At 36.3% G+C, this 51948-nt stretch carries 45 protein-coding genes and 1 pseudogene (1 of these 46 cut by a window edge); 2 read left to right on the top strand and 44 right to left on the bottom strand.

The features are described 5' to 3' along the window. The 10 genes from BMY85_RS08335 to BMY85_RS08290 form a co-directional block, all read right to left on the bottom strand. Positions 1-220: transposase (locus tag BMY85_RS08335; protein WP_143066311.1), on the bottom strand; the 220-nt coding region annotated here is incomplete at its 3' end. Between the two features lie 67 nt (positions 221-287). Further along, a complete protein-coding gene (locus BMY85_RS08330; protein ID WP_177180702.1) occupies positions 288-2663 on the bottom strand; it encodes a hypothetical protein in 2376 nt (791 codons plus the stop codon). Between the two features lie 491 nt (positions 2664-3154). Then, complete coding sequence (locus BMY85_RS08325; protein ID WP_092477814.1) at positions 3155-3724, bottom strand: hypothetical protein; 570 nt, start codon at positions 3722-3724, stop codon at positions 3155-3157. Positions 3725-4037: 313 nt separating this feature from the next. Continuing rightward, positions 4038-4805, bottom strand: coding sequence for a hypothetical protein (locus tag BMY85_RS08320; RefSeq protein ID WP_092477813.1), 768 nt, complete (start codon positions 4803-4805; stop codon positions 4038-4040). 11 nt (positions 4806-4816) lie between these two features. Continuing rightward, complete coding sequence (locus tag BMY85_RS08315) at positions 4817-5290, bottom strand: hypothetical protein (protein ID WP_143066350.1); 474 nt, start codon at positions 5288-5290, stop codon at positions 4817-4819. A 35-nt stretch (positions 5291-5325) separates the two neighbouring features. Continuing rightward, positions 5326-6822: an ImmA/IrrE family metallo-endopeptidase gene (locus BMY85_RS08310; protein WP_092477811.1), complete on the bottom strand. Its 1497-nt coding sequence runs from the start codon at positions 6820-6822 to the stop codon at positions 5326-5328. Between the two features lie 196 nt (positions 6823-7018). Beyond that, a complete protein-coding gene (locus BMY85_RS08305) occupies positions 7019-7405 on the bottom strand; it encodes a GmrSD restriction endonuclease domain-containing protein (protein WP_330387242.1) in 387 nt (128 codons plus the stop codon). 183 nt (positions 7406-7588) lie between these two features. Next, on the bottom strand, positions 7589-8524 hold the full coding sequence (locus tag BMY85_RS08300; protein WP_092477810.1) for a DUF4268 domain-containing protein: 936 nt from the start codon (positions 8522-8524) through the stop codon (positions 7589-7591). A 19-nt stretch (positions 8525-8543) separates the two neighbouring features. Continuing rightward, the gene (locus BMY85_RS08295) at positions 8544-9029 is read right to left on the bottom strand and encodes a restriction endonuclease (protein WP_092477809.1); all 486 of its coding nucleotides are present in this window, start codon (positions 9027-9029) and stop codon (positions 8544-8546) included. Positions 9030-9040: 11 nt separating this feature from the next. Continuing rightward, complete coding sequence (locus BMY85_RS08290) at positions 9041-9517, bottom strand: hypothetical protein (RefSeq protein WP_092477808.1); 477 nt, start codon at positions 9515-9517, stop codon at positions 9041-9043. A gap of 102 nt (positions 9518-9619) precedes the next feature. Between BMY85_RS08290 and BMY85_RS08285 the strand changes: the two genes are divergently transcribed. Beyond that, positions 9620-10576, top strand: coding sequence for a hypothetical protein (locus tag BMY85_RS08285; protein WP_092477807.1), 957 nt, complete (start codon positions 9620-9622; stop codon positions 10574-10576). A 19-nt stretch (positions 10577-10595) separates the two neighbouring features. Here BMY85_RS08285 and BMY85_RS08280 read toward each other — a convergent pair whose 3' ends face one another. The 30 genes and pseudogenes from BMY85_RS08280 to BMY85_RS08135 form a co-directional block, all read right to left on the bottom strand. Further along, complete coding sequence (locus BMY85_RS08280) at positions 10596-11759, bottom strand: DNA methyltransferase (protein ID WP_177180701.1); 1164 nt, start codon at positions 11757-11759, stop codon at positions 10596-10598. 11 nt (positions 11760-11770) lie between these two features. Then, positions 11771-12253, bottom strand: a complete 483-nt coding sequence (locus BMY85_RS08275; protein ID WP_092477805.1) for a hypothetical protein — start codon at positions 12251-12253, stop codon at positions 11771-11773. Between the two features lie 5 nt (positions 12254-12258). Next, positions 12259-14004 carry a helix-turn-helix domain-containing protein gene (locus BMY85_RS08270; RefSeq protein ID WP_177180700.1) on the bottom strand — a complete coding sequence of 582 codons (1746 nt, stop codon included), beginning with the start codon at positions 14002-14004 and terminating at the stop codon, positions 12259-12261. A 505-nt stretch (positions 14005-14509) separates the two neighbouring features. Continuing rightward, positions 14510-14683 (bottom strand): helix-turn-helix domain-containing protein, encoded by a 174-nt coding sequence (locus BMY85_RS08265; RefSeq protein WP_330387241.1) that lies wholly within the window; start codon positions 14681-14683, stop codon positions 14510-14512. A 228-nt stretch (positions 14684-14911) separates the two neighbouring features. Further along, complete coding sequence (locus BMY85_RS08260) at positions 14912-15142, bottom strand: excisionase (RefSeq protein ID WP_092477802.1); 231 nt, start codon at positions 15140-15142, stop codon at positions 14912-14914. Positions 15143-15755: 613 nt separating this feature from the next. Continuing rightward, on the bottom strand, positions 15756-16139 hold the full coding sequence (locus BMY85_RS08255; RefSeq protein ID WP_143066349.1) for a hypothetical protein: 384 nt from the start codon (positions 16137-16139) through the stop codon (positions 15756-15758). Further along, on the bottom strand, positions 16090-16452 hold the full coding sequence (locus BMY85_RS08250) for a hypothetical protein (RefSeq protein WP_092477800.1): 363 nt from the start codon (positions 16450-16452) through the stop codon (positions 16090-16092). The genes BMY85_RS08255 and BMY85_RS08250 overlap by 50 nt, the downstream gene beginning before the upstream one ends. 68 nt (positions 16453-16520) lie before the next feature. Next, the gene (locus tag BMY85_RS08245; RefSeq protein WP_092477799.1) at positions 16521-18494 is read right to left on the bottom strand and encodes a RecQ family ATP-dependent DNA helicase; all 1974 of its coding nucleotides are present in this window, start codon (positions 18492-18494) and stop codon (positions 16521-16523) included. Further along, on the bottom strand, positions 18487-19470 hold the full coding sequence (locus tag BMY85_RS08240) for a hypothetical protein (RefSeq protein ID WP_092477798.1): 984 nt from the start codon (positions 19468-19470) through the stop codon (positions 18487-18489). The genes BMY85_RS08245 and BMY85_RS08240 overlap by 8 nt, the downstream gene beginning before the upstream one ends. A gap of 117 nt (positions 19471-19587) precedes the next feature. Beyond that, the gene (locus BMY85_RS08235) at positions 19588-19779 is read right to left on the bottom strand and encodes a hypothetical protein (RefSeq protein ID WP_092477797.1); all 192 of its coding nucleotides are present in this window, start codon (positions 19777-19779) and stop codon (positions 19588-19590) included. 34 nt (positions 19780-19813) lie between these two features. Next, positions 19814-22957: a type I restriction endonuclease subunit R gene (locus tag BMY85_RS08230; RefSeq protein WP_092477796.1), complete on the bottom strand. Its 3144-nt coding sequence runs from the start codon at positions 22955-22957 to the stop codon at positions 19814-19816. Positions 22958-22972: 15 nt separating this feature from the next. Next, entirely contained in the window at positions 22973-24244 is a 1272-nt protein-coding gene (locus BMY85_RS08225) for a restriction endonuclease subunit S (RefSeq protein WP_092477795.1), read from the bottom strand. Further along, on the bottom strand, positions 24241-26094 hold the full coding sequence (locus BMY85_RS08220) for a type I restriction-modification system subunit M (RefSeq protein ID WP_092477794.1): 1854 nt from the start codon (positions 26092-26094) through the stop codon (positions 24241-24243). The genes BMY85_RS08225 and BMY85_RS08220 overlap by 4 nt, the downstream gene beginning before the upstream one ends. A 498-nt stretch (positions 26095-26592) precedes the next feature. Beyond that, positions 26593-27360, bottom strand: a complete 768-nt coding sequence (locus BMY85_RS08215; RefSeq protein WP_092477793.1) for a carboxymuconolactone decarboxylase family protein — start codon at positions 27358-27360, stop codon at positions 26593-26595. Positions 27361-27405: 45 nt separating this feature from the next. Then, positions 27406-28110: pseudogene (locus BMY85_RS08210) on the bottom strand (aldo/keto reductase); the annotation flags it as partial. Positions 28111-28200: 90 nt separating this feature from the next. Further along, positions 28201-28806 (bottom strand): hypothetical protein, encoded by a 606-nt coding sequence (locus tag BMY85_RS15600; RefSeq protein ID WP_092477791.1) that lies wholly within the window; start codon positions 28804-28806, stop codon positions 28201-28203. Positions 28807-28821: 15 nt separating this feature from the next. After that, a complete protein-coding gene (locus tag BMY85_RS15595) occupies positions 28822-29478 on the bottom strand; it encodes a GmrSD restriction endonuclease domain-containing protein (RefSeq protein WP_092477790.1) in 657 nt (218 codons plus the stop codon). Continuing rightward, complete coding sequence (locus tag BMY85_RS08195) at positions 29466-29708, bottom strand: DUF262 domain-containing protein (protein WP_092477789.1); 243 nt, start codon at positions 29706-29708, stop codon at positions 29466-29468. Before BMY85_RS08195 ends, BMY85_RS15595 begins: the two co-directional genes overlap by 13 nt. A gap of 27 nt (positions 29709-29735) precedes the next feature. Further along, a complete protein-coding gene (locus BMY85_RS08190) occupies positions 29736-32930 on the bottom strand; it encodes a type I restriction endonuclease subunit R (protein ID WP_092477788.1) in 3195 nt (1064 codons plus the stop codon). A gap of 114 nt (positions 32931-33044) precedes the next feature. Then, the gene (locus BMY85_RS08185; protein ID WP_092477787.1) at positions 33045-34241 is read right to left on the bottom strand and encodes a restriction endonuclease subunit S; all 1197 of its coding nucleotides are present in this window, start codon (positions 34239-34241) and stop codon (positions 33045-33047) included. After that, positions 34231-35733, bottom strand: a complete 1503-nt coding sequence (locus BMY85_RS08180; protein WP_092477821.1) for a class I SAM-dependent DNA methyltransferase — start codon at positions 35731-35733, stop codon at positions 34231-34233. Before BMY85_RS08180 ends, BMY85_RS08185 begins: the two co-directional genes overlap by 11 nt. Positions 35734-36101: 368 nt before the next feature. Continuing rightward, a complete protein-coding gene (locus tag BMY85_RS08175) occupies positions 36102-36293 on the bottom strand; it encodes an excisionase (protein ID WP_330387240.1) in 192 nt (63 codons plus the stop codon). Between the two features lie 90 nt (positions 36294-36383). Further along, positions 36384-36587: an AlwI family type II restriction endonuclease gene (locus BMY85_RS08170; protein WP_092477785.1), complete on the bottom strand. Its 204-nt coding sequence runs from the start codon at positions 36585-36587 to the stop codon at positions 36384-36386. A 94-nt stretch (positions 36588-36681) separates the two neighbouring features. Further along, positions 36682-37410, bottom strand: a complete 729-nt coding sequence (locus BMY85_RS08165) for a DUF134 domain-containing protein (protein ID WP_092477784.1) — start codon at positions 37408-37410, stop codon at positions 36682-36684. 181 nt (positions 37411-37591) lie between these two features. After that, positions 37592-38062: a flavodoxin gene (locus BMY85_RS08160; RefSeq protein ID WP_092477783.1), complete on the bottom strand. Its 471-nt coding sequence runs from the start codon at positions 38060-38062 to the stop codon at positions 37592-37594. 101 nt (positions 38063-38163) lie between these two features. Beyond that, positions 38164-39288: a CobW family GTP-binding protein gene (locus tag BMY85_RS08155; protein ID WP_092477782.1), complete on the bottom strand. Its 1125-nt coding sequence runs from the start codon at positions 39286-39288 to the stop codon at positions 38164-38166. Positions 39289-39436: 148 nt separating this feature from the next. Then, complete coding sequence (locus tag BMY85_RS08150) at positions 39437-39841, bottom strand: Fur family transcriptional regulator (RefSeq protein ID WP_177180699.1); 405 nt, start codon at positions 39839-39841, stop codon at positions 39437-39439. Between the two features lie 121 nt (positions 39842-39962). Next, complete coding sequence (locus BMY85_RS08145; protein ID WP_092477780.1) at positions 39963-41186, bottom strand: condensation domain-containing protein; 1224 nt, start codon at positions 41184-41186, stop codon at positions 39963-39965. Between the two features lie 2 nt (positions 41187-41188). After that, a complete protein-coding gene (metF, locus tag BMY85_RS08140; protein ID WP_092477779.1) occupies positions 41189-42061 on the bottom strand; it encodes a methylenetetrahydrofolate reductase [NAD(P)H] in 873 nt (290 codons plus the stop codon). Positions 42062-42083: 22 nt separating this feature from the next. Continuing rightward, a complete protein-coding gene (locus tag BMY85_RS08135; RefSeq protein WP_242939703.1) occupies positions 42084-43043 on the bottom strand; it encodes a C39 family peptidase in 960 nt (319 codons plus the stop codon). 335 nt (positions 43044-43378) lie between these two features. On the opposite strand from BMY85_RS08135, the gene BMY85_RS08130 reads away from it, so the two are divergent. Next, positions 43379-46207: a X2-like carbohydrate binding domain-containing protein gene (locus tag BMY85_RS08130; RefSeq protein WP_143066348.1), complete on the top strand. Its 2829-nt coding sequence runs from the start codon at positions 43379-43381 to the stop codon at positions 46205-46207. A gap of 55 nt (positions 46208-46262) precedes the next feature. Here BMY85_RS08130 and BMY85_RS08125 read toward each other — a convergent pair whose 3' ends face one another. From BMY85_RS08125 to BMY85_RS08110, 4 genes are all read right to left on the bottom strand, one after another. Continuing rightward, positions 46263-46961 (bottom strand): exonuclease domain-containing protein, encoded by a 699-nt coding sequence (locus BMY85_RS08125; RefSeq protein ID WP_278280386.1) that lies wholly within the window; start codon positions 46959-46961, stop codon positions 46263-46265. Positions 46962-47032: 71 nt separating this feature from the next. Beyond that, positions 47033-50566: a pyruvate:ferredoxin (flavodoxin) oxidoreductase gene (gene nifJ, locus BMY85_RS08120; protein WP_092477776.1), complete on the bottom strand. Its 3534-nt coding sequence runs from the start codon at positions 50564-50566 to the stop codon at positions 47033-47035. A 14-nt stretch (positions 50567-50580) separates the two neighbouring features. After that, positions 50581-50772, bottom strand: a complete 192-nt coding sequence (locus BMY85_RS08115; protein WP_092477775.1) for a CDIF630_02480 family spore surface protein — start codon at positions 50770-50772, stop codon at positions 50581-50583. Positions 50773-50914: 142 nt separating this feature from the next. After that, positions 50915-51948, bottom strand: partial view of an SGNH/GDSL hydrolase family protein gene (locus BMY85_RS08110; protein WP_092477774.1) — the final stretch only. It continues 1267 nt past the right edge of the window; the window shows 1034 of its 2301 coding nt (coding positions 1268-2301); its start codon lies beyond the right edge, outside the window; it ends in the stop codon at positions 50915-50917.

Below are 51948 nucleotides of genomic sequence, written 5' to 3'. Positions count from 1 at the left end.
GTTCACGACGAAGCCTTTTATTTTCTTCATAAGCGTCTGTCTGTTCCTTTACGGTTGTATTTGTTTGGCATTCTTTACGTCGCTGTTGTATCCAGTAAGTGATTGTGCCTTGTCCAAGATGGTATTCTTCTGTAAGGCTTTTTTTTGTACGACCCTCTTCCAGATAGAGGTGTAAAACTTTTTCCTTTAATTCAGGATCATATTTATTATAGTTAGCCATATTTGTTACTCCTTGATTGAATTATTATGATTATATCAGAATTCTATGCCAAGGTGTTACAACTTTATTATACCAGCTCAATTGTAAGAGCTGGCTTAATAGTTAATGTAATATATCCTGATGGTAAAGTACCATCTAAATCAATATTTATTACTTCACTATCATTTGCTTCATAATCTGCATCTTTTTCTACTTTATAGTAAATCTTATGTGTTCCTTCTTCTTTAAATGTTGGAGCTGTAAGAGATGTTTCTTCTCCTTGCTCTAAACCATATTTAACAACATAACTATTATCAGGAGCTTCAATTTTAAGAGGCTCTATACTATGTGATTTACCATCATAAAAAGCTACAACATTATCACCATTAATTATAGTTGCTGTCTTCTTTGTTATTGTAAATTCTTTTTCAACTGTTGCAGCACTTAATTTAAAGTTTTTATTTTTAGTTCCAAGTGTAGCTTTTACTTCATATTCTCCAGCATCTACACATTTATCAACTTTCTTCTTTGTATCATTTGCACCTAATTTATAATAATCGTAAGTAATATCGTTTGTGTCAAAAGCTGCTAATATGTTACCAGGTATGCCACTATTAGCAACTGAAGTTACTTTTGGTGCACGAACAGCTCCATCATATGTATATGTTCCACTTGATGGATTCCATGTAGCTGCTACTTCTGCAGGTTTAATTGTAAACATTGCAGTCTTTACTTCTCCATTTTCTTTTATCTTAAAAGAATAATCTCCTGCTTCAACATAAGAAGGCGCAGTATCTGTCCAAGTTGTACCATCTTTTGAATAACCACCTGTTGAATCAACTGAAGCACTCAATGTAGGAGTTTTAGCAGTTCCGTCATAATTTGGACTGTTTGTTGCAATATAATCTACAATTGTATAAGGAATTGTAAAAGAGCCTTTAAAATTAGCATTGTTACTTGTAGCAGTAACTTTTAATGTATGCTCACCTGCTGTAGTAACAGGAGTTGTAGGAAGTAATTCATAATTGGCTGTTGTTAAACTTTCTTGAATTAATCTTCCATTTATATCTTTATATACTAAAGTACAATTTAATGTTGGACCACTTGCATTATATACATTATTACTAAAATCCGTAGCATTAAACAATGTTGTAGTACCTGGTGTTATACTAGCTTGTTTTGCTTTAAGTTCTATAGATACAAAACCATCTGGAATAATTGATGGGCAAGCACTTGCTACGTCACTAGCAGCAGTAATTGCGCTTGTTAATCCTAATTTACTCAAACCATTTATTTGAGCATTACTTAAATCTTTCTTAGCAACAGTCCAAGAAACATTTAAATTATCAGCTCCAGTATAGTCACCTGGCTTAAATGTTGTCGTTCCTGTTCTACCAACACTACACTTATCACCTGCTGTACCAGCATTTTCTTCTTTTAAAAGATTATCTACTTTACTTTTTAATGCCTCTATAATACCACTATCTATACCCGAAACGTTTGAAAGATCAACTGCATAATTAGCTGTTGACAAAGGTATAGTTGTACTAGCATCATAATTAGATGTTGTTGCCACGCCATATTCTACTGTTTCTTTTACAGGAACAGTGAATTTCTTTTCATCATTCTTATCACCTGCGGCTTTAACAGTAACTGTCGCATTACTACCTGTGTAAACTCCGCCTAACATTGTTAAATCTTTAGCTGTCATAACACCTGTCAAAACTAATGCAGTATTATCACATGTCACAGTTCCACTTAATGTAAGAGCTGAAGCATTAATATTAGCAGTTAATTTAACTTTTCCTGATACAACAGCTGAACCTGATAACTTAGGACCGGCGTTACCACCTGCTATAGTAGCACCTGTAGCACCATCACCAGTTAAAGTTCCATCTAACTTTAATACATTATCTGCATCATTAGCAATAGTTAATATTTTTTCATTATTAACTTTACAATCTTTTAATATAGTAGTTGTACCATCTGTAGTACTATTACCTATCGCTGCATCATCTAAAATAGTTACACCCTCAAGTGTAGCTTCTTTGATAGTTAATGTAGTAACTTTATCAATCTTAGCACCCTTAATTTTACCTGTTCCACTTATAGTGGTTGCTTTAATTGTATCATTGTTATATTGCAAATTAGCTGCATTTGCTGTTCCAATTGCTAGTGTTAATGGTCCTGTTAAGGTAACACCCTGTTTTACTGTTAGTGTTTTTCCTGCAGTTATAGATATAGTTTCAGCATCTGTTGCATTATTACCTTCTACCATAACATAGTTATCATTTACAGTAATTGTACTACCTTCAGCTGTAACAGCAGCACCACTATTATCCCAGTCTGATGCACTAGCCCATGCTGTTGTCAAATTAATATCTGACACTGCAAAAAAACCTAAAGCCATAGCTGTTGTCAATGTGTAAGCCATAACTTTTTTGCAAATTTTGTTTAGCTTCATAATCTTATCATTCTCCTTTTTCATTAGATTCCCTTATCTTATAAGTCGTACTCTCCTCTTTGCTTAATGCAAATTTTTTTATAAAAAAATTCGTCTAGCTTTGCATTACGCTTCTTGTTTTTATTCTTTTTTTCTTCATTTCATGTAGTATTTTGGCGTCACTCACACTTTTTATACCTGTCACGCAATACACGTTTTACAAGTATTTACAATTCCTTCCACTTATTAGACGAGATAAACGGAAGAAACGATCCATTTTTAGCGAAATATTACTTAACATAAAATGGATTTTTACAAGGATAATATCGTACCAATAAAGGTTCTTTTTAGTGAATTTTCGAATGCTTTTTTTTTGACATTTTTTGCATTATCTCAAACGCCCTTATATAGACATTTTTCTTATTGTAATTTTTTTCAAATTTATTTTTTCGTGACATTTTCTGTAAAAGCCCCAAAAAGCAAATAAGGCCCCTATTGGAGCCTTATCCATATTAATTTAATTTCTTAGCAAGCTCATTCATTAATGTATCTTTATGATCCCTATAAGTTCTACGAGCCATACATAGTTCCTTAGCTGCCTCCCTTTGGGTCATACCTTCTTTGATGGTATCGCATATACGCTTTTTCTCATCAGACAACTCCTGATATTCCTTATTTAACGCATCCATCAAAATCTTCATGGCTACAATCTCATCCGGGCTATCATCTTCTCTAGGAACATCGTACCCATTCTCCAACATCACATCATAAGAATCTGTCTCGTGCTCATTAATAACCGTTTCTCTACGCTCTTTCTTCTTATTCTCTCGGTTGTTCATCTTATTTATGCTATCAGCATAACTCTTTGAGGAGCCCTCAAATACTGCATAGTAATGTTTCGTTTTCTGTCCTGGAAGTGCAAAGTGAGCAATTGGTATATTACATCTCTTATAAAATTTAATCTGTTCTTCAAGCACCCATGGGTTGTTTACGTCCTCTTCTAACCTTTCAAATATAGGGTTCTTGTAATTAAGCTTTGCAGGGTTTACAGTCTCTACTACTAATACATCGTTCTTTGTCATAGATTGTCCTTTCCGCCATTCTGGGCGAGGACAATCTATAGACTTGCACGACAACAAGACGAGATTTCATAGTTTTCTAGACTTCTACCTGTTCGTAGATAAATCTTTTAACTATGTATCCTCGCCCAATGTCGGCCGCCATTTGGCTTGTAATATTTTTTTGTGATAATCTAACTATGACACAATTTGATGCATAACCCCATTAAGCCAAACTTCAAAATTTAGGCATAAAAAAAGACCTCTGTGGTCGTCTGTTAATACAGACAATCACAAAAGCCTTATATCTTAGCGTTCTATGAACATTAAGTCCGACTTAATGCTGTTTTTTTAATTCTTTTCTTTCTTTAGATATATCCCTAGCATCTGAGATAGTTTCAGATGTAAATAATGTATCTATCATAGCCCATACTCTACCACTAGGATAAATATTTCCTGTCTTTACTTCTTTCGGTGGTTTGATAGCAGGACCAAGCTTATACACAAAGTGGTTATCCCATTCTTCGTCTGGCATTTCTTTAATCTCATCATGCATATTCTTTGAAACGACATAATCCTCAATATGATGAATCGACTGCAACTTACCATCATATCTGAATGCTATATAGTTTGGTGGTTCCTTAGGCCATCCCTTTCCTCCAACCGGATGAAAATACCTACCACATTTATTAACAATATCTATCCAAGATATGCTACAACCTTCCGGGTTTCCACTTCCAAGTGAAACAACATAAACCCAATTTGAATCTTTGGTTTGCATAGTCATTACACCTCCTAAGTATATTAACAGTTCTTCCAACAATCGTTTCTGTGCATTATTCGATTGCTCTTTCGACTTATTTGCCAAATCATATATCTTTCTCCAAGAAAGATGCTTTATAGGAATTCCATTCGCTATAGTTGGTCGAAGATTAATACTTGCATAGCCATTACTACACTCTGACATTGATATAATTGCCTTATGCTTAACCTCTGCCTTAGTGATGCTTTCTCTCAGCGAATACCTATTTAACTGTTCCTCCCCCGGAAGTATCCATCCTCTTTTAGCTTCAATGATTACATAAAAGTTTTTATGATCCGTCATCTCGATATCTGTTATTCCATTCTCCGCTTCATACTTTTGATATTTTCTATCTTTCCCATCTCATCAGCCTCTAATACCTTCTTGACAATAGGATTTCTTTTTGGTAACCAGTCTTTAGCCATTCCAAACATATTAAGCTTTACAGCCCACTGTTGCCAAGTATCATCCATATGTGCAGTAATAAGCTCCCTAACATATATATTAGATGGAGATGGTACCGCTATAGAACATCCGGCTCTATCAAGGAATAGTTCTGCCTGGTATGGTAGTAAATACAGCCCCTTACATAAAGCTAGTGCCGTTCCTTTCTCGATATTAGGTTCAATACTATTTCTATAGCCACTGATACTTACACCACTTCTTCCTTGTAGCTCCTCAGCAGTTATATCTTTCGTATCCATGAAATAATTCAATGCACCTGAAAAACCACCTTTCATTTCATTATGCATCCTTAGTATTTCTTTGCTTAGATTTGATGCAATCATATCTATTTCATCTTGCATCTGCTCTTTAGTTTGATTTATTTCATGGTTAGGATCATACTGGGCAGGTACAAATTCACTAGCATCAATCTCCCTGCAAAGAAAAAACACCTTCTGTAATATGTATCTAGGTAGATTTCACTTGCACTGTATTTTCTTTCAAATAGGAAGCAGCACTCGTCTACATGCTCTAAAGCATAATCCGTAAGTATATATCGACCATTTTCATTAAGTATCACATACTTCGGATCGTTGAAGCAAAGCATCCCATTTGCGTAAACAAGAATACCCTTAGCATATAGTTCCGTCAATTTAGGGTTCATCAAGATACTACGAATAAGATTGTTCTCACCAATTACAAAACTATGATTCTTATCTATAATACCTTTTCTAAAAGCATACGGAGGTAGCCCCCTGCTCTCACAAAAAACAAAGGTACCTTCTGCCTCTTCATATCCTAGTTCAATCAATCTAAGCTTTGCTGCAAGATGAGATACTGCAAAGTAATCAGCTAATTTCCCTACTACTATTTGAAGTGTTTCAGCATATCTTCTCTGAGGGTATAATAGGAATTCATCCTTGAGAAACTGTCCATACATTTTTATAGTAGTTTGCTTCGGCATAAGGATACGTGGTGCTAGTTGGTTTGCCTGCCACTCCATCCACTTAAGAGCAGATTCACTTGGAGCAATTCCGTTATACTCGCCCTCAACAATCTCACATGAAATATGCTTAGCCGTTCCTTCCATGAGACTCAATAATTCAAATGCCTTTCTATGCCTATCCCAGTGAACGCATTCATGAATTATCGTATTATTAGCCGTACCAATATTACGCATGAAATAAACATCCGGGTTAATAAGTATTGTTCCCGGAGTTGTGATTATTTCTATTTCATTTTTTTCTATTACATCATTATCCTCAAATATAGTAACCTTTTCTTCACCGAAGTAAGTCTTTCCAAAGATATGGTCACCTAGTGGAGCATAATACATCGTAAGCCCCATTGCATTAGCAACTTCTATAGGGTCTATAGGCATAGGCTGGAGTAACGCCTTAGGATAGTTCCTCCTAAGGAAATCCTCAGCATGGTCATCCATTTTTTCTTCACGCAGATATGAAAGCCAACTTTGACTCATGCTTTTGTCCTTATCAAAAGTTGCTTTGCTATATTCGGTTATATCAGTAATCTTCACATCCTGAAGACCATTATCTAGATAAGCTGTAAAAAAGACATTATATAGTCTGGTATCACCATCAGAATCCGCACCGTACTTAGTTAATCCGTCAAAAGGAACCTGGGCTTCAACCGAAGTTCTTATTTCGATTTTATTATCACCCAGGCTCTTGAAGGTAACACCACATACCTTATATATTATTTCATCTTGTTCAATCCAAGTAATTTTATGAAACTCATCGTTTTCAAATGAATCCTTATTTGCAACAATATATGCACCAAGTCTACTAGCTATGGCATCATAGTAATTATTCTCCATATAGTCTTTGAAGTCTTTATACTTTCTCGTTATAACCACCGTCCCCAATTACTCCTATTGTTATGATTGATTATGACTTTATGCAAAAAAGTGCGTACAAAACACTATTATAATGGTACCACGAATCAACTAAATCTTCAATAAAAAGGAAATCCAGAAAACGCTTTCATTTTTAAAAAAAGCACCTTGTCAGATTAGCTCTTGGCAGGGTGCTTGATAGTTGTTTTCTAATTTTTTATATCCATCCTCTTTTCTTAAACTCTTTAATACGAGCTAGGTCCTCATCAGATGGCTGGTCTTCATCAGAAACTGATACCGGAATATTAAGATATGCATTATTCCATCCCTTTAGTATATCTAAAACAGAATCTGAAATACGAATATCCCTCTTAAGAATAGAATCTAAATTCCAATCTGTACCTGCATTTGTTCCCATTTCTTTTGTAATTGCTATTTTCGATGCAGCATATTCTTTCTTCTTTTTGCCAAAATAACCATTTCCAGCTACAATATTCAACTTCTTTTCAAATGGAAGCTTATTTCCAATATGCTCTATCTTCTCTTTTATAGTGTCTTCCGGCATGTCAGGAAAATAGTTTGTCTGCCATTTTCTTGGGAATATATGCTCAATCTCCTAATGTTCTGGTAACAGGTCCTCTTGTTCTTTATATGGCAAAATTTTTAATAGCATTTGAACACTTCATATTTATATTGTTCTGCACCCATCTTAAATATCCTTTTTTTATTTTAATTTTTTTCAGAAAAATTTTAAGGGCCTACCATGTTATTGGTAAAGCCCTATAAATTACTTAACTCTTTTCTTAAATACTTTAGCAAATAAAACCGCCTTATCAATCATCTCATTCATAAGCTGATCGTAATTTGAGTGATCGTCAAAGTTTAAACCAGGAATGCGATACATTATTCTTGAAGCCTTTTTATCATCAAGACGCTGCCAATCCAAAGTAAGATCCAGCTCTTGTTCTATCTTTTCTTTATCATCGGATAACTTATCATATAAAGCCTTATCATCATTAATATAAAGCTCAACTCCGATAACACCTTCTTTATTTACCAAGGTCAAGCTAATATGACAGCTACTAACGCCAATCGCCACATCATACCAATGGTCTGTTGTTGACTTTCTCACATTAAATGGCTTTCCTCTCTCCACCAATATTTCATTAAATCTGTTCCAGAATTCGATTCTCTCTGACTGTGACCTATTAAGTTCGCCAGATCCTGATTGTGTTTTTGCACTCTTAATGAAACCATTAGGCTTTTCTACAACCTCAAATTTGGGAGCATACAAAGAATCTCCTATTTGGTACGCATGTATTTCAATAAGAAAGAAGTTAATATTTGTTGCAGTATTATTATTTAACCACTCAATGGCACTTCTATGTTCTTCGCGAGCCTCCTTAACAATCCATACTACAACCGTTGCATCTAACCCTGAAGCATATGTAATGATTTTCCCTAGATGATCGTGATTGGAAGCCTCAAGCTGGTTCTCAATAATAACCTTCTCACCGGTTACCTCATCTTTACCAACCAAATCACATCTATATGATCCTACATATACTTCCTTCTCTACTTCACTTAAGGTAAGTCCTATTGTTTCATTCAAGAGCTCAAGATTCTCTTTATCAGCAAGCCAATTGGAAAAATCATACTGCTCATGGCCCCATAGTTTTCTTATATCTACTTCTACTAATTTACCCATTTTTGCTATTGCCATTTTTTCATCTCCCCCATTTTTATATTGGTATCCCTAATTTTGCTAACAATTCCACAAATTCATTTTCATACTTTAAATTAAAAATAGTTCTATACGCCCCCAACGAGTAAATCATATATTGTGGCATCTTGTCTCTAAAAATAATATCTGGCAACCATCTAACTTGACGACCATGTCTAAAATGCTCTGGCACTTCTGACTTATATTCATAAACACCTATAATAATACCAATATTGTATGATTTGCTATTTTCATTAGGCGTTAAAACTATATCACCATTTTGCATTTTTTCCTTTAAGCACATAAGTTGAGCGGCCCAGGTATTTATTGCTGTAGGTTCTGCATCTTTTTTCTCTTTTCTTATTTTTTCCTTCAATTTCTCTTTATCATCATAAAGATTAAGATCATAATCAAAGCCATCCCAGGTACAAAAGATCTTTTCCTGCTTCAAAAATTCTTCAACATAAACCGCTTTCTTTCCAGCTCTGCATACCCAGATTGCCATATAGTCACCACCTATCTATAATTTTTACATATATCATCAACTGATTCATTATCAAAGCAATTTTCTTTCTTATCACCAACGAAACAAATATGTTCTTCTATATATTTCGTCAGTTCCATATCATCCTTTAAAAAATAATATGATTGTGGCCATACAAACTTCCCAAGTGCAACTTCCAACTCTGCACGAGTAATAAGATTCGTTTCTTGGTATGACAATACAGGCATAGTTACAACATTTTTTCTAGATTTGTAATCCATAATTCTACTAACTACTTCTGGATTGTCTTTATATTTTTCAAGCCAATCATCCAAATATATCTTTTTCCCCAAATGAAGAATCCCTGCAATACCATATACCGGCGCGCTTACATACAAATATGCTATTACTTCCTCATCTGTAAATCTTGTTCTATATTCATATATTTTTTCGCCACTCATTATCTTTTCTTTCCAGAATGGCTGCATACTTAACAATATTTGCTTCATCTCACATTTCCATTTCTTTTATCTGTATTAATTTCCCCCTATGAAAACATATTCATTGTTGTTATAATAAATATGTACATTTTACAAAAGGAGGAATGCTTCATGAATCATTACTTAATATATTGTGACGATCTACAAGAGGGAATTTGGTTCAAAAATCTAAATTCACATTTTTCAAATGCGAATTTGGAGGTTATCCCATCTAGCAGAAAAGCCCTTGCTGCTATTGGCCTTGATAAAGTCTTAAAATATGATAGACCTGACATAGTTTTGTTAGACAATGACCAAATAATTCTTGTGCTCGAAAGAACTGTTGAAGTACCTAGCGGACATAATGTAGGTCAAAGATATGGACGTCTACTCGCTGCTGCTGAGGAACGTATACCGGTCGTATATTTTGGACCATATGCTGCATATAAACATGGTGGAAATACCGCAGGTCCTCGATATATGAACTTACGTCTATTTTATTCTCTGTCAAATGTATCTAATACTTATAATACTGCAATTACAACCATCAATTGGCCGGTTGATAGAAACTACGAGGTACTCAAAACCCCTGCCAAGGATGTAAGAATCAAAGAATATTTGGATCTTTTCTTCACTTATTACGATTCTTACGGTTTTTCCGGACTAACCGAATACATTAAGAATTCACCATTCCAACTAAGACAAATTCAGGAACAAGAAAATTTTGCTTTAACAGAAGTACGTTCCCCGGAACAATATGATGTTCCACCAGAATCTGTAGAGCTTTTAACTGTATCTACATTTAAACGGAGATATAATATAGCTTATAACTTTCCATCCAACATCCAAAAAATTGTTTTATATCACGTCGGAATGACTTATATTAGATCAGATCCATATACTGGAATGGCTGCACTATATAAACATCTTTATGGTGATAGTAATACCTATCAAATATTAGAATTTGCAAATATTTCCAGCAATTTGTGGTACCAGCAACGTCAAACTAGTAAAACATACAGAATGTACAAAGAATTCTCTGATGCAATTCTTTTTAATGATGCTTTAATACTACAACAAAATCTTTAATTAACTTTTAGGAAGCCTCCTACAGAGGTTTCCTAAAAAATTCTAAATATTCTATTCCCATATTATTTCCTCGACGATTACTTCCCTTTCGAGTCGCCGTATAGATATATTCAAATCCACTTTCTTTCGCTAATCTAATTGTCATCTCGTGTAAATCTACAATTTTACCATTTGCAGTAGGATTTCCCACCATAAAAAAAGCATACCTACCATCTTTTAACACTCTAAATGCCTCTTTCATCATAAGATTATAATCCTGTTCAAATCGAATTGCCACATCTTTACGATGACGCTTACCTCCTGTAATTTCTGCGTCAAGTTCCTTACTATTATATCCTAACCATTCTAAACTCAAACAACCATATTCTGCATAAGGTACAGCAGCTACATATGGAGGATGCGTTATTACTGCATCCATACAATTATTCATATAAGGCAAATGCGTATTATTACATAATTCCACTTTATTTGAGATATTAAAATTTCCGATTTCATTCGATGTATTAATTAGCTTATCAATCAAATCAACAAATGAATCAATGAAAGATTTCATTGGCAACGGTTTTTCCTTGTGATTTTTATCATACATCACATTTGGATACCTACTACTTGCATTACTTGATTTTCTAAGTATGTCACTAAGTGCAATTTGAGCAATTTGCCTTAACTCTATGTCATCAACAGATTCAATTACTGAATATATCATTATAAGCTGCCTTAAAATATGGTCTTGATACCATTTTTTATTCCATTCATCATAATACCTTGCACTATCTTCTGGTTTATCAATTGATGGAGAATATTTACATGAAAAAATCGAAAGCTGTCCTCCACATACAGAATTGATACTTTCAATTAATTCCTGTCTAAAAATTTCTAATTTTTCTCTCGGAATAACTGTGGTCTTAACTTTTGATATTAGTATTGCCAATGGATTCAAATCCACTCCCACAGATTTTCTTTTTGCCACAATTGCCTCCAGAGCAGTCGTACCTGAGCCTAAATATGGATCAAAAACCGTATCACCTTCTTCTGTAAACAATTCTATAACACTTTTCGCTATCTGCGGAATAAATTTGCCAGAATATCTATGTATATTATGGCTCAAATACTGCGTATTAGAATTGGTAAATTCCCAATCAATAGATTCAATTTTTTCAATAATTTCTTCTTTACTATTCAAAATAACTCCTCCTAGAAGAATACCATCTTTACATCACTTAACGATTTAACATATATGTGTGCAAATCCAGTTTCTTCATCATAAACTTTATACTGTTCATTGCCAAATGCTAAAACAGGAACATATCTAATCTTCTCAAAATTTATTCCACTTAGTATGCCTCTTTCATCACAAAATTTGCGCAACGCATCACATAATAGACCATATTTATCTGCTAATAGCTTTCTAAGTTTTTCCTTATCATCAAATGAGTATTTGGGTTTTGCCTCAATAATCAACATTACTCCAGCTTTATAAGCAAATAAATCGGGGATTATCTCTCCCTCACTATGTCGTCTAGGATCTGGACTGTTGTCGCATGCAACTGACGGATCCATTATACTCAAAACGTATAATTCATCATCTGATCCACCTGGATATTCACCAGCAACAAGCGTCCATCCTTCCTTTTTCAAATACTCTCTCATTGCTACATGTACAAAACTTTCTGTCATAATAATCACACCTTTTCATAAAAAATAACAAACTCATTTTCAATAATTCTATCTTGCCAAGGAACCTTTGAATTGCTGTTATTTGTCTTCAACTTATGCGCTATTGCATCAATATACTTAAATCCACTATTTTCAAAAATTTCTGTAATTATGCTATCTGTAGGAATGATGTAATCACCAATCTTTTTATTGCCAATTACAAAAGCAACCTTCCCTCCTGGTTTTAACCATTTTTGAAAATTAATAATTAAATCATTCATATCCTCAAAAAACTTCATCATCATAAATATTCTATTTCTAAGTTTCCCCATTTCTTCCTTATTCAATAATTCATAAAAAAAATCTTTGAATACTTCACTTTTGTGTATCACTTTTAATTTTTCAATACTTACATCATCCTCCCTAAGATATTCCGACCCAATAACCTCTCCACCAAAATTATATGGGTCTACACCTAAAACAGGTTCTAAAGCTCGAAAAGATAGCAAATGTGTTCGTAAGTAACTAAGTGATTCAACCCCATATGGAGGTGATGTTATAATTGCAGATATACTATTTGCTTCAATACAAGTGCTTAAACAGCTTCCTTCAATAATCTTTATGCTATCTGATTTTCCAAGTATCCCTTTATGTGAAGTATTCATTAACATAATTGATTTTACAAATTTTCGCAATTGAGAAACCACAAGTTTTAAAACATCTACATTTTCTCTTGGCACTTTTCTATATTCCGCACGCACTACATCCACATCTACATTTCCAATACTTCTCATCTTGGCTGATAATGCAGTAGCAATTAATTCAGAAATATAATTATTGTTCTTAATATGAATAATATATTCCACTACAATCGAAGTGCCTAACAAAGCCTCTTTAGTAAACCATCTTTCCATATTAGAAAATATTTGTATATAATTTCCTTCTCTTTCAATGATATCCTCATATGAAAATTCGACTATACTCCTTCCATTTAAAAAGTTTGAATACTTTTCTTTGTAGAATTTCTGTAACAAATCAATATGTTTACATATTTCATCCGTACAGTCTGAAAATCTACTTTTAACCCTTGAAATCATAGCTGATAGTGGAGAAATTTCAATTCCTATAGCTGGTATTCCCAACAGCCTAGCCTCTACTACTGTTGTTCCACTTCCACAAAAAGGGTCCAAAATTAAATCGTTTTCATTTAGTGCAAAAGAATTAATAATTGCTCTTATAAGCTGTGCTGGAAAGCGACCTACATATCTATGCCATCCATGCGCCCCGCTGTCTGCACTCCAACTTTTATTACTATCTTTAGGTTTTTCAAGAAGATATTGACTTGTCAACTCTCCCCCAGCACTTTTTACAAGAGATAGCATTCTTGAGTATCTTTCCCAATCTTGTATATTTTTCACATTTTCTTGCATATTAATCAACTTATTATAAAATTCTAATTGATCTTCTGGTCCATTATAAACATATGGCATATATTCAATTTCATATTTTTTATCTGCAAATACGAAGTTTCTTTTTTTACAGATATCACTATCTGCCTTACTCTCATTTTGCTGATTTTCCTCTATAAGTTCTTCAAGTAAACCATTATTTATCTTTTCATTTACATATTCGATTCTTTCAATAGCTAATGGTGAAGGATTATTTTCTCCTTTTTCCCAACGACGTAATGAAGCAATTGATACCCCTAATAACTTTGCAAAATCTACTTGTGTATATCCAATTTTTTTTCGCAGCTCTACTATATTTATCATGTTTCTTCTCCTTTTTGGCAGTGTTGCACTATCATATGATACCATAACATTGCCATTCGTTCAACCTATTTTTGATTACTATTATTAGGATAGTTTTCAGAAATACCATAGCCAAATTCACATAGTTACTTTATAAACATCAGCTCTATATCATAACCGAAGAATAACATTTAGCCATTGACAATCTACGTCGCCAAACTATTTCATTACAAGTAAAAAAGGGGTGCAACTATTCGCGGACACCAAATTACTGCCGATACAATCCCGGCGCACAACTTTGGTATCAACAAATTTTTGCACCCCTCTTAAATTTCTATTTTCTATATACATTTTTTCCTTCTAAAAACACAGGTACATATTCTTCAAAATAGCCCTGAAACCCGCTTAAACTGGGGCTTTGTGCGATAGCAAGCACACAGTCTCCACGTGTACAGTATTTACAAATAAAATACATATTTCATATTTTTATCTTTAGTGTATCAAATCCTTTGTCCCCAAAACGAACTTATTCTCCAATAGCACTTTTCCCACTCTGCACCCAAGCATCTATCTCAGTTCTCTTAAACTTCCAAAAACGACCAATCTTATGTGCAGGCACTTCATTCTTCGGATCACGTATCCAACCGTGAAGAGTCACCGTTTTAATACCAAGGTACTCAGCAGCCTCATCTAAACTAATGTAATTATCGTTTTTAATTTATCAAACCATCACACAATATTTTATATGAACTCCACCCTAATACCCCAAACTCTGTCTAACATAAACGAAATTGATTTTTACAAGTTTCGACATATCCTCCTATATTTAGACGATTTTTTTAAAAAAACGATCCATTTCTAGCATTTTTATTGATATAATCTAACACTTCAAAAAGAAAAGGCCCCCATTAGAGCCTCATTTTCCCTATTATTTAATTTCCTCATCATTGACTCCGACATCAGCTGGCTTTTTCATCAGCCCCTGCAAATACTCCTCAAACCTAGATCTACATATTAGAAACCTATTCCCAAAGTATAATGCAAATTCCCCTTCATTATCCTCTGCCATTCTTCTTAATTTCTTCATCCCAATATTAAAATATACGCTCGCCTCTCTGATGGATAGCATATACTTATCCTGAATTGGTATCTCCTTCATATACGTCACGCTCCTTTATTTTTGCCCAAAGGCACGTACTATATATGACTCAACACCTTATAGAAATCAAGTAGTATCTTACTTTCACACTTAGTGTTTTTAGTCTTTTTAAACGTATATTTTTGGTATACGACTATCTTGACATTTACCGCTCATTGCCTAAGTTTACGCCGATTTACCGAGGTTTACGTTCTAAGAGAAAGTCCTGCCGTGGCAGATAAATAAAACTTTTATCATCTATAAATATCCTCCTTTATTGCCCTGTTTTGCCACGTTATGCAAGGTTTCTTAGGCTTTCTTTAACCAACTGTTCACCAAAAAAAATGTAGCAAACTATGCAAAATGAGGCAAATTGTAGCAGTGTGTAGTAGTCAAATAGTAGTCAGTTAGAGGGACAGACTACTATTAATTTTTAACTTTAATATTTAATTATATCACAAGTTCAACATCCTTTCCACAACTAAAAAGACACCCTGCACGGTAAACGCATCTGATTATTGTAAATTTTCTGTTTATTTTCCCTTTTCTATTTTACGCATCTGCACTGTTTAGTACTTTTAACAAATAATCGTTGTCCCAGCCACAAATTTTCCGTTTTCCTGCAATTCCACGCTTACATGTCTTTTCCTGTTAAGTAAATTATGAAACAACACTCATCAACGTGCTCTAAAGCATAATCCGTTAGTATATATCGTCCGTTCTCATTAAACATTACATACTTTGGAGCATTGAAGCAAAGCATCCCATTTGCATAAACAACAATGCCCTTAGAATATAATTCAGTCAATTCAGGGTTCATTAAGATATTACGAATAAGATTGTCTTCATCTATAACAAAGCTGTAATTCTTATCTATAGTATCTTTCCTAAAGGCATACGTGGAAAGCCCCCTACCCTCACAATATACAAAGGTGCCTTCTGCCTCTTCATATCCCAATTCAATTAATCTAAGTTTTGCTGCAAGGTGAGATACAGCAAAATACTCGGCAATTTTCAACTACTTGTAGTGTCTCAGCGTATCTTCTAATTGGGTGCATTAAAAATTCATTTTTAAGCAGCTGTCCATACATTTTTACGGTAGTTTTCTTTTGCATAAGAATACGAGGAGCAAGCTGATTTGCTTGCCACTCCATCCATTTAAGTGCTGACTCGCTAGGAGCAATTCCATTATACTCACCTTCGACAATTTCACATGATATATGCTTGGCCGTTCCTTCTAGTAGACTCAATAATTCAAATGCCTTTCTATGCCGATCCCAATGAACACATCCATGAATTATTGTATTATTAGCCGTACCAGTATTACGCATAAAATAAACATCTGGGTTAATAAGAATTGTTCCCAGAGTAGTAATTATCTCTATTTCATTTCTATCTATTACATCATATTCTTTATCTTATCAATTAACTTCTCTGCATCATTTGATATTACTCCACTCTCATATGTTTTAAGTAACTGATCCGGAAAGTATTTCTCATATATATCTAGCTTGTTAGACCAGTTTTTGCTGTACTCCTCTAGTCCAAGCATTCCAATATGCTCCCAATAAAGCTCCTTTCCATTATCAAGAAAAATGGTAAAATCGGGGTTGATATTTTTACCCAGCTCATATTCGAGAAGTTTCTCATACTCGTACTTAATACCAGCTTTAGCAAGCAGATCGCATATTATTACTTCTGATTTACTCCTTACCTGATTACCATCTAATGTTTTGTAAATGCATTTTAAATAATATTTTTCCATGCCAAGATAGCGTGCTATCTCCTGATGCAAATGCTGCGTATTCTTATTATCTTCTATCAAGTAAACGAAGTAGTCCAAAAGTCCATGTTTGTATTTTTTCTTTTCTTCAATATCATCTAGCATTATTCTCATGCGTTCATCTGATATTTCTTTATCAGCAACTTCTATTATAAGCCAACGCTCTAATGCCTTTTTTAACTTTGCATCTCCGTTAAGAACAGCACTATAAACAGCCTCAGATAATTCTTTAGGTGTTAAATCATTCTTTTTCATAGTCTTTACATAACCTTTTGCTTCCGTGCTGTCATAATACTTTTGTAGGTTAGAATCCTTAATATCGTAAAATTCAGATAAACCTGAGAATCCCTTTCCTAGAATTTTAATAAGACCACTCTTCATGTAATAAGGTAGACATTCTTGAATATCCTCATTATCAAAATACGATAAAACCCTGCATCCAGTCCTCTTACCGATATTTTTATAAACCTCACGAAGCTTATCTTCAGTCGGGAAAGACCTATCTATAAAATGTGTTCTTTTCACATCAATATTCTTATTTGAATATAGAAGATATGCATTCGCACCGTCACCATCACGTGCTGCTCTTCCAACCTCCTGATAATACTGCTCTGCAGATTCAGGAATCATAAAATGAATAACTACTCTGATATCTGGTATATCTATTCCCATACCAAAAGCATTAGTAGCAAATACTATATTTACTTCATTATTCTTAAACTGCTCAACGACCTCCATACGTCCTTTGGCCGTCATATCTCCGTGGAATAATGCAGCCTTATATCCTTTATCCAAAGCAGTCTGCGTCAGACCATCAACGCCTCTATCACCTTTCTTTCGGTACAAATATACAAGGATCTTTTCTTCCTTATGCATTTTGATGAGTTTCCAGAACTTCTCTTCCTTCTCAGTCTCATTAATAAACTTCATAACATGAAGCTGTATTTCATTTCGCATGAGAATAGTCTGTTTAATAATATTCTCTTTCTTTATCTTAAATGCATTACAAATATCTGTTAGTTCCCTCGGATTAAGTGTTGCTGTCAATGCAAGAATTCGTGCCCATTTTCCTTCACCATAAAGGTTATCTAGGAATTCTGGAATACGTTTATAGAACGGTCTAAAACTCATACCCCACTGACTTACACAGTGCACTTCATCAATTACGATAAGATTGATTTCATCCTTACGCTTCCTTAGACAATATTCAAAATAGCCATCTGTAGCAATCTTTTCTGGACTTGCAAATATAAACTTAGGATTTATTTTTCCATTTGCAAAATCAGACAAAATGCTCATTTGTTTTAAGGCATCTATACCACCATGTATCTTAAGAGTCTCATAACCATGACTTTCAATTTTTTGTACCTGTTCTTCGATTAGTGCTGTTAGTGGTGATATAACAATGCTTATACCCTTAAGCTCTGTTGCTGCCATCCAATATACAACAGACTTTCCACTACCGGTCGGCATAATACAAAGTGTGCTATCATTCTCTACAACATTCGTGATTACCTTCTTTTGCATATCAGAAAGTGTAAATTCAAACCTAGGAAAAAACTCCTTAAAATCTTTATCCAAGTCAAGCATAACTCATACCTCCGTCTCTGATCTGTGACTTCAAAAATGAAATCTCACTATCATGCTCCTTTGCTATATATTCCAAAAAAGCGTCAACAATGACATATCGATAATCAGGATTTATATATGCTTTATACTCTGTAGCCTTATCACGAAGCAGCTTATATATTTCAAATGCATAGAAAGCAAATAATTGATATGGGTAGAAATAATTCTGCTGTGTGATGCTTTTGCCTAAGTCGATCATCAGAAATTCTGAATCAGTCTTGCAGCCAAATGTTTCTTTATTAGTAAGATACCATAACGCCCAGATTGCACTTCTACTACGATTCGGAAATATTGCTGGATGAACCTTATACAACATGTGTGTTTTTATTCCACCGCCTATAACTCCGAAGGCAGTATAGTCATCTGTATCAAGAAGCTCCATGTCTAGATCCTTGTATGTCTTTTTGTCTTCATATGTTTTTGGATCATACTTTTTGCTATACTCATCTCCAAATTCACAAAGATTAGCAACGACACTAAGCAACCAGTCCGCATCTGCTTTTGAAAAACTGGCACGATATTTATCAAGCTCTTTTGCTTTTTTATTAGCAAGCGTCTTTCTAATAATCGGGCACTCATTTCTTAATGTTTTTGACTTAAAAAAATCAGCATCCTCATCAAGATCTTCTAACCATTCTTGCCTGAATATCTTTTTATAATCCTTACAATCTTTTTCAAAATCATCAATAGCCTCTTTTATAATAGTCTTATAATTGTTGGTTAAATCATTGTTCTTCTTTTTCTGACTTATTTCAACCCCCAATTTTTTCTGAAGGCCTTGAAAACTCTCTAGTGAGACACCCTTACCTGCAGTTGAATCTAAAAAACGCATAAAGTAACCATCAAAGTTCTTTTTAATTTCAGCTAGAACTTTTTCAACATGTTCCTGCTCGTAACAAACATCCTCAACACCACTGTTGTCCATTTTTATGTACATAGCATTACTTCCTTTTCTTTAATAGTACTATTCGATATATCTAGCCCCTTATCCAATACTCCATTGTCTTTAGCTTTATACAAACTTAAGAATTTTTATTCTTAAAGTTATCCACATTTATTTAAGATTTTTTCTAGTTCCTTTAGTGTTACTCCATCTTTGGTTTTCCAATTTAAAGTATAAAAGGTTTTCATCTTGGCTCTTATTGTCACTATCTTTCTGTCGATATGGCTCTAATACCTTATATCCTAATGCATTTATTAAAATCTTTACATTATCCAGGAACAATTCTATAGCTTTTCCATGCATTTTTCATTCTCCCTTCGCTCAAAATCTCAGCAGCTTACGCCACACTTCTATATCTCGTATAAACATACTCATAAATCTGCTGCCTATAAGATGAGATACTAACCTCGTCATAACACTCAGGAAGCTCTGCCCAAAGTGTATCACGAATAAGATTATCAACCTCTGCTTTTGTCTCTGGCTTGTCAGCCCAGTGATCAAGAGTAGCAATCTTGCTTTTAATCTTCTGAAGCAGTGAGGTGGCGACTTCTTTCAGCTTTTTAATATCGTTCTTGCTCAGGTCATCACGGAATAACATATCGTATAACGAAAGCTCTTCGTCACTGGTGAAACCTTCACGAGCGTATCTTTGTTCCTCTTTACTCATCTGATTAGCAAGATCCATCAAGTCCATAAATGTCTTTTCTATAGTGGCTCTGTCCTGCTCAGCATTGTAATCTGTAATAATCTTCTGATAACGCTCATAATAATTAATACGATCAGGATTAGTAAAAAGCATCGCTTCGAGTCTTTGCTGGATCACTTCCTCTAAGTCTTTGAGTACTAAGTTCTTAGTCTTTACCTTTGCAAATTCTCTACGTAGCAAGTCAAAATCAATAGCACTGATATCAAATCTACGTGGTTGTTCACGAACCATCATCGGAGTTGATTCAATTTGTACATGAGAACTAATAATACCATTTATCTGAATCATCAGATCAGTAGTATTGATGTGCTTTCTCTTTTTCTGTAACTCAGCATAAATAGCTGAAATAGCTTCATATTGTTTGCGTGTGTGACCGGTAATATCATCACGGTCAGTGTACTTCATAAGACGGTTCAGCTCAGACGCATATGTAGAGAAAGTCTTCTTATCTTCAATGGAGCCACACACAGCATTAGCAGCTTCTTGTAAATAAGAAAGTTTCGTAAAATCATATGCATCAATAAGCATTTCCAAATCGAAATCATTCTCATACAAGAAATCTTTAGCTTTTCCTATAGTCTCTATAATACGAGCAATGAGCTCATCCTTATCTACAGTAGGATCACTACCGCCACTTCCACCAACATTAGCTGTATAGTCAGCAAGAGCTTTTCTAAGAGCCTTTACAATACCAATATAATCAATAATCAAACCGTTACTCTTACCCTCATCTACACGATTAGCACGTGCTATTGTCTGCATAAGAGTATGTGCCTTCAACGGCTTATCAAGATATAGGCAAGATAGGCACTTGACATCAAATCCTGTCAACCACATAGCACAGACAAATACTACACGCAGAGGATTCTTAGAATCTTTAAATTCCTTATCTAACTCACGCTTTTCCATCTTTGCTCTATGATATTTGATGTCCAAATCCCATTTCTTGAAAGTCTGTATCTCATTTTGCTCCTGACTAATTACAACGGCCATCTCAGTTTCTTGCATCCATTTCAGTTTATGCTCAAGCTCTTTAGCTTCCTGCTGAGATGCAGTTTTTATTTTGTCTTTAAGGTTCTTTATTTCTTCTTTCCAGTATTTTTGTACAAAATTATACATACGAACACAGGTAACCTTATTCAAGCAGACAAACATGGCTTTACCACTTGTCCACAAATCAGAATAGTGATTCACAAAGTCTCGTGCAATAGATTTTAATCTAGGCTCGGCTGTGAGTAAGTGTATTTCTTTTGCAAATTCAGCTTCAAGTTTATCCTGTTGGTCTACATCAAGGTCTGCATTTTCAATGGCATCAAGGATCTGATCTGTAATTTCAGGATTATGCAGATCAACAATCTTTTCACCACGATTTTCATAATAAAGAGGTACGGTAGCACCATCTTCAACGGCTCTTTTAAAGTCATAGACTGATACATATCCACCAAATGTACGAGCTGTAATGTTGTCACTTGAAAGCAGAGGTGTACCTGTAAAGCCGATACGTGCAGCAGTAGGTAACAATTTCATCATATTATCGGCAAAGATACCATACTGACTACGGTGTGCTTCATCAGACACAATGATGATATCGTGATCAGGATATATAGGTGTTTCATTTGACTTATTAAACTTCTGTATCAACGTAAAGATAAAACTTGGGTTTCCCTGCAGTTTACTTACAAGGTCATTACCACTTGTAGCAATAAACTGTGAAGCCTTTATATCTTTTCCAAGAACCCCACAATTCTCAAAGGTATCGCTAATCTGTGTATTAAGTTCATCACGATCTGTAAGAATAACGAAAGTCGGTGTACCCTCCATCTTTCTGCGTACCTTTTTTGCAAAGAATACCATTGAATAACTCTTGCCGGAACCTTGTGTATGCCAGAATACACCCAACTTACCATCATTAAGCTTTCGTGCCGCATAGGCTTTCATAGCCTCATTTACACCAAGGTACTGATGGTTACGAGCAAGTATTTTTGCAGTGTAACCATTAGAATGGTCATAAAGAATGAAATTCTCAAATAAATCAAGAAAGTTCCCTTTTTTACAAATACCACGAAGCATAGTCTCAAGAGCCACACTACCTTCATCTTCCTCAGCAAGACGCTTCCACTCATGAAAGAATTCAAACTTGCTTCCTAGCGTTCCTACCTTTGCCTCTGTTCCATTAGAAAGCATAAGGAATGCATTATAATAAAACAGATGAGGAATAGTATCCTGATAATCTGTATAGTTATCATCATATGCATTTTGTACATCTACCGTATTCTTTTTAAGCTCAACAAATAGAAGTGGAATACCATTTACAAAACCTACGATATCTGTTCTTCTACGATATAAATCACCATGAATCTTAAGTTCCTTTATAGCAAGGAAATAGTTATTCTCTGGATTTTGAAAATCAATCATGGTAGCTTTCTTGGTTTCAGTCTTTCCATTAGGCTTTTTCACCGTAACTGGAATGCCATCACGTATAAGAAAATACTTCTCCTCATTTACCTGCAGAAGGGATGAGGTAGACAGCCTGTTTTCCAATGTTTTCTGAGCTTCATTTATCTGTTCCTCATTAATCCAAGGATTGAATTTCTTTAATGCTTCCTTAAAATAACGAAGCAAGAGTATTTCTTTATAACTTTTTCTGCCGAAGGTGCCATTTTTGCCCAAAGCTTCAGTATTATAAGCAAACTTGACATCCCAGCCCAGCTCATCACGGAGTAGATTGCCGGCACTCTCCTGCACGAGGATATTTTCGGAATAATCATAGCTCATGAAATGACACCTCCTTTATACTTCAATTTCTCTACTCATTAATTTAGGTAACAAACGATCACGAGCATTTCGTAAACATTCTATTTGTTTTGAAAGGTTTATTACCTGATAATAATAGTTTTCAGCTAAGCTATTGTATATTTCCATAACAGAAGAGGGTGGAACAAATATCTTCTGCTGTGATAAGAAATCTTTCCAACGATAATTTACAATACTACTTGCACTTTTCTTATCAAACTCCGTTGTTTTCCCACTCGAACGGAGATATTGGAATGTATCATACAAATATTGAGAATACAATAATTCTGAAACTCGTACCAACTTACAGAAACTTGCACACATGACAGGACTGCCATATACTTCAAGCATTTCTTGTCTAATTAATAATGTTCTTGCAACCCCTTCAGTTTTACTACCTCCAGATACTTCAAATACTATATCTCCATCTTGTAACATTCTTGAAGCTAAATTGCTTTTTGTATGAAACCTAAACGGTATAGATAACATTTCTCCGTGTGTAATTCCGTGAAGATCTGTTCCTCGAATTACATATGCTGGTTTGTCACTATTATCTTTTATGTTCTCTTCGCCCCATCCGCCTCCAATGTCAAATGAAATCATGTTGCGAAGTGGTACATTTCTCCACCCCTCCGGCACACCATCAACAACCTTCACATCCTCGTATCCCGGAAAATGCAAATCTACAAACCATTCCTTATACAAACGCTGTGCAGCTTCTTCAAGAAGCTTGATTTGCTTCTGGTTGTTTTCGATGAGGTCGTCATATGCAGATAGTATTGAAACTATCTTATCTTGTGTTTCAATATCTGGAACAGTTATTGGAACATCATTTAAAATGGATGTGTTAAGATTTAACATGGTTGCTCCAACAGCATGGTTTACAACCCATCCTATAGTTTCAGGCTTTTGTAATTGAAAGAAAACAAATCTTGGATTTGCCTGTTCTTTATCAACAGTGACTCTTAAACAACCTGTTCCACATAACCAATCTTTTTCTCGCTCTGTTGTAAACGCACACCTTCCAACATCCCCTCTGCGAGAATACAAAATATCACCAACCTCAATTTTGTGTCGACTTAATCTTTCAACATGTTCTTTTGAGACCCTTGCTATTGATTCTTCGGATATTTTTCCATTTATAAGATCCTTTGGCATTACAACAGGCGTTCCAACTTCTGAGTAGTCCGATTGGTGAAGTTGAGAACCAAACGGGCCCGTTTGAATATTAATTGAAATTTGTCCTAATACCTTTTCTTCCCAACTCATAGCCCCATCTCCTTCATATTCTGTGAGATAGTATCCATCAAATCATTTGATTCTGCTTGAAGTGAAAGAAGCTCTCTATGGATTTCTGACATTCTCTCTTCAAAGTCCACGCCATCATCTTCTACTGGTGCTACTCCTACATACGCTCCTGGTGTAAGTGACCATCCCTTTTCTTCTATACTTATACCGTCTTTATCATCACCTTTAGCTTCATCAGTTGTATATGCAACCTTGCAAAGTCCAAGGATGTCATGATACTCACCATCGCCGAACTTCTCATAGAGCCAGTTTGCTTCCTTGGCCACTGTAAGCACTTCTGTGAGCTCAGCAAGCTTTGTATCGTATTCTTCTTGAGTCTTTTTCCTATCTCCCCTGTCAGCTGCCTCAACAGCCTTCTTAGCTTCCGCTCTAAGGACCTTTGCTTTCTCGGAAAGTTCATGTACCTGTTCTGCGAAAGGCTTATCACTTCCAAGAACAGTACGATACTCATCAAGAAGAGCATTATATTTATCAATCTCTCCACGATAAAGCCATACAATCGCATTCATATTTTTAAGCTGCCATTCAGACCATTCGTTAAGTGTACGGTCAACTACTGTGTAATAGTTACGGGCATCAATAAAGAGCACCTTATCCTTGATGGCATCAGCCTTCCCCTTATCAAAGAACCAAAGTGAGCAAGGTAATGACTTAGTATAGAAAAAGTTATTACCTACACTAATCATTGCATCTACATGACCAGTCTTAACCAGGCTTTCCCTGATATCTTTATCTTTACCTTGGCTATCTGTAGCAGATGAAGCCATAACAAAACCAGCACGTCCTTTTTCATTAAGATAGCTATAGAAATACGAAATCCAAAGGTAGTTACCGTTTCCTACCTCTTTATTCTTATTTACACCCGGCATACCAAAAGGAAGACGCTTTGCACTTTCACAAGACTCTGCTTTTACCTTATCTACATTAAATGGCGGATTAGCCATTACATAATCACAGGAACCGTCAAGGTTATGAGCATCATGATAAAAGCTGTTTGCTTCATCTCCCGATTTAATAACACCAGCAAGACCATGAACCGCCATATTCATAAGGCAAAGCTGAGCATTATATTCCACCTTTTCCTGGCCATAGAAAGTCATAGTGCTATTAGCATTCATTCCTGCGGCATTTACAAAATCGCCAGACTGAATAAACATACCACCTGAACCACAAGCCGGATCAAGTAATACACCACCTGTAGGCTCGATAATATTTACAATCATCTTTACAAGAGATTTAGGTGTGAAGAAAACACCATCATCTGATGCAATGTTCTTCGCAAATTTATTTAAGAAATACTCATAAATTCTTCCAATAATATCTCCGCCAACTTCATCAAGGGCAGAGTTATTAAATATACGAAGAAGCTCTGATAAAAGTTCATCAGAGAAATCCGTGTAACTTTTTGGAAGTACCCCAACTAACTGTTCACTCTGTTCTTCAATGAGTTGCATAGCATTGTTGACCACTTCACCTAAACTATTCATCTTGTGACCGTCTTTATTAACAAGTCCGGCGTCAGCAATATTTTCTGGAAGATTTAATAAATAATCATACTGTGCTTCCTTTGGAAGATATAATGCACTCTTTGCTGCAAAGTCACTTGCCTCCACAGGCATTACACGTCCACCTCTAGATGGTCTGCCTTTTAAGATTTCAGCCTCTACCATTTTAAATCTGCTATAGGCGTAACGCAGGAAAATAAGACCAAGCACTGGCATGCAATATTGGTTTGATGTGAGTTTTGATCCTGCTCTTAATAAATCTGCGGACTCCCACAGTTCACTTTCTAATTTACGAATGTTAATCATCTCTCTTTTTCCTCCAAATTATAACCAAGCCATGCCTCTTCAACATTACTTTTCTTTTTATTTTACAATCTTTTCTACTTATCTTTCTTATATTTATCCCTTAATATATTTACTTTTTATAATCCCATTAACGATAACTATTACATTTATCCTTTTAAAGTGCCTAAAAGGCAGTCTAGTGGTAGTCCTGTTATTTTATGCTATCCAAAGATTACCCTGTTTTGCCGAGTATTTCAACCTGTTTTCCAGCAATTATTTCGCACAAAAAATGTGTCAAACTAGGCAAATTACGGCAGTGTGTACTTTTCAATCGTAGTCAAGCAGTAGTCAAAATCCAAATACAGACTACTAAAAAAATGGCATCACGACAAACTAACTATAATTGTAACATAAAAAAAGACTCTAATCCACAGGCAAAAATGGCACCCATCTGGATGCCACTTTTAAACTAAGCTTCTTAAATAATTATTAAAAATAATCATTTTCTTTGAATTTCCACTATTCTAATTTCCCATACTGTTCATCTGTAACAGCTTCTAACCATTCATTAGAACCATCCTTGCCTGGCACTTCAATTGCCAGATGACTGAACCACGAATCTGGGGCAGCACCATGCCAATGCTTAACTCCTGCAGGGATATTAATGCAATTGCCTGGTTTCATTTCTACTGCATCTTTGCCCCATTCCTGATAATATCCTCTTCCTGCAACACATACGAGAATCTGTCCACCACCTTCAGATGCATGATGGATATGCCAGTTATTTCTGCATCCTGGTTCAAAAGTTATATTGAAGATTCCAACCTGCTCAATTGATACTGGAGCAAGATAACTTTGTCCAACAAAATACTGTGCAAAAGCATCATTTGGTGCACCAATCGGGAATACCATTTCTTTTGCATGTGCTCTCATCGCTTCATCTTCATATGACAAATCACCTTCATTTAACTGCCATACTTCCTTGGCAAGATTAAACACTGCCCAGCCTTTTGGCCAGCCTACGTAAAATGCCACATGCGTAATAACTGCAGCAATCTCCTTTTGTGTCACCCCATGTGCTTTCGCATTCTGTAAATGAAATACTAAAGACGAATCTGTAATACCTGAAGACATTAAAGCAACTACAGTAATAATGCTTCTTGTCTTTATATTAATATCTTGATTATTCCAATTTTCTCCAAGCAAAACATCATCATTAAAATGTGCAAACTCTGGTGCAAATTCACCAAGAGCATTTCTTCCTGCTGTCTGTACGATTTTTTCCATTGAATTCACCTCTTACATCTTTCCGCCATATAAACTTTTAATCCAATCTTCAGTGTCTCTTTTGCCAGCTTGCATCAACATCTTTCCTTCTGCAATCTCTGCATCTGGTGCGAATGGTGTCATAGCAATGTTTTCAGAAGCACAGAAAGGAGCCATCTCGCGTTCTTCTTCCCTTGCGATCAGGTTATAATGTCCCTGAATCGAGATAAATTCCGTAAGTCCATGTTCTCTGGCATAAGCGTTTGCCTTGGCAATCTGCCATGCATAGCAATTGGAAATTCCAATGTACCTAGTTTTACCAGAAGTAACTGCCATATGAAGTCCTTCCATTATTTCTTCCATCGGTGTGTGGTAATCCCACATATGATAAATATACAAATCAACGTAGTCCATCCCCAGATGTTCAAGGCTTAAGTTTAAGCTGTTCATTACGTGGTCCTGTCCACTTATATTGTTATCCAATTCCTCCTGTGAACGTGGAAGGAACTTGGTTGCAATAACATAATCTTCTCTCTTTGCAAAGTCTCTAAGTGCCTTTCCAACATATTTTTCACTTGTACCATTCTGATACGCAATTGCTGTATCAAAAAAATTGATGCCTACTTCCAAAGCCCGCTTTATGATGATTCTTGTCTGTTCTTCATCTACTGTCCAACTGTGCTGTCCGTTCTTCGAATCTCCAAAACCCATACAGCCAAGACAGATTCTTGATACATTTAAGTCTGACTTTCCTAATTTTGCATATTGCATAGCCCGCCTCCCAATCTAATTCATCTTTATTCTACAATACCGAATAATAATGTGTATGAATAATTGCGAACCCCCTTATATTTGGTGCTTTTACTTTCTGCCATAAACACTTAGTCTTCCTTTATCAGAAATGGTCTTTTCCATCGCACCTTCAATTACTTTCATGATCGCTTTTGCCCTATCAATAAAGTAAGTATCAAAGTCATCCTGAATGAATGCATCATAATTCACCAGATGCGATTCCACTCTCAGACGCAACTGTTCTTCATCGATCTGAGCCGCCTTCATAATCTTCTGGCTATATTTGCTCGGAGCCGTACCACCAATCTGGCGATTAGATTCTGGCAGAAGTGGCGTTTTGTTTATAATAGAATTCCACTTGCTCTTTGGATAGCCTTGTTTACTACAATATGCCTCTGGGAATATGTGATGGATATCTGGTGATTCATCCATGCTCTTAACAATATCCATTGTTGTTCCCTTCATAAAGTCACGACAACTCTCACGGTAAACAAGTGCCATGATACCTTTATATGCGGCACTGTTTCTGGTTTGAAGAGAAATTAGCCTTAAAGCTGAGAAATATGCTCCTCTTATAGTTCTGCTCTGGCTTTCCCTGCCCTGTATCTCCGCAACTACGTCCTCAATATCGTTAGCATATCTTGTCTCATTCGCACCACCATACATCTCACCCATAATTCCACACCAGAACTATTTAGCAAGAATCTTCTGTGTCTTTGGAAGATTAAATGTGCTCTTTCCTATAACAGCACATATAGCAGCCAGTGGTATCAGCTGTGTCGTATACGGCAGGTCTCTCTTACGGAATACATATTGATTGAAAAGAAATTTTCTTGCCATTTTATACCCTTCAATTACAGCCGGTGTGTTTGCCTTATATGAGTCAAAACTCAGAGCCAATACATCTTTCTTCTTACAGGTTGTCATTGTATTGGCAAAATATGTTGTGTAGAGCGTTATTGTCGTAAGGAATGCTGTTTCATCTACCCCCCACATTACATCCGTATTAAGAGGCTCATGGATTCCCCATATTTCTTCTTTGCATTTCTCCCAGTCTTTCCTGAGATCAAATTCATATGTCGCAAATGCAGCGGTAACCAGCTCAAATACTGTCAATGCAACACCACCAGTATTTACATTTTCAAACACCTTGCAGACAGCCTCTCTCGGTGTTTCCTTTCCCAATGTAATTACAGGGAGCTTATATCCAGTAATGATCTCAATAATACTAGTTCGAAATGCTTTGTATCTTTCCATGAATACTTTGTCATAATCATGGTATTCTTTATACCCATCAGCCCAGTCTTCACGAGCACTACTATCGAAAATAATATTTATCGGAAACATTTCATGCTCAGGCGATATTTAAACTTAACATCTTCGTTTCCATATTCCAGACGCATGATGGCACCCATCGGATAGCCCTGTGACAGACTTGCAAGGATTCCTCGTATTCTTCCATCATCCCAGGTCCAACTACGTTGAAACTCTGGCAGCTGTGCTTTACCAGAAATTACCTCTTTCATCAATTCACTCAATTCAGTATCATTTGATTTTGGTGCAATACTTATTGCCATAAATACCTTCTCCTTTGCGTATCTTTATTATTCCTTCCCTATATTATAGGTCGTTTCCTTTACTTCATATGGAGCATAGTCTTCTGCTGCCATACTAAGTTCTGATTCTCTTTTAAATGTATAAACATTACTTTTTTCTTCACGTATTGTCATGTCTTCATTATCTGTCCAAAGTTCACACTGGCAAATTACTGTATCTATTGCAAACTCATAATCCTCTGGTGGATATTTATATTTCTTAAGAAGACGTTTTACCATCTTTCGCATGGATGCCCTTGCAGTTTCTTTCTTCTGCCAATCAATGGTTCTATTCTTACGAAGCATTTCGGTTAATTCTCTTGTAAGATTGATAAGCTCACCATTTTTATAGAAATCTGTTAAGTTTTCGGGCTTAGTCAATGCATCATAGAATGCTAATTCTTCCTGAGATAAACCAAGCTTCTCACCATTTTTATATAATTCCTTAATCTCCTGCGCTGTCTTTAAAAGCTCTTTTATAACTTCTTCATTAGTAATAAGTCCGCTATAATATGAGTTCATTAACTTAGCAATCTTTTCAGAAAACTTCTGTGATTGCACTACATTGGTTCTCTTATATATTGACACTTGTTCTGCCATCAATTTCTTCAAAATCTCAACAGCAATATTCTTTTCTTTCATTCGAGAAATTTCATCAAGCACCTTTGGATCAAATAAGCTAAAGCTCTCTCTTCCTGCTTTTCTGCTATCAAATAAATTAATAACACCTTCACTCTGAACTGCTGCCTTTAGCAGATTATTAATCTGGTCATTTATTTCATTAAGTGACAGACTCTTACCACCTGTTCCACCATAAGTAATCTTTATTACAGCAGAACGTACCGCTTCCATATAAGCGGCGTCATGGCGTTCTTGTTCTGTTGTCATACTTGAACACAATGAATGAGACTGCTTAAGAAGCAAAGCTTCCTTTAAAAACAAGTCTTTTTTATCAGGTGCTTTTGCATCTAATACAAAGTTTACACCACCACTTATAAGCTTCGCCATGGTAAGTGGTGAACCCCCTATAAATTCGCTAAAGTCAAATCCATACAATAAATCCTTGCAAACCTGTAACTTCTCTTGAAATTTTGGGTAAGCTACCTTTGCGATATTCATATCCCCATATCTGGACTGATCTCGCTTGGTATATTCTTTCATGGCAGCTTTTAATGCAGATGCAATTCCTACATAGTCTACAATTAAACCACCTTCTTTATCCTTAAACACTCGATTAACACGTGCAATTGCCTGCATCAGATTATATCCATGCATCGGTTTATATATGTACATTGTTGCAAGTGATGGTACATCAAATCCAGTGAGCCACATATCAACAACAATCGCTATCTTCATTGGATCATCATTATCCTTAAACTTTCTAGCCAGTTCTTCTTTATGCGACTTGGTTCCTACAATCTCCTTCCAATCCTCTGGATCGTTATTTCCACCAGTCATTACTACTCCGACCTTTTCAGTCCAATCCGGACGCATCTTTAAAATGCGACGATAAATCTTCATAGCAATCGGTCTTGAATATGCTACGATCATTGCTTTTCCTGTAAGAAGATTAGCTCTGTTCTTTTCATAATGATTTACGATATCATCACATAAAGACTCTATAGTAGAATCTGCTCCTAGAACAGTCTCCATCTGGCCGAGCATCTTTTTACTCTTCTCTATGGTTTCTTTATCTGACTGCTGTTCTAATACATCATATGTACTATCAATCAAAGCAAGTGTATTCTCATCTAGCTTAAGCTGCACAACACGACTTTCATAATAAACTGGCCTTGTTGCCCCATCCTCAACAGCCTGAGTCATATCATACACATCGATATAATCTCCAAAGACCTCACGTGTATTTCTGTCTTTTGATGAGATAGGTGTTCCTGTAAATCCTATAAAAGTAGCATTAGGAAGTGCATCATGTATAATACGAGCATTACCTATTACAGTATGTGCTTCCTTCTCGCCATCCTCATTTTCTTTCATAACAATTTTTTCTTCAAAACCATACTGGCCACGATGAGCCTCATCTGCCATAACGACTATATTTCTACGCTCTGATAAAGGCTTTTCACCTCTTTCAAATTTAAACATGGTAGTAAAAATAATACCGTTAGCACTTCGACCTTCAAGAAGCTCCGTCAAGTTCTCCTTACTCTCCGCTTGCACAGGGGTCTGACGCAAGAAGTCCGCACACTGTGAAAACTGAGAATAAAGCTGATCATCCAGATCGATACGGTCTGTCATAACTACTATGGTAGGGCTCTCTAATGCATCTTGTAATAAATGAGCATAGAAAACCATAGATAGAGACTTACCGGACCCTTGGGTATGCCAAAAGACTCCACCTTTACCATCTGTCTTAGTTGCTACCTTTGCCTTTTCAATAGCCTTACGAACAGCAAAATATTGATGGTATCCTGCTAATACTTTAAACCTTGACGTGCTTGTACCAGAGAACAAAATAAAGTTCTTTAACAGATCCAGTAAGCGTTCTTTGACAAACATACCTTCATAAAAAGTTTCAAAGGTAGCATATGCAGTATCTTCATAATTACCATCCTTAGTCTTCCACTCCATAAAACGGTCAAGACCTGAAGTAATGGTACCTGCCTTATTAGTAGACATATCACTAATAACACAGATGGCATTATAATAGAACATAGAAGGTATATCCTTCATATAGTTCCTGATTTGGTTATAAGCATTCTCAGCTCCTACCTCATCCTTAGATGGGCTCTTAAGCTCCATCAAAACCAAAGGCAGTCCATTTATAAAAAGGATAATATCCGGCCTTCTATTATTTTCATTCTCTATAAAAGTAAATTGGTTAACCACATAAAAAGAGTTAGCTTTCTCATTCTCGTAATCAATAAGTTTAACAATCGAAGAGCGTTCTTCACCCTTCACGAAAAACTTAACAGTAATACCATTTTGCAAATAATCCATAAAAGTAATATTCTTTTGCAAAAGGCTACCGGTATCAAAATTTTTAAGCTTGGATACAGCTTCATTAATAGCATCCACAGGCAAACCACGGTTGATACGCACCAAACTGTCCCTAAGGATAGAATCCAAAAGAGGACTGTAATAATCTCTATCTAAATCCGGAGCGTAGATGTGGTCATAACCCATGCCTTCAAACAATTCAATAATTGCTTGTTCATATGTATCCTCTGTAAATAGGTTTTGCATAATCAACCTCCTAGTCTATAGTTTCAAATAAGAATTGAGTCAGCGGAGCTGACGATGCATCTTGACCATAGGTCAAGATGATAGCGGTTTTATAGTAAATAAGAATTTAGCTGCTTAAAGGTCAAGGCTGGATACATCAAGTTCACCTGACATCAGTCTGGGCAAGAGAGAGTCTCTTAATTCGCTTAAACGCTTGTTTTCAAGGCTGTTAACGACTACTTGTTCTAACATCGGATAAGTTATGGTATCAAACTGGTTGAGAGTTTTTTCATCGGGAAGATAAAACTCAAAAGCATCATAATCTTTCTTTCCTATGTGAATAACTGTTGTTGCAACCTGAGTCTGCTCAATTTTGAACAAAAGTGGTTTAATCGTGAATAAAACAAACGCCTTGCCTTTAGGTCGTATGTTTTTAAAAATACACACTCGCTGATTAAGCCAAGCCTCAGTATTTCCCCATATATATGGACGAAATTCACCATCCATACCAACAACAATGTCACCTGGCTGTATCAAGTGCCCTTTAGGGTGTTTTTCAGTAGTATAGGTGACAAAGGCTTGTTCCTTAAGATCACGAATACGTATAATAGGAACGCCTTCACCATCTGTATTAAACAGCTTTGAAGCAAATGGTGCTCCATATATAATATTTGCTATTGTATAAATACTGGTTTTTTCCCAATTAATTGGGCGTTTTCCATTAAATGGAATATAGTCAATAAACCATGCTTTATATATAGATTCCATTTGTTGAAGTAAATTCTTATTTATTTCTTTATTAAGTTCTATTTTATTTCTTAGCAATTCCAGGATGCCAACAATCTTCCTTTGTACTTCTATCTCTGGTATCTCTACTTCTAGCTGTTGAAATGTTGTCGTAGCTCTCGCCAAAGCAGGTACTCCAACCTGTGAAGCATTTGAAAGCAAATCATGTTGACCCTTTCTAGTATGAAAATAATATACTAAATATTCCGGTAGAACTTTTTCATTACACCTAAACCTAAATTGACTTTGTGAAATAACATACCTCTCGTACATAGAATTAGATGGAATAAATGATATTTGCCCCAGAGTCCCTCGATGTGTTACAACAACATCACCTCTACTTGCATTTGCTTTTCCCAGTGAATCTGCTTTCTCCTCTGTTACATATCTAAACGCATCATCATTCATAGCAACATCTGCTAAATTACTTCCATTAAGCACTGGAATTCCTGCATCAACAAAACATTCTTTCTTTATATTTGATCCAAAAGGCCCCATAGATATTTCGCTAAGCAAATCAGAAATTACATATCTTTTATATTTCATACCCTATCGCCCCCAACTTTCTTCTGATTTCATCTTCTAACTCATGGCTCTTTGCAAACATCTCTGAGAGCTCTGATGTAAGACGGTCCATCTTCTCCTCGAATGGCTCACCATCATCCTCTTGCTCCTCAATCCCTACATAACGTCCTGGAGTAAGAATGTAGTCCTGTTTTTCTATCTCTGCCGTTTCAACTGCTGCACAGTAACCTTTTTCATCTTCTAGTGTTCCCTCTGTAAATGCTGTATAAGTATCTGCAAGTTTCTTTATATGCTCATCGGTAAGTTCACGAAGTTTACGGCTTACCATGGTTCCCATCTTTCTTGCATCTATAAACAGGGTCTTACCTGCTTGTTTTTTTTGCTTATTGATGAACCAAAGTGATACCGGAATCTGAGTCGTATAGAACAACTGGGTAGGCATTGCTATTATGCACTCTACCAAATCAGCATTTATTATATTCTTACGGATATCACCTTCACCACCTGTCTGTGATGACAATGATCCATTAGCAAGTACCATTCCTATACGTCCTGCTGGTGCAAGGTGATAAATCATATGCTGTAACCATGCAAAGTTGGCATTATTCTTTGGTGGCATACCATACTGGAATCTAACATCATTCTTTAACTTATCAGCACCCCAATCCTTAAGATTAAACGGTGGATTTGCCATAATATAATCTGCTCTTAGTGCTGGATGACGATCATCCAAAAATGTATCTGCAGAGTAACTGCCAAGGTCTGGCTCTATACCTCTGATAGCAAGGTTCATCTGTGCCATCTTCCATGTAGTAGGGTTAGAATCTTGACCATATATAGAGATGTTATTGATATTACCACTATGGTTTTCAACAAATCTCGCTGACTGTACAAACATACCACCTGACCCACAGCATGGATCATATACACGTCCCTTGAAAGGTTTTAAGATTTCAACTAAAGTACGTACAACACATGAAGGTGTAAAGAACTCTCCACCACGTTTTCCTTCTTGCTCTGCAAACATAGAAAGGCAATACTCATAAGTACGTCCAAGAATATCCTTTTCACTTCCATGTTCTATCATCTGTATATTAGTAAAAAGATCTACAACATCACCTAATCTTCTTTTATCAAGCTCTGGACGAGCAAAGTTCTTAGGTAAGATGTCCTTAAGTCTCTTATTTTTCTTTTCAATAGCACGCATAGCATTATCAATAACTGTACCAATCTCAGGAGTGTGAGCTTTTGCGGCTATCTCACTCCAGCGTGCTCCATCTGGTACAAAGAAGATACCCTCTGATGTATATTCATCAATATCTTCCTCAAACCCGTCTCCTTCCTCAACAAGTTCCTTGTATTTCTCATCAAATCTATCTGAAATATATTTTAAAAAAATCAATCCCAAAACTACGCTTTTATACTCTGATGCATCCATATTCCCTCGTAAAACACATGCAGCATCCCATATTTGTTTTTCAAATCCTATAGCAGCTGTATTCTTATCTGCCATAAACCAACAATCCTTTCTACTTATCATTTCATATTTGCAGCACCATAAATAGGACTTACTCATCAATAGCACTCTTACCACTCTTGTACCCAAACATCAATTTCAAAACGCTTAAAAATCTTTTAAAGTATACCACCCATAAATTAACATTTCAATATAGTTTATTGTTATCTATTTATATTTCATGCAAAAATCATCCATCACCTTATCCGCCTTTGTTATGACAAGCTACCCTTTAGTGCACTCTAAAGACATCTCTGATGATTCTGTTATCGAAGCAAAACCTTATAATGTCAAATAAAGAGTACAAAGCCATACAATATTAAAAAGGAGCTGGTTTCCCGACTCCTTCATTTCTTACTTATTACTTATTTTTTCTCATCACTGTCTCCGCCATCACCACTCGGTTTCTGCATCAGGCTCAGCAAATACTCCTCAAACTTGGGTCTACAGATAAGAAACTTATTACCAAAGTACAAGGCAAATTCTCTATCATTATCTTCTGCCAGCCTTCTCATTTTCTTTATCCCAATGTTAAAATATGCACTTGCCCCTTTGATGAAGAAGTATTTGATGAGGATTCCTATCTTTAAAATACTACCCTTACTACCCCGACTACTTTATTTTTACACTATAAAATTATCACTTTGTCATTCGTAGTAAAACCGTAAATTATCAGACACAAAAGTACAGTATGCATTCTCATCCTCATCAATCATATAATTCGCTAAATGTCTTGATACTGGCTCCATTTCTCCATGACGCTGAGTAGTTCCTTCCATTAACACTATTAGGAAATTTTGTATCAATAAGGTGTCTAAATCTGTTATATCGATCATTTTCGATAAAGTCATATACCCCTTTAATGGAATCTACGGATAGATTATTTTCTGTATTAAATACTTCAACAATCTTTTTATCATTTATTTTAAAAATCCAATAGACCCATTAATGGTGACAACCTCCATGTCCACACGAATGACCTTCACTGTGCTCATGGTCGTGATGGTCACAGTTAGCTTCGCCACTTGCATTAAGTGTTCCTGCAATCAGGGCAGCAACCGCATCATCTGTACTTCCGCTTGCACCTGCATAGAGCTTTATTCCAGCTTCCTGAAGTGCTCTCTGGGCACCTCCACCAATTCCTCCACAGATAAGTGCATCGACTTTTGCAATATTAAGAATGCCTGCCAGTGCTCCACAGCCTTCTCCGTTAGTTCCAAGAATCTGGGAACTGACTACTTTCCCATCCTCAATATCATAAACCTTAAACTTCTCTGTTCTTCCAAAATGTCCAAAAATATTACCATTATCATAAGTTGCTGCTACTCTCATCGCATTATCTCCTTTTTCATTCATACTTACATTTAAAATAGTTCTCTCTCTGTCAATTTCGATATTGCCTCCTGCTATAGAAAGCCTCTTACCCTCAACAACAGCACGGATCAGCTTCTTCCTTGCATTCTCATACATGGCCGTTACTGTCGTCCTTGCAACACCCATCCTGGCAGCGCATTCTTCTTGGTTTAAATTCTCGTAATCCAATAGTCTTATAGTCTCATACTCATCAAGAGACAGCCTTATGGTTTCAATATTCTCTTTTTCAGCCTCTTCAGGAATGAAATTGTAATAATCTGGAAAACTATATATTTTCCTGCACTTTGGTGTTCTGGGCATATTTTTCCTCCATTAATCAAACTTGACATATGTCAGATTAAGTATACTATCTATTCTGACATATGTCAAGTTAAATCGTTAAATGGTTATCTATTTCCAAATTCAGATACATCAATCGTAACGGTTATAGGGTATTGTATCATGAGTTGTGGCATTATCCAAAATGATGCTGTAATGGAGATTAGAGTGTTTTTACCCAATTTTCTATATCCTGTCTGGATGCACGATTAAGAATTTTTCCTTCGGATATTCTGGCATCTGGTGCGGATACCTGTAATTCTTTTAAAGTATTGCCGAATCCGCTTCCGCCAGATGTAGCAAATAATATTATCTTCTTTCCTGATACGTCATAGGATTCTAAAAACGTATTAATGATGGTAGGGGCAACGTACCACCAGATAGGAAAACCCAATAGGATTTCATCATATGCATCCATTGAAATATCCTTTTTTATCATCTCAGGCCGGAATTTCTTATCCTTCATTTCAATGCTGCTTCTGGACTGCTTATCCATCCAATTTAAATCAGCCTGTGAATATGGCACTTTAGGTGTAATCTCATACAAATCAGCACCAGATGCCTCAGCAATCATATTAGCTGTTTTTTTTGTTATTCCACTTGCACTGAAATAGGCTACTAATTTTTTAGACATAAAAACCTCCCTTTACCCTGAAACAGGATATGCTTTTTCCTTTATGATACAAAAAACTGGTTTTTAAGTCAACTCTATCTGGCTGAAGGTGCTGGTTCTTTCTATCCCGTACAGCTATTATTTTGTTCGATACAGTCATTTACTAGTTTTAGTATTTCTGCTTTTTCATATCCTTTTCCGATAAAGACAAGCTGATTTACCCGGTCTCCATATATTTCATCCCAGTCATCACGTATGTCTGGATATTCTTCCTCAAGAGCCTTAAGTTCTTTTTCAGACCAGGCCGCCATCCACTCTGAAAGTTCTGTGATAGATGCATTTCTTCCCGCCTGCTCAAATAACTGAACATGTTTATAGTCATCAGAAAACCAGATGTATCCTTTGGAGCGAATCAGAGTTTCTGGATAGTTTTCTATCAGTTTACGAAAGGCTGTTCTGTTAAACGGAGCCCTTTCTTCAAATACAAAGGAGGATATTCCATATTCATCAACGCAGGCATTTTCATCATCGGGCTCACATTCATTCAAAGCCTTTTGTACACTGCTTGAAGCCAAGACATCTTCAAAATCAAAATCTTCTCTATCTAGTAATGCATCTAATTCTACTTTGCCTTGCACACAAGGAATTATTTCAGCCTCCTGCTGAATGTTACGAAGGGCAGCTTTCACTTCTTGTATCTGCGCATCTGATAGTAAATCCGTCTTGTTAAGCAGAAGTACATTGCAGAATTCGATCTGATCCATAATCAGATTAATAATATCGCCGTCTTCTGCTTCCTCCTCTGACTCTAAATCATGCAGAAATTCCCGATAAATTCTGTCCACATCTACAACTGACGCAACAGTTTTTAGATAAACTCTGGTATCAGGCGTCTGTTCCTCATATCCAACGAAGGCTCCGGCAATAGAGGAAGGTTCACTTATTCCTGACGCCTCTACAAAAATAGCTTCTATACTTCTATCAGCAGCTAATCTTTCAATTTCATTCATAAATTCATCTTTTAACGTACAGCAGATACAGCCATTTTGCATTTCCACCATTTCTACCTGTACAACTTGGTTTCCTGTTTTTTTTAATAGTGAGGCATCAATATTGATGCTTCCCATATCATTGACTATAAGTGCAGACTTTCTATTTTCCTGTTGTAAGATATGCTGCATCAATGTAGTTTTTCCAGAACCTAAATAGCCTGTAATTAATACTACGGGTACCTCTCTTAATGACATATGCGTTTCTCCTCCTTTTTAATATGCGACACATTCGCATTTTATTATACAGCTATGAAACAAATTGTCAATAGGCAACTATTTTTTATGTCCAAAAATCAAAAAAATAACCTATGTGGCTTATCACATAAGTTATTTAAAGTGGCAGTTATTTTTTGCATTCATTACATTTACCAACAATTACGGTCTTACTGCAATCTACATCAACACCATATACCAAATGTACTTTTTCCTCGAATTCCTCAACAAATTCCTTGTTCAGATGAAATATTTTCCCGCATTCCGTGCATTGTGCGTGCATATGATGATTGCATTGTCCGTGATTTTCTGAATACTGATAACAGGTAGCGTTAGAATCGCTTTCCTTATAGCGGATCAGTTTGCCTTCCTGATATAACCGTTCCAGATTCCGGTATACAGTCGCCCGGTTAATGGTTTCTCCATCTTTCTCAAGCTTATTGTAAATATCTCTTGCGGTAAATTTTATATCCGCATTTTGCTTTAAGTATTCTATTATCCGATTTCTAGGTTTTGTTTTATATTCGCTTTTCACAATTTCACCAGCCCTTTTGCCATCCAATACAGGAATAATCGTATCCTTACATTTTAACTAATTTACCATTTATCTTATCACAACAGCTTAATGATTCATAGTGCCTAATTGCAATACTATCTTATTCTCTTTCGCTGCTGCATATTGTCATTGTTCCGTTAACAGTTAAAACCCCTTGAATTTTCTTAATTGCAGGGGATGCTGGAGGAATAAACATTGCCTGGCCAATTGCAGTACTCGAAATTTTTCCCAAGTTAGTTATGCTGTATCCTGAACGCTTTTGGTAGCCAAACATGATGCCACCCACAAATGCTCCTGCTTCACTATGAAACCCTCCAAGAGCAGAAACCGCAGCTGCGTCTAAAAGTCCAGGTTCCATAATTCCATAACAGGCAAGGGTAAGGTATAGAGAGGAATTATTTTCTAATACCCTCTGTACAAGGCTATGTACCTTCTTTGCTGCTTCAAAAACATCTTTGCGTTTTCCTTTGTAGTTCACGCTAAATGCAGTGGAATAATTGCCAAGTGCCCCGTCTTGATAACAGGGTAACTGTTTTCGGATATCACTTGCTATAATGATTTTATTAATATGTTCTTCCAGATACATTTTTGCCATAAGATAATCGTTTATAGATACCTTGTTTTGATGGCACTTTTTTTGAATGCTGGATAATTCATTCTCAGGAAGTATTTGTATTGTATGTATGACAAGGTCCTTTTTTAGAAAGACATCTGCAAATGTATGATAGTCTTCATAAGAAAGCAGATGTTGCTCCTTGCGCCATTTTTTATTGCTCCGCCAGATAAGCCATTTACTAATCCCTTTAAGTTCACTGGACTTAGGCAGATCGCTGTTTTGCTGAATCAGGCTTTCTTCTACATACAAAGGTTTTTTGCCATTTACATAAAGTTCTGAGAATTCTTTTACAAGTCCCAGTCCACCTCTGCCATCTGCAAGCAGATGATGAAATACAAATAAAACGCCAACTTGTTCTTTTGCCTTCCATGTATACATTTTCAGCATACCTTCTGTAAACAGGTTCCAGTCATTTCTGGTTGCTTTTTGGTATTGTTTCATAATGTCTGGATCTTCTAAACCATTCCATTCTTGCTCTATGGGAATCCAAGTTATCTGGTTTGTGTCCGTAATATTGTAAAAATACTGATTGGTATTTTTCTCATAGCCAAGTAATGCTTTTAGAAATGGATGAGCATCGGATAGACTTTCAATGGTGCTTTTTATCTTATTGTTATCATAAGCTGCATTTAGGCATGCAGCAATTCCAAAGTACATATTGGGGCACATCAGATGTGCACGTTCGGTAAATAAATATTGTATTTTCATGGTTATGCTCTTCCCCTTACAATGCTTTCAACCCCTTCCGATATTCTCCTTGCCACATATGGATTGTTCATCGTGTAAATGTGAATTCCGTCTACGCCATTTGCCACAAGATCAATAATCTGATCAATGGCATAGGCAATTCCTGCATCTCTCATAGCTTCTGGGTTCCCGTCAAATCTCTGCATTACTTTTACAAACTTTGTAGGAAGTGATGCTCCACACATAGTAACCATTCGTTCTATCTGTTTTCTATTGGTTACAGGCATGATTCCTGCTTCTATAGGCACATTGATTCCTGCAATGCGGGCTTTCTCAACAAAATGATAGAACACCGTATTATCAAAAAATAATTGAGAAATCAGATGATTCACACCTGCATCTACTTTTATTTTCAGATTCTTGATATCTTCAATTGCATTTTTGGCGTCTTGATGGACTTCTGGATAACAGGCTCCAGAAACATGAAAGCCACCTTTATCCATAATATATTTTGCCAGATCTGAAGCATGAAGAAAATCCTTTTTTGGCTCCATTCCCTTTACAATATCCCCTCTCAATGCAAGAATATTGTCAACACCTCTAGACTGCAGATCACCAAGAATACGATCTATATTTTCAAAACTTGCATGGACACATGTTAAATGTGCTATGGACTGAATGCTGTATTTTTTCTGGATATAACCAGCAATATCAATCGTATCAGTATTGGCGACATTTCCGGCAGCGCCGTATGTAACACTAATAAAATCCGGCCTTAACTTGCCTAGTTCATCCAATGTATCATAAATGCTTTCAATGGGTTTATCCCCCTTTGGAGGGAAAACCTCATAGGAAAGTACGGTTCTATCTTCCTTAAACATATCTGCTATATTCATTGTTTTACTCCTTTCATCACTATCAGGCTGTATAAACCCAAAGATTCTTCATCTGTTTTGCTAATGTATCATAATCCCATAATATGCAGCTTCGCTGTCTGCTGTTAGGGTCATTCACTGTGATTTTGCCATCTTCTAAACCAGTAAGAACAATAAAATGCCCTTGTGTGGTAAAATCGCCCGGTCCCATGCTGCATATAATAGGATGTCCTTCTTTTAAGTGGCCTTCTATCTGCTTTTTATCAAGACCTAATTCTCTTCCGTGAATGCCGAATTGTTCACCACCCTCGGAAAGAAAACTCCACTGTGTGCCTGTTCCATCCAGATAATATCCTTTATCAGAAGCATACTGTGCAACTTCTCTTGGTGTAGCATTTACATTGCCTGTCAAGCCAACAGCCACCATAGAAATACAGGTTGGTGCACAGCCAGAGATTCCAATACAGCTGTTGCCGTAAGAGGCATATCCCCATCGTTTATCCCATTGAAGAAATAGCGGAACGGACGCCTTTAATTCCTTTTTAGAAAGCTTTATTGCCTTATCAGATGAACCATCAGGATAACCCAAAACAAAATCCAGCATTTCATCATTGTTGCACAAAGCAAGAAGCAAATCCTCTGGATAGTTCTCTTTGTTTTCATAGATTTTCTGATACTTGCTGGAAGCATGTGCCATAACTTCAAGAGCGCTGTTTACTTCTTCTTTTGCGTACCGTCTGGTTTTTACAGGCTGTTTTTTGGAGCTATGTTCTGGTTCATTTGCTGTCTGCTCTAAGTGTTTCAAATCAATATGAAACGAATCCTGCCTCTTCACTACCTGTCTTCCAGCTACACAGAAAACGACCAGACATGCTATGACACATAATCTGCGTAACCTTCTTTTTATTCTGCGTATTTTTTTCTGGCGGCGTTTCATGGCGATATACCGTCTCTGACTTGCTCGTTCTTGCTGCTTGTGAAAGGTACTTTGGTCAATACTCATATATTCTCTCCCTTCTTTTGTTTCCCCTATTATTCCTATTCTAATTTTTTCACTTGTTTTTCATTATAACATTTCCAAAAGAATCTTCCAATAAGAGAATCTGAATTATCCCATTTTTCACCTCTTTGTAAATGACGAACTATACAATTTATTGGTATTTTCCATACATGTTATGCAAATAAAATTGAAATCTTTCTAAAGTATTTTACAATTATGCCATGACTTGTGCATGGAACGGAAGAAACATGATTCCTCACGCAAACTTTTATGGTTCTTCTATCTTGCCTAGTCATGGAAAAAACAAATAACAATAATTAATGGAAAGGATTGATACCATGAAAAAGAGATGTTATCTAGCTATTCTAGCTGCACTTTTCTTCTTTATAATAGCTCCTGATGTATCTGGAGTAAAAGCAGCTACAGATAAAAACCACCCTGGTTTTCGTGTAGAAGGAAGATTTTTATACGATAACCAAGGAGAAAAAGTAACGTTATATGGCTTAAACAAAATGTGTACCTGGACAGATAAAGATGGGGATCCTGCATTTAAGGAAATTGCCAAAACGGGTGCAAATGTTGTTCGTATTACTTGGAGTATTGACGATACAGCAGAAGATCTTGATACTGTACTTACGAACTGCCGTAAAGAACATATGATTCCTGTAATCGAAGTTCATGATGGTACTGGTAAATGGGACATGCTTCCTAAACTAGTTGACTACTGGACAAAAGAAGATATTGCTGCTGTTTTAATCAGACATCAGGAATATCTGATTCTTAACATTGGGAACGAAGTTGGTGACGGTACCATTACCAATGCACAATTTACAGAAGATTATAGCGAAGCAATTTTAAGAATCCGTAAAGCTGGTATTCATGTACCTTTGATGATTGATGGTTCTTCCTGGGGACAGGATATCAATATTTTACAAGCTTGTGGTCCAGATTTAATTCAGGTTGACCCAGATAAAAATATTTTATTATCTGTACATATGTGGTGGCCTGCAATGTATGGCCATAATGCACAAGAAGTTATTGATGAGTTAAACGAATCTGTTGAAATGAACCTTCCAGTTGTAGTTGGAGAATTCGGTAACCAATGGGAAACCAATAAACAAGGCCAGATTCCTTACAAAACAATTATGGAACAATGTGCGAAATTAGACATCGGTTACATCGCATGGTCATGGGGTCCTGGTAACAACCCACAGGATTTCCTTGACATGACAGCAGATGGGACTTATGAAACATTAAATGATTATGGTACTGAAATCTGTCTTACAAGTGAATACAGTGTAAAAAATCTTTCGGTAAGACCAGCTTCTATGCTGACCAATCTGCCTCCTAAAATGCCTTCCAAAGGACTTCCTGCTGGCAACTTAGCACTTGGAAAGCCAGTTACAGAAACCTCCATGGAAAGTGCTGACTATGCTGGTAAATACATCACGGACGGAAATTTAACTACTAGATGGGCTTCTACTTCTACAAGTCCTGCCTATGTTACAATTGACTTAGGTGCCAAAAAAGAATTAAAACAAGTAATCATTGTCTGGGAAGCAGCTTATGCATCTCAGTATAAGATTCAGGTTTCAGATGATAACAAAGACTGGAAAGATGCTTACACAACCTATAGCTGCAAAGGCGGAACAGATACAATTGATATTGAAGCCTCTGGACGTTATGTTCGTATTAACTGTATGCAAAGAAAGAACTACGAATGGGGTAACTCCATTTTTGAAGTTGGTGTATATGGACCAGAATCCGAATTAAGCGCAGACATTAATCCTACTGTTGCCGTATTTGATAAAAATCCTGCTTTACGTGCTGATTTAACTATCGAAACAGCTCCAAAAGCAAATACTTTACTTGCAATTAAAAATGGCAAAACTACTTTAATCAAAGGTGCAGATTACACCGTAGATGGTGATGTAATCACGATTTCTAAAAACTATTTATGTACTTTAATGACAGGCGAAACAGCAAATCTTGTATTTGATTATGACGAAAATGTGGATCCCGTTCTTGCAATTGCTATTGGCGATACAAGCCCTGTAACTGCTATTAGTCCAGCAAGTGCAACCTTCAATAAATATCCTGCTGCACAAGATGATGTATCCTTTACAATTAATGCTGCTGATTTTAATATTACAGCAATTAAAGCTGGTACTGCTAGTTTAACAGCTGATAAAGATTACGTGGTAAATGGAAATGTAGTAACAATCAAGAAAGCATTTTTAGCAAATCTGCCTGTTGGTGCCAATGAAATTACTGTTTTGTTTACAGATGAAACGCAAGCTTCTTTCATTGTAAATGCGGTATTTACAGCTCCAAATTCTCTTATCACACCAGCGAATGCTGCATTTGAAAAAAGAGCCCAGGCTGATCTTATAATTGATATGGCTTTATATGGCAACACTTTAGAAGCCATTGTAAATGGTTCTGCTGCTTTAACTGAAGGTACGGACTATACAGTAGATGGTTCTGCTGTTACAATTTCTAAAGCATATTTAGCTACATTACCAGTTGGTTCCGAGACTTTAACATTCCAGTTTAATCAGGGAAATGATGCCGTATTAAAGATTAAAGTTACTGAAACAATTCCTAATTCTAAATTAAAAGACAAAATGGTTCCTTTTGATGCTACTACTGGTGAAGATGCAAAAGTAAGTGTTCAATGGAATGGAAATACAATTAAAACAATTCAATTCGGTAAGATTGAATTAAAAGAAGGTACGGACTTTGAAGTAGATGAAGACGCAATTGTATTTGCAAACAGCTTCCTCGCTACTTTAGAAACTTCTAAATCTGAATTAACCTTTGTATTTAGCGAAGGTGAAAACCAGACACTTATCCTTAAAAATACTTCTGCTGCTGTTCCAGATCTTACATTGACAAGCAGCATTGGTTCTTGGGCTACTGGATTTACAGGAAGCTTTACTGTAACCAATACTTCTGATGAAGCTGTAGAAGACTGGACTGTAAAAATTAAAAAAGACGGCTTTAAAATTACAAATATCTGGTGTGCAGATGTGGAAGAAACAGATGATTATTATGTAATCACTCCAATGACATGGAACTCCAATCTTTCCGCTGGTGCATTCACAAGCTTTGGTTTCCAAGGCGAAGGTGCTCTTGCAGATGATTTTGAATATGTTGTAGAATAATCCATATACTGAGACACAAACAGGCAGATGAGAATTTTCATCTGCCTGTTTTATGCTATATGTCTTTTATGTTTTTGGTCTGCCTGCAATTTGGATAATTGCTGCAGCCATAGAATTCACCAAACTTTCCCGCTCTTTTAACCATTTCTGCGCCACAGCCTGGACAGATTACAACCGGAATATCTGCCTGCAGTTTCCCTAATTCTTCATAACATAACTGATTCATAATACAGTCATTTAACGCTCGATGGGCGCCTTCACTGCTGATGCCAAAATACTCTGCTATGTCCACAAGCTTGTGATGGCTTAACTTTGGAAGGCATTTTCTTGCCATATGCAAAGTATCGATAAAATCATTTTCTATTGGAATATTGTATAACTTCATAGAAGCATCGTATATAAAATTCATATCAAAACTTTGAATGTTATGGCCTACTAATACAGAATTGCCGATAAATGCCAGAAATTCCCGAAGAACTTCTTGCAATACAGGTGCATCTGCTACCATTTCATCTGTAATGCCATTTACCATAGTAGCTTCTTTTGGAATTGGTCTTAATGGATTAACTAATGTAGAAAAGGTATCTATTACAGAACCATTTTGTACTTTCACTGCGGAAATTTCGATAATATCATCTTTATACACACTGACTCCAGTTGTTTCTAAGTCAAATACTACATAATCTGGCACATAATGAATTCGTCGCATTCCCTTTTTATCACGATTGTCTTTTGCCATTTTATTCACCTCAATAGTATTCTAACACAAAAGCCAGATATAAGGAATGCCTCAAAAGTGATTTTCACCCTTGAGGCATTTTCTGATTATTCTTTTCCTGCTAATCTTAAATACTCTTCGTATCGTTCTTTTGCCATCTGCTCCGTATACTCATACAGTTCTTCTGCCTTTTCTGGAGACTGTTTCATAAGTGCCGTATAACGGACCTGTCCCATGATAAAGTCCCGGAAACTGTCTTTTGGCGGTTTAGAATCTAAGGTAAATGGATTCTTTCCTTCTGCTTTTAACTCAGGATTATATCTCCATAAATGCCAGTATCCACAGGCAACTGCCTGGGCCATATTAGCTATGCTTCGTCCCATGCCTTCCTTGATACCATGATTGATACAAGGTGCATATGCAATAATAAGCGATGGACCTTTGTAAGCTTCTGCTTCACGAATCACTTTTAAGACGTGGTTTTTATCTGCTCCCATAGAAACTTGTGCTACATAAACATTTCCATAAGTAATCATCATCCGTCCTAAATCTTTTTTGCGTGTCCGTTTGCCAGAAGTAGCAAATTTTGCAATTGCCGCTGCTGGAGTTGATTTTGAAGCCTGTCCACCTGTATTGGAGTAAATCTCTGTATCGAATACCAATACATTAAGATCCTCTCCACTTGCTAAAACATGATCTAGTCCTCCATAATCAATATCATAAGCCCATCCATCACCACCTAGAATCCATTGAGAAGGTTTTACAAGGTATTTGGAATGTCTTGCAATGTGCATAATCCATTGCTGTTCTTCTGGATTTTCTGGAGAATAACTGGCAAGAGCCTGTTCGATAGCCTTTGCTGCCTTCTTGGATGCCTCTCCTTCTTCTTTGGATTCTAGCCACTTTTCACATGCCTGCTTTAAAGTTTCGTCACTAGTTCTATTTATTAAGTGTTCCATAGATATTGCAATCTGGTCACGTATCTGCTTGATTCCTAACCGCATACCCAGACCATATTCTGCGTTATCTTCAAATAAAGAATTGGCCCAGCTTGGTCCTTTTCCATTTTCATCTGCTGTATATGGTGTTGATGGTGCGGAAGCACCCCAGATTGAGGAACAGCCTGTAGCATTGGCAATCATCATGCGATCACCAAAGAGCTGTGTTACAAGTTTAATATATGGGGTTTCTCCACATCCAGCACAAGCTCCTGAAAATTCATGATAAGGCATTTTAAACTGGGTGTCTTTTACAGTGTTCCCAGCAAATAAATCGTCCTTTCTAGATACTTTTCCAATGGCATATTCCCAGTTTGGAACTTCTTTTTCTGTCTGTGTTGCAAGTTTTTTCATAACAAGTGCCTTTGGCTTGGCAGGACAGATGTCAGCACAGTTTCCACATCCAGTACAGTCCATAGGATCTAATTGAATGCGGTAACCAAAGTTTCCCAATTTCTTTTCAATTGTTTTTTTTGTCTCAAAACTTGCAGGAGCCTTTTTCTGTTCTTCTTCGGTCAATAAAAATGGCCGAATAGTTGCATGTGGACAAATATAGGAACACTGGTTACATTGAATACAGTTTTCTATGATCCATTCTGGTACATTTACTGCCACACCACGTTTTTCGTATGCAGCGGTACCATTTGGAAAAGTTCCATCTTCCATTCCGTTAAATGCACTGACAGGAAGCAGCTCTCCTTCTTGACGTTCCATAGGTCTTAAGATATTTTTGATAAATTCTGGTTCTTCCACGTGAGGCTTTTGGCTATCCTCTGCATTTTCCCAGTCAGCCGGAATGTCAACTGGTATAACTTTTGCAAATCCTTCTTCTAGGGCTTTGCAATTCATTTCTATAATCTGTTCGCCCTTTTTCCGGAACATTTTCTCTACGGATTTCTTAAGAAGATCTTTGGCTTTATCTTCTGGAAGAATGCCATTTAATTTGAAGAATACCCCTTGCATAACCATGCTAATGCGATTACGAAGTCCGATATCTTCTGCTATCTGTATGGCGTCAACAATATAGAATTCTGCTTTTTTCTTTGCTAAAGCCCGTTTTAAACGGGCTGGAATGTGGCTATCTAATTCCTCTTTGTTATATCTGCAATTGAGTACAAATGTTCCGCCTTCTTTTAATCCTTTTGTTAAATCATAGGTATGCACATAAGACGGATTGTGACAGGCGATATAGTCCGCTTCCTCAATAAGATATGTGGCTCTAATTGGAGTATCTCCAAAACGCAGATAAGACTTAGTCAGGCCACCAGATTTTTTGGAATCATAAGCGAAATAAGCCTGCACGTATTTATCTGTATTGTCGCCAATAATCTTAATAGCCTGTTTGTTGGCTCCTACCGTACCATCAGAACCAAGTCCCCAGAAAATACAGCGAACGGTATTCGGATCTTCTGTTACAATTCGTTCTTTTACTTCTAATGAAGTGTGCATGACATCATCATTAATGCCAATGGTAAACCGGTTCTTTGCATTCTGGCTTTCTAAATTTTCAAATATTGCTTTAATATCGCTAGGAGTTGTATCTTTTGAACCAAGTCCATAACGGCCTCCTATAATATCGGGATGTTTTCCCATTTGAAAGAAACTGTTTACGACATCCAAATATAGCGGTTCCCCAACAGATCCTGGTTCTTTGGTTCGGTCAAGTACAGCCACTTTTTTTACCGTATCTGGGATACATTTTAAGAAATGCTCCATAGAGAAAGGACGGTATAAATGGACTTTTACAAGACCGTATTTTTTACCTTGACTGTTACAATAGTCGATTGTTTCCTCAATAGCCTCGCAAACGGAGCCGATTGCTATGATGATATACTGGGCGTCTTTTGCTCCGTAGTAATTAAATAATCCATATTTGCGGCCTGTTAAGGTATTGATTTTATCAAAATACTCTTCTACAATTCCAGCGATTTTTTCATAAAATGGTGAGGAAGCTTCTTTTGTCTGGAAATAGATATCTGGATTCTGTGCAGTTCCTCTTGTCACAGGATTGCTAGGTGACAAAGCATGTTTTCTAAATTCATTGAAAGCATTCTGGTCAAGTAAATTGGCATAATCTTCGTAATCTAATACTTCAATTTTCTGTATTTCATGGGATGTACGAAATCCATCAAAGAAATGTATAAAGGGAAGTCGGCCTTTTAAAGCGGCTAAATGCGCCACTGGTGCTATGTCTGCTACTTCTTGTACGGAACTGGATGCTAACATGACACAGCCAATCTGTCTTGCTGCCATTACATCCTGATGGTCACCGAATATGCTTAATGCCTGTGCTGCTAAGGCACGTGCACTTACATGAAATACACCTGGCAGAAGTTCTCCTGCAACTTTATACATATCTGGTATCATGAGCAGAAGACCTTGAGATGCTGTAAACGTAGTGGTTAAAGCTCCTGCCTGCAAAGAACCGTGAAATGTTCCTGCCGCACCAGCTTCTGACTGCATTTCTACTACATTTACTGTCTGGCCAAATATGTTTTTCTGTCCATTGGCGGCCCACTCGTCTACTACCTCTGCCATAGTAGAGGATGGTGTGATTGGATAAATGGCGGCGACTTCTGTGTAAGCATATGCAACGTATGCTGCCGCAGTATTACCGTCTACCGTTAGTGTCTTTTTCCCCATAATGTCTCCTTTTCTTATAATTTACTTCCGTTATCAACCCAGTCCTTGGCCTCTGACACTGCTTCGCCACTTGGTATTGTTACATTAGCTTCAGGTGTGGCTTTATAGTGCTCTGCCAATGCCGCTGTTGTTTGGGAAATTCGTGTTTTGGTGTTAAAACTTCTTGCGTTATTCTTTACTTTTCCTTCGGCAACATTAAATTCCATATCAATTCCTCCTTTTCTGCTTCATACTTCTTTAGTGTGAAAAGGAATGATGAAAAATATTCAGAAATATAAAAAAGGAAGTGTCACTTTAGCAATTTGAAAAATTGCTAAAGGGCACTTCCTTTTGGTTTCTAAATTTCTATTACCAGCCCATAATATAACTCATATAATCTACTAATGTATCAGCCGCTTTTTCATAAGTTGTTTCCGTTGGATGCCAGTCTACACAGACACCATCATTCATATTCTGTACATCAAATTGTAAAGTGTATACCTGTTTATCACCTGTTTCTTTTGTATAAGCAGAAACTGCCTCTTCAATCTGTGGATATAAATCCTGTCCCATAATGCCTAAAGTACAGAAAATCGCTGCATTTGGATTTTTGCTTCTTATTTGTTTTAAAAATGCTACATAAGCTTTTACAAATGCTGCTTTCTTACCTTCATCATTTCTTGTATAAGAACTATCGTTTGTACCTAAGTTGACTACGATTGCATCTGGTTCGTCCACATCAAAATCCCAAGGAATATCCATAGCCTGTTTTCCATCTGGAAGTGTATACCAGCTAAATCCCTGGCTTTCATAATATTGCGGAATTGTCTGAAGTGTATTCAAATCTCCACCTGTATATCCAGAAATTACACCAAAACCACTTGCTGCAAACATGCTAAAGTCAGCACCTAGTTTCTGAGCAGTCTTGTAAGCATAGGATTTTGAACCATCAGAATTGGTTGTAGAGAACATTGAAGATGCGTTTTGCTCATCTACACCATAACCACATGTAATAGAATCTCCAATAAACTCAATTTTCCGTGTACGGTTTGCTGCTGGCTGGATTGCTGCAGTAGAAGTAACCTGGATATTATCTATGGAAAATGGAATGTAAGCAGATTCAGAAAGTCTCATGATCTTAACTGATACTGGTTTTGCTTCATCACTTTCATAGAAATCATAAGTCTTCTTCAATGTTTTAATCATATCATCTACAACTAGTTTTTCATTTACATAAATTGCAATACGTCCATAGTGATTTTTTTCTTCATTGGCAACTGCTGTTACATCAATGGATGCTTTTGTTCCTGTAAATGTGAATTCTACTCCAGAGCAAAGATTGTTTAACCATCTGGAACCGTTAGCATCGGTATATGTTCTTCCTAGTACTTTTACGTGTTCTT

The organism is [Clostridium] polysaccharolyticum, from assembly GCF_900111595.1.
GTDB classification, from domain to species: domain Bacteria; phylum Bacillota; class Clostridia; order Lachnospirales; family Lachnospiraceae; genus Clostridium_AI; species Clostridium_AI polysaccharolyticum.
The sequence above is the reverse complement of the archived record's forward strand: the minus strand, read 5'-3'. Positions and strand labels throughout refer to the sequence as shown.

What these genes read in the sequence shown, in the direction of transcription:
- BMY85_RS08130 (WP_143066348.1), top strand. Translation starts at nt 43,379, where the DNA reads ATGAAAAAGAGATGTTATCTAGCTATTCTAGCTGCACTTTTCTTCTTT.
- BMY85_RS08215 (WP_092477793.1), bottom strand. Translation starts at nt 27,360, where the DNA reads ATGGAAAAAATCGTACAGACAGCAGGAAGAAATGCTCTTGGTGAATTT.
- BMY85_RS08300 (WP_092477810.1), bottom strand. Translation starts at nt 8,524, where the DNA reads ATGGCAATAGCAAAAATGGGTAAATTAGTAGAAGTAGATATAAGAAAA.
- BMY85_RS08260 (WP_092477802.1), bottom strand. Translation starts at nt 15,142, where the DNA reads ATGAAGGAGATACCAATTCAGGATAAGTATATGCTATCCATCAGAGAG.
- BMY85_RS08270 (WP_177180700.1), bottom strand. Translation starts at nt 14,004, where the DNA reads ATGATAAATATAGTAGAGCTGCGAAAAAAAATTGGATATACACAAGTA.
- BMY85_RS08330 (WP_177180702.1), bottom strand. Translation starts at nt 2,663, where the DNA reads ATGAAGCTAAACAAAATTTGCAAAAAAGTTATGGCTTACACATTGACA.
- BMY85_RS08290 (WP_092477808.1), bottom strand. Translation starts at nt 9,517, where the DNA reads ATGAAGCAAATATTGTTAAGTATGCAGCCATTCTGGAAAGAAAAGATA.
- BMY85_RS08225 (WP_092477795.1), bottom strand. Translation starts at nt 24,244, where the DNA reads ATGAGTTGGGAAGAAAAGGTATTAGGACAAATTTCAATTAATATTCAA.
- BMY85_RS08155 (WP_092477782.1), bottom strand. Translation starts at nt 39,288, where the DNA reads ATGTCATTAAGAGAGGTACCCGTAGTATTAATTACAGGCTATTTAGGT.
- BMY85_RS08320 (WP_092477813.1), bottom strand. Translation starts at nt 4,805, where the DNA reads ATGACGGATCATAAAAACTTTTATGTAATCATTGAAGCTAAAAGAGGA.
- BMY85_RS08230 (WP_092477796.1), bottom strand. Translation starts at nt 22,957, where the DNA reads ATGAGCTATGATTATTCCGAAAATATCCTCGTGCAGGAGAGTGCCGGC.
- nifJ (WP_092477776.1), bottom strand. Translation starts at nt 50,566, where the DNA reads ATGGGGAAAAAGACACTAACGGTAGACGGTAATACTGCGGCAGCATAC.
- BMY85_RS08235 (WP_092477797.1), bottom strand. Translation starts at nt 19,779, where the DNA reads ATGCATGGAAAAGCTATAGAATTGTTCCTGGATAATGTAAAGATTTTA.
- BMY85_RS08315 (WP_143066350.1), bottom strand. Translation starts at nt 5,290, where the DNA reads ATGATTGCATCAAATCTAAGCAAAGAAATACTAAGGATGCATAATGAA.
- BMY85_RS08325 (WP_092477814.1), bottom strand. Translation starts at nt 3,724, where the DNA reads ATGACAAAGAACGATGTATTAGTAGTAGAGACTGTAAACCCTGCAAAG.
- BMY85_RS08245 (WP_092477799.1), bottom strand. Translation starts at nt 18,494, where the DNA reads ATGCTTGACTTGGATAAAGATTTTAAGGAGTTTTTTCCTAGGTTTGAA.
- BMY85_RS08275 (WP_092477805.1), bottom strand. Translation starts at nt 12,253, where the DNA reads ATGACAGAAAGTTTTGTACATGTAGCAATGAGAGAGTATTTGAAAAAG.
- BMY85_RS08160 (WP_092477783.1), bottom strand. Translation starts at nt 38,062, where the DNA reads ATGTCTAAAAAATTAGTAGCCTATTTCAGTGCAAGTGGAATAACAAAA.
- BMY85_RS15600 (WP_092477791.1), bottom strand. Translation starts at nt 28,806, where the DNA reads ATGGGTGAGATGTATGGTGGTGCGAATGAGACAAGATATGCTAACGAT.
- metF (WP_092477779.1), bottom strand. Translation starts at nt 42,061, where the DNA reads ATGAATATAGCAGATATGTTTAAGGAAGATAGAACCGTACTTTCCTAT.
- BMY85_RS08220 (WP_092477794.1), bottom strand. Translation starts at nt 26,094, where the DNA reads ATGATTAACATTCGTAAATTAGAAAGTGAACTGTGGGAGTCCGCAGAT.
- BMY85_RS15595 (WP_092477790.1), bottom strand. Translation starts at nt 29,478, where the DNA reads ATGTTTCCGATAAATATTATTTTCGATAGTAGTGCTCGTGAAGACTGG.
- BMY85_RS08295 (WP_092477809.1), bottom strand. Translation starts at nt 9,029, where the DNA reads ATGGCAATCTGGGTATGCAGAGCTGGAAAGAAAGCGGTTTATGTTGAA.
- BMY85_RS08185 (WP_092477787.1), bottom strand. Translation starts at nt 34,241, where the DNA reads ATGAAATATAAAAGATATGTAATTTCTGATTTGCTTAGCGAAATATCT.
- BMY85_RS08135 (WP_242939703.1), bottom strand. Translation starts at nt 43,043, where the DNA reads ATGAGTATTGACCAAAGTACCTTTCACAAGCAGCAAGAACGAGCAAGT.
- BMY85_RS08145 (WP_092477780.1), bottom strand. Translation starts at nt 41,186, where the DNA reads ATGAAAATACAATATTTATTTACCGAACGTGCACATCTGATGTGCCCC.
- BMY85_RS08170 (WP_092477785.1), bottom strand. Translation starts at nt 36,587, where the DNA reads ATGACTTTATCGAAAATGATCGATATAACAGATTTAGACACCTTATTG.
- BMY85_RS08190 (WP_092477788.1), bottom strand. Translation starts at nt 32,930, where the DNA reads ATGCAAAACCTATTTACAGAGGATACATATGAACAAGCAATTATTGAA.
- BMY85_RS08115 (WP_092477775.1), bottom strand. Translation starts at nt 50,772, where the DNA reads ATGGAATTTAATGTTGCCGAAGGAAAAGTAAAGAATAACGCAAGAAGT.
- BMY85_RS08165 (WP_092477784.1), bottom strand. Translation starts at nt 37,410, where the DNA reads ATGCCCAGAACACCAAAGTGCAGGAAAATATATAGTTTTCCAGATTAT.
- BMY85_RS08250 (WP_092477800.1), bottom strand. Translation starts at nt 16,452, where the DNA reads ATGCGTAATACTGGTACGGCTAATAATACAATAATTCATGGATGTGTT.
- BMY85_RS08285 (WP_092477807.1), top strand. Translation starts at nt 9,620, where the DNA reads ATGAATCATTACTTAATATATTGTGACGATCTACAAGAGGGAATTTGG.
- BMY85_RS08180 (WP_092477821.1), bottom strand. Translation starts at nt 35,733, where the DNA reads ATGGCAGATAAGAATACAGCTGCTATAGGATTTGAAAAACAAATATGG.
- BMY85_RS08195 (WP_092477789.1), bottom strand. Translation starts at nt 29,708, where the DNA reads ATGGCAATAAGTATTGCACCAAAATCAAATGATACTGAATTGAGTGAA.
- BMY85_RS08240 (WP_092477798.1), bottom strand. Translation starts at nt 19,470, where the DNA reads ATGTACATAAAAATGGACAACAGTGGTGTTGAGGATGTTTGTTACGAG.